This is a genomic window from Aeromonas sp. 2HA2 (assembly GCF_029237345.1).
Classification (GTDB): Bacteria; Pseudomonadota; Gammaproteobacteria; order Enterobacterales; family Aeromonadaceae; genus Aeromonas; species Aeromonas salmonicida.
On sequence record NZ_JAACGB010000005.1, the window covers coordinates 111,893 to 169,563 of the forward strand.

Annotated in this window: 49 protein-coding genes (2 of these 49 running past the window's edge); 19 read left to right on the forward strand and 30 right to left on the reverse strand. The window is 56.2% G+C overall.

The annotated features are described in order from the left end of the window. Positions 1-263, reverse strand: the 5' portion of a protein-coding gene (gene glpK, locus GWQ29_RS09200) for a glycerol kinase GlpK (RefSeq protein WP_005310059.1). It extends 1,240 nt beyond the left edge of the window; only the first 263 of its 1,503 coding nucleotides appear in the window; its start codon is at positions 261-263; its stop codon lies beyond the left edge, outside the window. A 54-nt stretch (positions 264-317) separates the two neighbouring features. Continuing rightward, positions 318-1,166 (reverse strand): MIP/aquaporin family protein, encoded by an 849-nt coding sequence (locus GWQ29_RS09205; RefSeq protein WP_021138521.1) that lies wholly within the window; start codon positions 1,164-1,166, stop codon positions 318-320. Positions 1,167-1,654: 488 nt separating this feature from the next. Between GWQ29_RS09205 and glpT the strand changes: the two genes are divergently transcribed. The 6 genes from glpT to tyrA all read left to right on the forward strand — a co-directional run bounded on the left by glpT (position 1,655) and on the right by tyrA (position 9,529). Beyond that, positions 1,655-3,013 (forward strand): glycerol-3-phosphate transporter, encoded by a 1,359-nt coding sequence (gene glpT / locus GWQ29_RS09210; protein ID WP_017411957.1) that lies wholly within the window; start codon positions 1,655-1,657, stop codon positions 3,011-3,013. 101 nt (positions 3,014-3,114) lie between these two features. Further along, positions 3,115-3,873 carry a DeoR/GlpR family transcriptional regulator gene (locus GWQ29_RS09215; protein WP_005310067.1) on the forward strand — a complete coding sequence of 253 codons (759 nt, stop codon included), beginning with the start codon at positions 3,115-3,117 and terminating at the stop codon, positions 3,871-3,873. A 312-nt stretch (positions 3,874-4,185) separates the two neighbouring features. Further along, positions 4,186-5,673, forward strand: a complete 1,488-nt coding sequence (gene glpD / locus GWQ29_RS09220; protein ID WP_275919274.1) for a glycerol-3-phosphate dehydrogenase — start codon at positions 4,186-4,188, stop codon at positions 5,671-5,673. Positions 5,674-5,775: 102 nt separating this feature from the next. Then, on the forward strand, positions 5,776-6,858 hold the full coding sequence (gene glpQ / locus GWQ29_RS09225; protein ID WP_275906727.1) for a glycerophosphodiester phosphodiesterase: 1,083 nt from the start codon (positions 5,776-5,778) through the stop codon (positions 6,856-6,858). Between the two features lie 351 nt (positions 6,859-7,209). Continuing rightward, on the forward strand, positions 7,210-8,283 hold the full coding sequence (locus tag GWQ29_RS09230) for a 3-deoxy-7-phosphoheptulonate synthase (protein WP_021138526.1): 1,074 nt from the start codon (positions 7,210-7,212) through the stop codon (positions 8,281-8,283). Between the two features lie 118 nt (positions 8,284-8,401). Beyond that, positions 8,402-9,529, forward strand: coding sequence for a bifunctional chorismate mutase/prephenate dehydrogenase (gene tyrA, locus GWQ29_RS09235; RefSeq protein ID WP_021138527.1), 1,128 nt, complete (start codon positions 8,402-8,404; stop codon positions 9,527-9,529). Between the two features lie 71 nt (positions 9,530-9,600). On the opposite strand, the gene hdfR is transcribed toward tyrA, so the two are convergent. The 10 genes from hdfR to GWQ29_RS09285 all read right to left on the reverse strand — a co-directional run bounded on the left by hdfR (position 9,601) and on the right by GWQ29_RS09285 (position 22,952). Next, positions 9,601-10,476: an HTH-type transcriptional regulator HdfR gene (hdfR, locus tag GWQ29_RS09240; RefSeq protein WP_017412115.1), complete on the reverse strand. Its 876-nt coding sequence runs from the start codon at positions 10,474-10,476 to the stop codon at positions 9,601-9,603. Then, on the reverse strand, positions 10,476-10,838 hold the full coding sequence (locus GWQ29_RS09245; RefSeq protein WP_005310084.1) for a DUF413 domain-containing protein: 363 nt from the start codon (positions 10,836-10,838) through the stop codon (positions 10,476-10,478). Before GWQ29_RS09245 ends, hdfR begins: the two co-directional genes overlap by 1 nt. A 302-nt stretch (positions 10,839-11,140) precedes the next feature. Continuing rightward, positions 11,141-11,623: a serine protease inhibitor ecotin gene (gene eco / locus GWQ29_RS09250; RefSeq protein WP_005310087.1), complete on the reverse strand. Its 483-nt coding sequence runs from the start codon at positions 11,621-11,623 to the stop codon at positions 11,141-11,143. Between the two features lie 221 nt (positions 11,624-11,844). After that, entirely contained in the window at positions 11,845-12,402 is a 558-nt protein-coding gene (locus tag GWQ29_RS09255; RefSeq protein WP_169046390.1) for a DUF1566 domain-containing protein, read from the reverse strand. Continuing rightward, positions 12,399-13,769, reverse strand: a complete 1,371-nt coding sequence (locus GWQ29_RS09260; RefSeq protein ID WP_275919275.1) for a DUF1566 domain-containing protein — start codon at positions 13,767-13,769, stop codon at positions 12,399-12,401. The genes GWQ29_RS09255 and GWQ29_RS09260 overlap by 4 nt, the downstream gene beginning before the upstream one ends. A 54-nt stretch (positions 13,770-13,823) precedes the next feature. After that, entirely contained in the window at positions 13,824-16,238 is a 2,415-nt protein-coding gene (locus GWQ29_RS09265; RefSeq protein ID WP_275919276.1) for a proprotein convertase P-domain-containing protein, read from the reverse strand. Between the two features lie 38 nt (positions 16,239-16,276). Then, positions 16,277-18,337, reverse strand: coding sequence for a prolyl oligopeptidase family serine peptidase (locus GWQ29_RS09270; protein ID WP_275919277.1), 2,061 nt, complete (start codon positions 18,335-18,337; stop codon positions 16,277-16,279). Beyond that, positions 18,337-20,502, reverse strand: a complete 2,166-nt coding sequence (locus GWQ29_RS09275; protein ID WP_275919278.1) for a TonB-dependent hemoglobin/transferrin/lactoferrin family receptor — start codon at positions 20,500-20,502, stop codon at positions 18,337-18,339. The genes GWQ29_RS09270 and GWQ29_RS09275 overlap by 1 nt, the downstream gene beginning before the upstream one ends. A gap of 328 nt (positions 20,503-20,830) precedes the next feature. Beyond that, positions 20,831-22,681: a DUF3413 domain-containing protein gene (locus tag GWQ29_RS09280; protein ID WP_096118462.1), complete on the reverse strand. Its 1,851-nt coding sequence runs from the start codon at positions 22,679-22,681 to the stop codon at positions 20,831-20,833. 43 nt (positions 22,682-22,724) lie between these two features. Further along, positions 22,725-22,952 carry a YejL family protein gene (locus tag GWQ29_RS09285; RefSeq protein WP_275909393.1) on the reverse strand — a complete coding sequence of 76 codons (228 nt, stop codon included), beginning with the start codon at positions 22,950-22,952 and terminating at the stop codon, positions 22,725-22,727. Between the two features lie 73 nt (positions 22,953-23,025). Here GWQ29_RS09285 and yejK point away from each other — a divergent pair, with 73 nt between their 5' ends. From yejK to ugpC, 5 genes are all read left to right on the forward strand, one after another. Further along, positions 23,026-24,087: a nucleoid-associated protein YejK gene (gene yejK, locus GWQ29_RS09290; protein WP_219598719.1), complete on the forward strand. Its 1,062-nt coding sequence runs from the start codon at positions 23,026-23,028 to the stop codon at positions 24,085-24,087. A gap of 395 nt (positions 24,088-24,482) precedes the next feature. Further along, positions 24,483-25,664, forward strand: coding sequence for a maltose/maltodextrin ABC transporter substrate-binding protein MalE (malE, locus tag GWQ29_RS09295; RefSeq protein ID WP_005310106.1), 1,182 nt, complete (start codon positions 24,483-24,485; stop codon positions 25,662-25,664). A gap of 75 nt (positions 25,665-25,739) precedes the next feature. Continuing rightward, a complete protein-coding gene (gene malF / locus GWQ29_RS09300; protein ID WP_059113440.1) occupies positions 25,740-27,392 on the forward strand; it encodes a maltose ABC transporter permease MalF in 1,653 nt (550 codons plus the stop codon). A 12-nt stretch (positions 27,393-27,404) separates the two neighbouring features. Continuing rightward, the gene (gene malG / locus GWQ29_RS09305) at positions 27,405-28,295 is read left to right on the forward strand and encodes a maltose ABC transporter permease MalG (protein WP_017412117.1); all 891 of its coding nucleotides are present in this window, start codon (positions 27,405-27,407) and stop codon (positions 28,293-28,295) included. A 189-nt stretch (positions 28,296-28,484) separates the two neighbouring features. Next, entirely contained in the window at positions 28,485-29,621 is a 1,137-nt protein-coding gene (ugpC, locus tag GWQ29_RS09310) for a sn-glycerol-3-phosphate ABC transporter ATP-binding protein UgpC (protein WP_275919279.1), read from the forward strand. Positions 29,622-29,725: 104 nt separating this feature from the next. Here the strand turns inward: ugpC and ppk2 are convergent, their stop codons facing one another. Next, complete coding sequence (gene ppk2 / locus GWQ29_RS09315) at positions 29,726-30,541, reverse strand: polyphosphate kinase 2 (protein ID WP_021138536.1); 816 nt, start codon at positions 30,539-30,541, stop codon at positions 29,726-29,728. 225 nt (positions 30,542-30,766) lie between these two features. On the opposite strand from ppk2, the gene GWQ29_RS09320 reads away from it, so the two are divergent. Next, the gene (locus GWQ29_RS09320) at positions 30,767-31,567 is read left to right on the forward strand and encodes an alpha/beta fold hydrolase (RefSeq protein ID WP_021138537.1); all 801 of its coding nucleotides are present in this window, start codon (positions 30,767-30,769) and stop codon (positions 31,565-31,567) included. A 105-nt stretch (positions 31,568-31,672) separates the two neighbouring features. Here GWQ29_RS09320 and GWQ29_RS09325 read toward each other — a convergent pair whose 3' ends face one another. Together GWQ29_RS09325 and GWQ29_RS09330 are read right to left on the reverse strand one after the other, a co-directional pair. Next, positions 31,673-32,743: an AI-2E family transporter gene (locus GWQ29_RS09325; protein ID WP_021138538.1), complete on the reverse strand. Its 1,071-nt coding sequence runs from the start codon at positions 32,741-32,743 to the stop codon at positions 31,673-31,675. A 25-nt stretch (positions 32,744-32,768) separates the two neighbouring features. Next, on the reverse strand, positions 32,769-33,002 hold the full coding sequence (locus GWQ29_RS09330) for a sulfurtransferase TusA family protein (protein WP_111588651.1): 234 nt from the start codon (positions 33,000-33,002) through the stop codon (positions 32,769-32,771). Between the two features lie 149 nt (positions 33,003-33,151). Between GWQ29_RS09330 and GWQ29_RS09335 the strand changes: the two genes are divergently transcribed. Beyond that, on the forward strand, positions 33,152-34,585 hold the full coding sequence (locus GWQ29_RS09335; RefSeq protein WP_021138540.1) for a M48 family metalloprotease: 1,434 nt from the start codon (positions 33,152-33,154) through the stop codon (positions 34,583-34,585). 195 nt (positions 34,586-34,780) lie between these two features. On the opposite strand, the gene GWQ29_RS09340 is transcribed toward GWQ29_RS09335, so the two are convergent. Beyond that, the gene (locus tag GWQ29_RS09340) at positions 34,781-35,260 is read right to left on the reverse strand and encodes a TlpA disulfide reductase family protein (protein ID WP_275919280.1); all 480 of its coding nucleotides are present in this window, start codon (positions 35,258-35,260) and stop codon (positions 34,781-34,783) included. A gap of 60 nt (positions 35,261-35,320) precedes the next feature. Between GWQ29_RS09340 and arsC the strand changes: the two genes are divergently transcribed. Together arsC and GWQ29_RS09350 are read left to right on the forward strand one after the other, a co-directional pair. Next, a complete protein-coding gene (gene arsC, locus GWQ29_RS09345) occupies positions 35,321-35,671 on the forward strand; it encodes an arsenate reductase (glutaredoxin) (protein ID WP_021138542.1) in 351 nt (116 codons plus the stop codon). After that, a complete protein-coding gene (locus tag GWQ29_RS09350) occupies positions 35,668-36,063 on the forward strand; it encodes a DUF2069 domain-containing protein (protein WP_111588653.1) in 396 nt (131 codons plus the stop codon). Before arsC ends, GWQ29_RS09350 begins: the two co-directional genes overlap by 4 nt. A 52-nt stretch (positions 36,064-36,115) precedes the next feature. Here the strand turns inward: GWQ29_RS09350 and GWQ29_RS09355 are convergent, their stop codons facing one another. Both GWQ29_RS09355 and GWQ29_RS09360 read right to left on the reverse strand, forming a co-directional pair. Continuing rightward, complete coding sequence (locus tag GWQ29_RS09355; RefSeq protein WP_275919281.1) at positions 36,116-36,736, reverse strand: ACP phosphodiesterase; 621 nt, start codon at positions 36,734-36,736, stop codon at positions 36,116-36,118. Positions 36,737-36,878: 142 nt separating this feature from the next. Continuing rightward, complete coding sequence (locus GWQ29_RS09360) at positions 36,879-37,781, reverse strand: lysine exporter LysO family protein (RefSeq protein ID WP_034523538.1); 903 nt, start codon at positions 37,779-37,781, stop codon at positions 36,879-36,881. Between the two features lie 531 nt (positions 37,782-38,312). Here GWQ29_RS09360 and GWQ29_RS09365 point away from each other — a divergent pair. The 4 genes from GWQ29_RS09365 (at position 38,313) to GWQ29_RS09380 (ending at position 41,697) form a co-directional block, all read left to right on the forward strand. Continuing rightward, positions 38,313-39,083, forward strand: coding sequence for an ABC transporter ATP-binding protein (locus GWQ29_RS09365; protein ID WP_005310133.1), 771 nt, complete (start codon positions 38,313-38,315; stop codon positions 39,081-39,083). Positions 39,084-39,132: 49 nt separating this feature from the next. Further along, positions 39,133-39,906, forward strand: a complete 774-nt coding sequence (locus tag GWQ29_RS09370) for an ABC transporter substrate-binding protein (protein ID WP_005310135.1) — start codon at positions 39,133-39,135, stop codon at positions 39,904-39,906. Between the two features lie 354 nt (positions 39,907-40,260). Then, a complete protein-coding gene (locus GWQ29_RS09375; protein ID WP_005310137.1) occupies positions 40,261-41,001 on the forward strand; it encodes an ABC transporter permease in 741 nt (246 codons plus the stop codon). Positions 41,002-41,004: 3 nt separating this feature from the next. Next, positions 41,005-41,697, forward strand: coding sequence for an ABC transporter permease (locus GWQ29_RS09380; RefSeq protein ID WP_005310139.1), 693 nt, complete (start codon positions 41,005-41,007; stop codon positions 41,695-41,697). 52 nt (positions 41,698-41,749) lie between these two features. On the opposite strand, the gene GWQ29_RS09385 is transcribed toward GWQ29_RS09380, so the two are convergent. From GWQ29_RS09385 to GWQ29_RS09440, 12 genes are all read right to left on the reverse strand, one after another. Beyond that, positions 41,750-43,063: a capsule biosynthesis protein gene (locus GWQ29_RS09385; protein ID WP_275919282.1), complete on the reverse strand. Its 1,314-nt coding sequence runs from the start codon at positions 43,061-43,063 to the stop codon at positions 41,750-41,752. 7 nt (positions 43,064-43,070) lie between these two features. Continuing rightward, entirely contained in the window at positions 43,071-45,158 is a 2,088-nt protein-coding gene (locus GWQ29_RS09390; RefSeq protein WP_275919283.1) for a capsular polysaccharide biosynthesis protein, read from the reverse strand. 27 nt (positions 45,159-45,185) lie between these two features. Further along, positions 45,186-46,256 carry a galactosyltransferase-related protein gene (locus GWQ29_RS09395; RefSeq protein WP_275919284.1) on the reverse strand — a complete coding sequence of 357 codons (1,071 nt, stop codon included), beginning with the start codon at positions 46,254-46,256 and terminating at the stop codon, positions 45,186-45,188. A 13-nt stretch (positions 46,257-46,269) separates the two neighbouring features. Next, entirely contained in the window at positions 46,270-47,139 is an 870-nt protein-coding gene (galU, locus tag GWQ29_RS09400; protein WP_271771107.1) for a UTP--glucose-1-phosphate uridylyltransferase GalU, read from the reverse strand. 12 nt (positions 47,140-47,151) lie between these two features. Beyond that, positions 47,152-48,102: a hypothetical protein gene (locus GWQ29_RS09405; RefSeq protein WP_275919285.1), complete on the reverse strand. Its 951-nt coding sequence runs from the start codon at positions 48,100-48,102 to the stop codon at positions 47,152-47,154. 9 nt (positions 48,103-48,111) lie between these two features. Further along, positions 48,112-49,284 (reverse strand): glycosyltransferase family 4 protein, encoded by a 1,173-nt coding sequence (locus GWQ29_RS09410; protein ID WP_271771105.1) that lies wholly within the window; start codon positions 49,282-49,284, stop codon positions 48,112-48,114. 2 nt (positions 49,285-49,286) lie between these two features. Further along, a complete protein-coding gene (locus tag GWQ29_RS09415; RefSeq protein WP_275919286.1) occupies positions 49,287-51,983 on the reverse strand; it encodes a CDP-glycerol glycerophosphotransferase family protein in 2,697 nt (898 codons plus the stop codon). A gap of 36 nt (positions 51,984-52,019) precedes the next feature. After that, on the reverse strand, positions 52,020-53,504 hold the full coding sequence (locus tag GWQ29_RS09420; RefSeq protein ID WP_275919287.1) for a stealth conserved region 3 domain-containing protein: 1,485 nt from the start codon (positions 53,502-53,504) through the stop codon (positions 52,020-52,022). A gap of 162 nt (positions 53,505-53,666) precedes the next feature. Continuing rightward, positions 53,667-55,325, reverse strand: coding sequence for a polysaccharide biosynthesis/export family protein (locus tag GWQ29_RS09425; protein WP_275919288.1), 1,659 nt, complete (start codon positions 55,323-55,325; stop codon positions 53,667-53,669). Between the two features lie 7 nt (positions 55,326-55,332). Next, positions 55,333-56,526 carry a sugar transporter gene (locus GWQ29_RS09430; RefSeq protein WP_275919289.1) on the reverse strand — a complete coding sequence of 398 codons (1,194 nt, stop codon included), beginning with the start codon at positions 56,524-56,526 and terminating at the stop codon, positions 55,333-55,335. 31 nt (positions 56,527-56,557) lie between these two features. Continuing rightward, positions 56,558-57,208, reverse strand: a complete 651-nt coding sequence (locus GWQ29_RS09435; RefSeq protein ID WP_265461308.1) for an ABC transporter ATP-binding protein — start codon at positions 57,206-57,208, stop codon at positions 56,558-56,560. Positions 57,209-57,212: 4 nt separating this feature from the next. Next, positions 57,213-57,671, reverse strand: the 3' portion of a protein-coding gene (locus GWQ29_RS09440) for an ABC transporter permease (RefSeq protein ID WP_271771096.1). Its footprint extends 342 nt past the window's final position; the window shows 459 of its 801 coding nt (coding positions 343-801); its start codon lies off the right edge, out of view; the stop codon is at positions 57,213-57,215.

Genomic DNA, 57,671 nt, shown 5'->3' on the forward strand with positions numbered 1-57,671 from the left:
GTGGTTTCACGCTGGTTGGTGATGCCGATGGCGGCAATCTCTTCGCTGCGCAGGCCAGTCTTGGCCAGTACTTCGGTGAAGACGGAGGACTGGGTCGCCCAGATCTCCATGGGGTCGTGCTCTACCCAGCCCGCTTTCGGGTAGTGCTGGGTGAATTCGCGCTGGGAGGTGCCGACGATATTGGCATCCTGGTCAAACACGATGGCGCGGGAGGAGGTAGTACCCTGGTCCAGAGCGACGACATATTTTTTTTCAGCAGACATGATGTTCTCCACGTTTTTATTTTCCACGTTGTTACACGTTGGGGAGGGCCGCTCTTATGCGGCGGCCTCTTCTTTGGCGGTTTGGGCAGCTTGCTCGGTGGCGGCAACACGGTTGCCAGGCACACAGGGAGCCAACACTTTCACATACAGGGCGGTACCAAGCTGGGCACCGACGATGGGGCCAAGGATGGGCACCCAGAAGTAGGGGTTGTCACGACCACCAGTCATGGCCACGTCACCCCAGCCTGCCAGGAAGGCAAACAGCTTGGGGCCGAAATCACGGGCAGGGTTCATGGCAAAGCCGGTTAAGGGGCCGAGGGAGGCACCAATCACGGCGATCAGGATACCGATCAGCAGGGCGGCGGCGAAGCCTTTGGGGGCGCCGTTGTTGTTGTCACCCAGCGCCATGATGCCCAGCATCAGGACGGCGGTGATCACCAGCTCGACAGCGAAGGCTTGCATGTTGGAGAGCAGGGCGTTCGGGTAGGTGGAGAAGATGCCGGCGGAGCCGAGGCTCTCGACGCTGCCGCGTACCACGTTGTGGGTCACTTCCCACTGGGTGAACAGGCCGCCGTAGAGGAAGTAGACAAGGGCGGCGAAGCTGAAGGCACCGGCGACCTGAGCGATGATGTAGGGCACCACTTTACGCTTGTCGAACCCGCAGAAGGTCATCAGCGCCAGGGTCACGGCCGGGTTCAGGTGGGCACCTGAAATACCGCCGGTCACATAGATGGCGATGGCGACACCCAGACCCCAGGTAATGGAGATTTCCCATTGTCCGAAGTTGGCACCGGCCAGCACCAGGGCGGCCACACAACCGACGCCGAAAAATATCAGCAGGCCGGTTCCGATAAACTCGGCGATGCACTCGCCAAGCAGGGTATTGGGTCTTTGTATGCTCATACTTTTATTCCTTATATCCACCCAGAGTAGGTTTGATGTTCCGTTTTGTTGTTTTTTCAGTCCCATTACTGCATCCGAAAACGTTTTTTCTTGTTTTTTGAGCTGACGCAAACGTTATGCTCGTTTGCGCTCGTTATCGGACGAGAGAGAAAATAAACCTAAATCGGACATTCACCACTCCCTCCCCGCAGGAACTGTGGACAAGATCCCATTCATTGCTAAAAAAATGTGACGGAAAGCAAGTTGCAATAAGGTCTATACCACTTAGTGGGTACCGCTATCCCTTGCCCTGCAAGGGATAGCCGCTGATGAGTGTTTACTCATTCGGCGCTTTATTTTGTAATAAAACTGCAATATTTGAGCCTCCATCACAGATTAAATGTTCACATGTGAGCACAATAGGCTCGCTTTCGAATCAGGACTCCTCTGGTTGGTCAGCATGGACAGGGCACCCTCAACCGCCCACAACAACAATAAGGAAGCAGAACATGCTTAGTCTCTTCAGGCCTGCACCACACATAGACAGGCTTCCGGCCGACAAGGTCGACCCCTTCTACAAACGCATGCGTTGGCAGGTGTTTTTCGGGATCTTCTTTGGTTATGCCGGTTACTACCTGGTACGGAAAAACTTCAGTCTGGCGATGCCTTACCTGATCGAACAGGGATTCTCCCGCGGTGATCTGGGCCTGGCCCTGTCCGGGGTTTCCATTGCCTATGGTCTGTCCAAGTTCCTGATGGGGAACGTGTCTGACCGATCCAACGCCCGCTACTTCCTCTCTGCCGGTCTGCTGTTGTCGGCCGGTATCATGTTCATGATGGGGACTGTGCACTGGGCTACTTCCAGCATCGCCATCATGTTCGTGCTCTTGTTCCTGAACGGTTGGGTACAAGGCATGGGCTGGCCACCCTGCGGTCGCACCATGGTGCACTGGTGGTCACAGAAAGAGCGTGGCGAAGTGGTCGCGGTCTGGAACGTGGCGCACAACGTCGGCGGCGGCATGATAGGTCCGCTGTTCATCCTGGGGATGGGCTGGTTCAATGACTGGCGCAGTGCCTTCTATGTACCGGCTGCTGCTGCCGCCGCCATTGCGGTGATCGCCTTCTTCGTGATGCGTGATACCCCGCAATCGGTCGGTCTGCCGCCCATCGAGGAGTACAAGGACGACTATCCGAAGGACTATGACGCCAGCCACGAGAAGGAGTTTTCCGCCAAGGAGATCTTCGTCAAGTACGTGCTGCACAACAAGCTGCTGTGGTACATCGCCATTGCCAACGCCTTCGTTTACCTCATTCGTTACGGTGTGCTGGACTGGGCTCCGACCTACCTGAAAGAGGCCAAGGATTTCACTGTCGACAACTCCTCCTGGGCCTATTTCCTGTACGAGTGGGCCGGTATTCCGGGCACCCTGCTGTGCGGCTGGATCTCTGACAAGATGTTCCAGGGCCGCCGCGCCCCGGCTGGCATCCTCTTCATGGTACTGGTGACAGTGGCTGTGCTGGTCTACTGGCTCAACCCGGCGGGCAACCCCACCGTCGACATGCTGGCTTTGGTCGCCATCGGCTTCCTGATCTATGGTCCCGTCATGCTGATCGGTCTGTATGCACTGGAGCTGGCACCCAAGAAGGCAGCCGGTACCGCGGCAGGCTTCACCGGGCTGTTCGGTTATCTGGGGGGTGCCGTGGCGGCCAACGCCATGCTGGGCTATACCGTTGACCACTTCGGCTGGGATGGCGGTTTCATGGTGCTGACCGCGTCTTGCGTGATCTCCATCATACTGCTGGCCATGACCCTCAAGCATGAGAACATCGCCGTCGCTGCCAAGAAGGCGGCTGCCGATAAGGCATAAAACGTGATCCTGCCCTTATCGATCCGAAAAGGGATCAGGTAAACTGCCAAAGGCCCCGCATCTGCCGGGGCCTTTTTTCGTCTCATCATCGGAGTTCAAGCGTGAAGCAAACCCAACGACATCTGGAGATACTGGACGTCCTGACGCGGCAGGGCTTTGTCTCGACGGAGGATCTGGTGACCCACTTTGACGTCAGCCCCCAGACCATTCGCCGTGATCTGAACGATCTCGCCGAACAGAACAAGATCCGGCGCCATCATGGCGGTGCCTCCCTGCATTCGAGTACCGTCAATACCGCCTACAGTGCCCGCAAAGTGATGCAGCTCAAGGAGAAAGAGCGTATCGCCCGCGAAGTGGCCGCCAATATTCCCGATGGCTCTTCCCTCTTCATCGACATAGGGACCACCACGGAGGCCATCGCCCGCGCCCTGCTCGATCACCGCGAGCTGCGCGTGGTGACCAACAACCTCAACGTCGCCAGCATTCTCACCGCCAAGGATGACTTCACCGTCATCATCGCCGGTGGCGAGATCCGCAACCGGGATGGCGGCATAGTGGGGGAGGCGACCCGCGATTTCATCGGTCAGTTCCGCATGGATTACGGTGTCATCGGTATCTCGGGCATCGACAATGACGGCTCTCTGCTCGATTTCGACTACCACGAGGTGAAGATTGCCCAAGCCATCATAGCCCACTCTCGCCAGGTGTTTCTGGCCGCCGACCACACCAAGTTCGGTCGCAACGCCATGGTCAATCTGGGCAATCTCAACCAGATCCACGCCCTGTTCACCGATCAGGAGCCACCGGAGAAGCTGATGCGGCTCATGTCCCAGCACCAGATCGAATGCCATATCTGCTGAGTCACCGTTAACCCCTCTCTGGCACCAGGCCGCCATGACGGCGGCCGCTTTTTCCCCTGTTTTCCTCTTCCTCCTGCTGTTTTCCGGCTTACTACCACCCTGGGTATGAGCGCGATCTCGCGCACGCTATTTTGCCAGCCAGCCCCTTGCTGACGTCCTGATCACCGACTGGCAGCATTTTTAGCATTGCCAAAACAATCGCGATCACATTTTCTCCATAAAATGTTCGTTTATCATTTTTTCATGCTCTAATATGAGCGAAATCAAACATTGCTGTCATGGCAAACCCAAAATAAGAAAGAGTAGGTGAACATGAGCGAACATTATGATCTGGTCGTCGTTGGCGGCGGCATCAATGGGGTGGGCATTGCGGCTGATGCAGCGGGTCGGGGTCTGAAGGTTGCCCTGTTCGAGGCACAGGATCTCGCCTCTGCCACCTCCTCCAACTCCAGCAAGCTGATCCACGGCGGCTTGCGTTACCTCGAACATTACGAATTCCGGCTGGTGAAAGAGGCCCTGGCTGAGCGGGAAGTGCTGCTTGGCATGGCGCCGCATATCGCCCGCCCCATGCGTTTTCGTCTGCCGCACCGCCCGCACCTGCGTCCGGCCTGGATGATCCGCGCCGGTCTCTTCCTGTATGACAATCTGGCCAAGCGCGACAAGCTCAAGGGCAGTTGCGGCGTGCGCTTCCTGCCCCAGGACGGCTTGACCGCCGGTATCAACAAAGGCTTCGAGTACTCGGATGCCTGGGTCGATGACGCCCGCCTGGTGGTACTCAACGCCATGATGGCGCGTGATAAAGGGGCCGAGGTACAGACCCGCACCCGCTGCATCAAGGCGGTGCGCGGCTCCAAGCACTGGACATTGACTCTGGAGCGGGAAGGGGGCGAGCAGTTCACCGTCACCTGCCGTGGTCTGGTCAATGCGGCCGGTCCCTGGGTCAAGACCTTCTATGACGAGAGTCTGCACGAGAAATCCCCGCGCGGCATTCGCCTAATCAAGGGCAGTCACATCATAGTGCCGCGTATCCATGAGCGCGAAGAGGCCTATATCCTGCAAAACGAAGACAACCGCATCGTCTTTGTCATCCCTTATCAGCAGGATTACTCCCTCATCGGCACCACGGACGTGGAGCACAAGGGCAGCCCGCGCGAAGCCAAGATCAGCGACGCCGAGATCAGCTACCTGTGCAAGGTGGTCAACGCTCACTTTACCCGCCAGATAGCGCCCAAAGATGTCATCTGGACCTATGCCGGGGTGCGACCGCTCTGCGATGACGAGTCCGACTCCCCCCAGGCCGTGACCCGTGACTATACCCTCGAGCTCTCCGGTGAATCCGACGGCGCGCCACTCTTGTCCGTGTTTGGCGGCAAGCTCACCACCTATCGTAAACTGGCCCAAGCCGCCTGCAACAAGCTCAAGCCCTGGTTCAGCCAGATGGGTGAGGATTGGACCGCCACCAGCCGTCTGCCCGGTGGCGAGTTTGATTGCTCCATCACCGAGTTGGCGCGTGCCTATATGCTCGAATTCGACTGGCTGGATGAGCGCAACGCCCGTCGCATCGCCGAGGCCTATGGCAGCCACGCCCGCCTCTGGTTGCACGAGGAGCGCGGCCAGCACTTTGGGGCCGGTCTGTACGAGTCGGAAGTGCGTTATCTGATGAGCCGCGAGTGGGCCCATTCGATGGAAGACATTCTGTGGCGCCGCAGCAAACTGGGGCTGCGCCTGTCTCAGCCTGAGCAGCAGCAACTGCACGCCTGGCTGGAACAACATCAGCACGCCTTGCCCAAGGCAAGCTGATGAAGAAGCGGGCGGCCCCTTGGCCGCCCGTCGTTAAAATGCAATAAACCTCTGCTATAACAAACACCTACACCCAATAAACAATAACAAAGAGCACCTCGCATGAAAAAAATCTCTCTCTCCCTGATTGCCCTTGGCCTGGGGGCCGCCCTTGCATTGCCCGCTCTTGCTGCCGACGAAGGCAAGATAGTGATCGCCCACCGTGGCGCCTCAGGCTATCTGCCCGAGCACACCCTGGCATCCAAGGCGCTGGCCTATGGCATGGGAGCCGATTATCTGGAGCAGGATCTGGTGATGACCAAGGATGACCAGCTGGTGGTGATGCACGATCACTTCCTCGATGGCATCACGGACGTGGCCGAGCGCTTCCCCGGTCGGGCCCGCCCGGACGGTCGTTACTATGTGGTGGACTTCACCCTGGCCGAGGTGCGCTCCCTGAGCATGACGGAGCCGTTCCAGCTGGTGGATGGCAAGCAGGTGCCCGTTTATCCGGCCCGCTTCCCGCTCTGGAAGTCCAGCTTCAAGATCCACACCTTCCAGGAAGAGATAGAGATGATCCAGGGGCTCAACAAGAGCACTGGCAAGAACATCGGCATCTACCCGGAGATCAAGGCCCCCTGGCTGTTCCGCCACGAAGGCAAGGACATCTCCAAGGCGGTGCTCACGGTACTCAAGGAGTACGGCTACACAGGGAAGGATGACAAGGTCTATCTGCAGTGCTTCGATGCCAATGAACTCAAGCGCATCAACAGCGAACTGATGCCCGCCTTAGGCATGGACTTGAAATTGGTGCAGCTAATGGCCGAGACCGACTGGAACGAGACCATGGTCTATGACGCCAAGGGCCAGGCAACCCCTTACGACTATGACTGGATGTTCAAGCCGGGGGCCATGAAGACCATCGCCGGCTACGCGGAAGGCATAGGCCCCTGGAAGCCGATGATAGTCACGGAGCCGGGCACCCCGGGCAAACCTGTGTTTACCGGCATGGTGAAAGAGGCCCACGCCGCTGGCCTTAAAGTACACCCTTATACCTTCCGTCAGGATGAGGGGCAGATCCCGGCCTACGCCAAGGATTTCAGCGATCTGCTCAACATCTTCCTCTATCAGGCCGATGTGGACGGGGTGTTCAGCGACTTCCCGGACAAGGCGGTCGACGCCATCAAGGCACACGGAAAATCATAAAAGAAGAGCAAGACGGGAACGCAAGCGGGGCCAGGTGCCCCGCTTTTTTTATAAAATGGTGGCAAGGGCAGGCATGGGATAGTGGTCGAGCAGCGCTGATGACAGTATTGGAGTGTAACTATATCTTTACGATTTTATCGAGTCAGTGGCTTTTTACTCGCTACTTTCTGGCTGTTTAGGTCGCCTGGCTGGTCGTTTATCCACCTGCTAGACAGTTAATCCGCTAGTTTCACTTGATTGTTTGTTTTTCCTTGGTAAGGTGAGGGCGGTTGCGTAACAAAGCACTGACTTGTGTAAATAAATGAATACACTCGGTGCAATTGGCTTAAATACTGTAGAGAGAATGAGATCATGCAAAGAGACCCCCTGAACAACATCCATATCCAGTCCGAACAAGTGATGATCACGCCTGCCCAGCTCAAGGAGAAGCTACCCATCTCCGACCAGGCGCTGGCTTTCGTGCAAGGGGCCCGCACTACCATCGCCGACATCATCCACCGTCGTGATCACCGCCTGCTGGTGATCTGTGGACCCTGTTCCATCCACGACATGGACGCCGCCAAAGAGTACGCAACCAGACTCAAAGCGCTGCATGATGCCTATCAGGATTCTCTCTACATTGTCATGCGGGTCTACTTTGAGAAGCCACGCACCACGGTCGGCTGGAAGGGCTTTATCAATGACCCGAACCTGGATGGCACCTTCGATGTAGAGCTGGGGCTGCACCGCGCCCGCGAGCTGCTCTGCTGGCTGGCGGAGCTGGAATTGCCGCTGGCGACCGAGGCGCTCGATCCCATCAGCCCGCAATACCTGGCCGAGCTCTTCTCCTGGTCGGCCATCGGCGCCCGTACCACAGAATCCCAGACCCACAGGGAGATGGCGTCCGGCCTCTCCATGCCGGTGGGCTTCAAGAACGGCACAGACGGCAACCTGGGTACTGCCATCAACGCGTTGCAGGCGGCCTCCAGCCCCCATGCTTTCATGGGGATCAACCAGCAGGGCCAGGTTGCCTTGCTGCAGACCCAGGGCAACCCGGATGGCCACGTCATCCTGCGCGGCGGCAAGCACCCGAACTACGATTCGGTCAATGTGTCGCTGGCGGAAGAGGCGCTGGAGAAAGCGGGCCTGCTGCCCGGCCTGGTGGTGGATTGCAGCCACGGCAACTCCAGCAAGGATCACCGCTTGCAGCCCAAGGTGGCCGACAACGTCATCCACCAGATCCAGGAGGGCAACCGCTCCATCATAGGGGTGATGCTCGAATCCAACCTGTTCGAAGGCAACCAGTCCAGCGAGCAGCCCAAGGAGCAGATGCGCTACGGCGTCTCCATCACAGATGCCTGCATCGACTGGGATAGCACAGCCGCTCTGCTGGAGCGATGCCATCGCGAGCTGGCGGCGCCGCTCAAGGGCAGAACTGCACGGTAAGCCGTGGTATCTTGTCGTAACTGATTGAACCATAGAGGTATCACTGCCCACGCAGTGATACCTTGTTGCCTCTTGAATCACAGGGCGCCGCCGCCAGCGGCGCCAGCAGGGACTGGATATGGCTGAAGAGTTGAATGCCCTCAGGGACAAGATTGATGCGGTGGACAGACAGCTGATCGATCTGCTGGCCGCACGACTGGCCCTGGTGGGGGAAGTGGGTGAGGTGAAGAGCCGCCACGGCCTGCCCATCTATGCACCGGACAGGGAGGCGAGCATGCTGGCCCGCCGTCGCACCGAGGCCGAACTGTTGGGGGTGCCGGGCGATCTCATCGAAGATGTGCTGCGCCGGGTCATGCGTGAATCTTATGCCAGCGAAAAAGACACCGGCTTCAAGTGCATGAAGCCGGATCTTGGCAAAGTAGTCATCATAGGGGGGCAGGGTCAACTTGGCCGCTTGTTCGGCCATATGTTCAGCCTATCCGGCTACCGGGTCGAGACCCTCGAACAAGCAGACTGGCCAAGGGCTGACGAGATCCTGGCCGACGCGGGTCTGGTCATGGTGGCCGTGCCCATCGACATCACCTGCCAGATCATCGACCGGCTCGGCAACTTGCCCGCCGATTGTCTGCTGGTGGATGTCACCAGCGTCAAGAGCGAGCCGCTTGCCCATATGTTGGCGGTGCACAAAGGTCCTGTTCTGGGGCTGCACCCCATGTTCGGACCCGATGTGGCGAGCCTCGCCAAGCAGGTGATCGTCTGCTGTCAGGGCCGTGATGCGGCCGCCAGTCAGTGGTTGCTGGATCAGATGACCATCTGGGGCGCGCGCTTGCAGCAGGTGGAAGCCAAAGCCCACGACGAGGCCATGACCCTCATTCAGGCGCTGCGCCACTTCGCCACTTTTGCCTATGGCTGGCACCTCTCCCGGGAGCAGGCCAACATCGACCGCCTGCTTAACTTAAGCTCCCCCATCTACCGGTTGGAGCTGGCCATGGTGGGACGGTTGTTTGCTCAGGACCCCGAGCTCTATGCCGACATCATATTGTCGTCACCGCAGAATCTGGCGATGATCCGCCGCTACTACCAGAACTTCGGCGAGGTGCTGGGGCTCTTGGAGCAGGGGGACAGAGCCGGCTTTATCGATGCCTTCTCGCAGGTATCCGGCTTTTTTGGCGAGCATGCCGACGAGTTTCTGCGCGAGAGCCGCATGTTGCTGGCCCAGGCCAACGATCGCCGCCAGCACGGCTGATGCGATTGCACACAAGCACCATAAAAAAGGGGCCTTTTCGGCCCCTTTTCTGTCTGTGCTATCGCCCGAAGTTATTCAGGCTGCGGCAGGCGCAGATCGGCGCCATCCCAGCCAAGGGGCAGGGTCAGCAGCCGATCGATCAGCTCCCGACGATCGGATTTCTCCAGATAGGCGAGGTAGAGCGGGCGGCTCAGTGGCTGGCCTCCCTCCACCAGATGCAGCTGCCCCTTTTCCAGGAAGGGACTCACCATCCGCCGTGGCAGGTAGGCGGCCCCCCCATTGGCCAGCACGAACTGCAGCGCCATGTTGGCGGAGCTCGAGTGCAGCACTGGGGTTTTTTGCAGGCTCTGCAAGCGACTGGGTTGCGGCTCCAGACTGGTGCCCCAGTCGAGGTGAATGTGGGGCATTTGCATCAGGCTGTCGGCGTTGGCTGTGCTATCCCGGCTCACCAGTTCAAACACCAGTTCGCCGATGGGATGCAGGGCAATCTCGTCGATCTTGGTTGGCTCGGAGAGCAGGGCCAAGTCGAGGGAGCGCTCCAGCAGCTGGCGGCACAGGTGCTCGCGGGATGCGGTTTCGAGCCGCACGGCGAGGCCGGGAGCCAGCGCATAGACATGATTGAGCCAGTCGTTGAAATCGAGCTCCCAGAACACGGCGGGCGCGCCTATGGCGAGCTGCTGGCTGAAACCGGGGGAGAGCGCAACGTCCTGCTTGGCCCGACCCAGGGTATGCAAGATGGCGTCTGCATAGGGCAGCAGACGCTCGCCGGACGCGGTCAGGCGGATGTTGTTGCGATGACGGGCAAACAGACTGACCCCGAGTTGCTGCTCGAGCTGGCGGATCCGAAAGCTCACCGCCGACTGGGTCAGGTAGAGATTCTCAGCAGCCCGGCCAAAGTGCCGGGTCTTGCTGACCTCGATAAAGGTCCGAAGCAGTTCGGTATCCATTAATCGATGGACTCGTCGCTACCGCCGCCGTTGCCGCCGTCAAAACCACCGCCGCCGGTTTCCTCGTTGGCGCCGCCTGCGACTGTGCACAGACGATGCACGCGCTTGGGACCTATCACCTTCAGATACTTGAACCACACCTTGGCGTGGGGATTGCTGCCGGCAGCGCCGGATTTGACCTGTTCGATAAAGGCGCTTTCTACGTCATCGCGCGGCGCCAGGTTGCCCTGATAGAGCGCCAGCATGGCGGTGCCGTATTTTTCCAGACTGTCCGCTTCGGCAACAGTGAATTCACCACTGCGACGCAGGCCACGGGGAAAATGTTTGAAGTCGTTGAAACGCTTGTCGGATTCGAAGCTCATAGTGCTCTTTTTCTGGTTAGTTTGACCTTTGCGGGCAAGTATCATCAGGCCGTCGCAGAGTGCAAAATCAATTTTTTCACTATATGGATAAATCATTTTCATCGAAAGTGATTTAGCCATGATCCAGTGGACATTCGGGGAGGGCAGGAGCAAAAAAGCGAGAAAAAAAGCGGAGTTATGTCAAGTTATGTCAAGGTTCGGCCGTCTGGGGCGCCGAAATTTGGTTAAAAATAAAGCGCCATTTGGCGCTCTATTTTGTGTCATTCATGAACCAAAGCGGGAGGTTTGGTCTCGATGGAGACTTACTCTATCATGGCTGGCTGGGCCAGGTTGTCCGCACGCCACAGACGGTAGCGCACTTCATACTCCTGCGGGACGTAGAGCACGAAAGGCAGCTTGGAGTTGTAGTTCACAAAGAAGCCCTGACCGTAGATCTGGACGAAGGTCTCTTTCTTCTGGACATCCGGGCAGGCCATCAGGGTGCTGATGGGGTCGGATACCTTGCCGAGCATCAGGTAGTTGTAGCCCCAGCCCTTGACGCTGTGCTGCTCAAGGTTGCCGGCGAAACGCGGCACATTGCAGTCGACCATCATTTTCTTGCCGACCTGCAGCTCGACCATCATGTCGGCTTCGTTCTCGACTTCCGGCAGGCGGATCACGACACGTTCCTGGTTTACTTCGGCGGCCGGAAACATGCTGATATCAAATTTTTTCGGTTCGGCGGCGAAGGCATGGCCGCCCAGCAACAAGGCGCCCAGCAGGCTAAAACGCAATACGGTTTTCATCTGTACCTCATGGGGATTGGTTCAACGCCGCTAGACTAACCGCTCTGCCCGTTTCATGCCAGCGATCCGGGGTGCAAATCCTGCCAGATCCGGCACAGGATGACGTCTTCTGGCTATTTTCTGACAAGGCGCACATTCGGTGTACAGCGCTTTTGCACAGCTCGGAGGTGGCCGGACAAGGATCCGCTTTTCAGCGGGATCCTGTGGCCACCCCCGCGCAATCAACGCACCAGAAGCAGCTGTTTGGCCCAGGCGCCGGGCGCCCGCATGCCAACGGCGCCACTGGTGATATCCAGATAGGCGACGCTCTTGCTGGCCGGCACCGGGGTTGAGGACCAGAGATAGACGTAACCGTCGTTCACCTCTTTTCCTTCACCGGCCATGGCGCGGGGGAAGATGGTTTCGTTGAGCGCCGGCTTGTAGCAGGCGGACTCCAGCACGCTGGTCAGCTCCTTGATGGTGGGCAGGCGCCAATCCCGGTAGCCGCCAAAGCCGTACAGGGCATGGCTCGGTTCGGTGCGGATCCGCTCTGCCGTCAGCAGGGCCTGCTGCCAGTAAAGCCGGGTCGGTTCGCCGCTGCAGCTCTGGTTGCGCCAGGTCTGGCCAAGCTGGCAGCGCATCCAGGTCAGGCCCGTGCTTCTGTCCGTGACTGTGCCGTTGCTGCGATCGATGAAGCGGGCGGTGGGGCTGGTTCTGGGCATGGTGTCGTCGCAGATGGCGGTGGCCAGGGCGAGGGGGCTGCCAAGGGTCAGCAGCAGGGTCAACATCAAGCGGTTCATCGGGTTACCTCCGCCATCAGTCGCAGTTGCAGACCGTTGGCATCATCGCTGTTTTGAACTGTGGTGGCGTAGTCGGTGCCGGCGTCATCGCCGAGGAAAATATGGGCGATGGCGCTCAGGGGGGCGCTCTCCAGCCGACGGGACGGGGTCAGGGTCTGGCTCCAGTAGTAGCCGCTGAAATCCTTGGTGGTGGTGCCGACATCGGGGAAGTAGCGCACATCCATGGTGACCAGCTGGCCATATTGGCGGGCGAGTGAGCCGTAGTGTTGCAGGCTCATCAGCTCGCGGGAGTGGGGCATGCGCCAGCTGGTGATGCCGCACAGCTGCTGGGCGTTGAGCCACTGGCGATATTGCTCTGTAGTGCAGATGGCCTCGCCTTGCGGGCAGGCGTAGTCAAGCTCCTGCTGGGTGGGGTGATAGTCGCCAAGTTCCCAGGCGAAGGTGCGATGCAGATCGCGTGGGCTCTTTGCATCATTCAGCTTCCTCTCCCAGACGAGGCCAGTGTTGAGGTCTTCCACACATTCCCACTGAGGGGCGTCATCCGGCAGGGGCTGGCCCTTGCCATCCAGCTTGCGATAGCGCAAGGGGGCCTTGTTCAGGCTGGCTTCCTGGCCCGGGTGGTCGGCGGGCTCTTCGGTGAGCAGGTAGTCGACACCATCCGTGTAGGTGGTGACGCCGCTGCCGGTGACCAGGGGATGGGAGTATTGCTGTTGCAGCAGGCGGGTGACGCTCTCTTGCAGGCTGGTCAGCTCGCCGTGCTGGGCAAAGTGGCTGGCCAGCTCGGGCAGCAGGCTGCCGAGGGCCGGCCATACCACGGCTTGCAGGAGGACGGGCGAAAGGTCCGATATCTCCGGCTCTGCATCGATCACCGCCAGCAGCAGTTGCCCCAGCGCCAGGTTGAAGTCGGCCAGTTGCGACAGGGCGGCCAGCCCTTGACCTGGTTGCAGCGGCGCCAGCGCGGCCAACATCTCGTCGAGTGCCTGTTTGGGCGGATGTCCCTCGGCGATGCTGCTTTGCAGCAGGGTGCTGAGCAGGCTGGGGGTCAGGGTCTGGCCATCCAGTCGGGCGGCCGGGTGCAGCAGCGCCGGCGCTGCCGGGTTGGTTGGCAGGAACAGCAGCGGACTGGTCAGCAGGGCGGGGGAGGTGCCGCTCAGCTGACGGGCACCGGCTACGCCGCTGACGCTGGGCTCCCCCTCGTCACAGCGGGTGTTCTGGTTGAGATTGACGCACAGGGTGCCACTCTCGGGCAGATTGACGTTCAGGGTATAGGCAGGTGCCGCCAGCGGCGCCTCATCCGAGCCGCCGCCACCGCAGGCGGTGAGCAGGGGGGCCAGCAGGCAGGCCAGGCGGGAATAGGTTGGATTCATCTCTTGTCCTTGGGAAGGGGCCAGGGCCCCTTCTTCTTATATATGGGTGGGTTACTAGCCGCGCTGGCGAAGGCGCCGCCAGATCGCCAGCGGCAGCAGCCAGAGCAGGTTGGCCGCACCGCCGCCACTGCTGTCGTCCACCGGGAAGTGGATGATGCCGTCATCCGGCGGAGCTATGGGTTCACCACACTGGGCGCCGGTGCGCTGGCTGATGCTCCAGCCATTGATGCGGCCCTGATGTCCGGGTTTGCTGTCCACCACTTCCAGCGTCCATCTGCCGGCCAACGGCTCTCCCAGCAAGGGGGTGAAGGCTTGCAGGGGCAGCAGCTCGGTAGGGAAGACGCCTTTCAGCCGTGGCAGTGGGCTGTAGCCCTTGTCCCAGATCTGGATGCGGGTGCCGGAGGGGGAGTTGAGCCAAATTTCCAGCTCATCCAGAGCGTCGTGTTGCAGATCCAGGGTCAGTTGCAACTGCTCGCTCACTTTGGCGTTGGTCTTCTCCAGCTGCAGGCTGGCTTGGCTCAAGCCGCGTACTTCCTCGCTCTGGGCATCGCTGAGGAGCAGCGGCTGGCCAGTGGCGCGGCTGATGATGGGCGTGCCTATGGGCAGGCTCAGTGGCTGCTGCCACTGGCGCTCGGTCGGACTGGTCCCCGTCATGACGAGGCTTACCGGCAGGCTCACCTCATCGCCGCAGGCCAGCGGGCTCTGGGCCAGCAGTCGCAGCGTGGTGGTGGTACTGGCACCTGCCGCCAGTGTGGTGGCTTGCCATTGGTAGGGATCGGCCTGCAGCCCGGCGGGCAGGGTCAGGGTCAGCTCATTGAGGGTCACCGGCGCCGAACCCTGATTGGTGAGTGTCACCTGTACGGATTGACGCTGTCCCAGCTCGATGGCGCTGCCCTCGGCCAGCGCGATATTGACCGGCGCCAGCAAGAGGCCGTGCTGACGGAAGGCGTGCTCCAGATGGCTGGCGTAGTGACGGGCCGGGTAGAGCCGCGCCGCCGTGTCCACAGTGATGCGGGCCAGCTGTGGCATGCGAATGGCCGGGCCCAGCCCGAAGTGGGATTCGATGATGACGCGGTCAAACTCGTCCCGGGCCCCTTCGCCATGCTCGGTCACCGACGCCAGCAGGGCCTGGAACAGCGGTGTGCCCCACAGCTGATCGCCGTTGCTGCCGTTGATGGTGCGGTGGGCCGGGTAGCTATAGTCCGGGTGGTAGCGGGCACGCAGATCATCCAGCTGGCGTGGGGTGCGGTCGGTAAAACGGGCATCCCAGTTGAACACCATGGCCGGTTCGAACTGGCGACCCGCCTCGCTGCGCTGGCGGTGGCTGGCGGCCAGGTAGTCGCTGAAGCCCTCGCCGATGGCGCCCCAGTCTGCCTCCTCCCCGAGATCCGGCACTATGTGGTGCTGCACCGCGTGGCCGAACTCGTGCCAGATCACCATGGGATCTTCGGCATCGGGCACGCCGCTGCGGCCCAGCTCCAACCTGCGCTCGAACGGATCATAGAGGGAGTTGTCCTGATAGCCGGCCTCTGTGTCTATGTCGAGGGCCCCCGGGATGAGCCCGGTAAAGCCCAGCTTCTTGATGTGGCGCTGGGCCAAGTCAAGGTGGTAATAGGCGTTGATGTCGGCAAAGCCCCGATCGTCCCGGGTCAACCGGAATGCCTGCGGGTCATCACTGCTGAAAGGCGCGGTCTCGGGTTCCATGGCATCCACCACCCGGGCGTGAGGGCCGCTCAGCAGATAGCGTCCCCCCGCCAGTGTGACCGGCAGGGGAACTCTGTCCTGATAGGCGGCGTCCGCCAGCACCAGTTCGTCGTGCCAGACCAGGCTGGCGTCTTGCAGCTGGGTGCGGGGATCCGGGTCGAATACTCGTGCTTCCACTTGGGTGTCGCCGACGTCGGCTGTGCGGCTGGCCCGGGTGCTGGCCGCATCCATCCAGCGGCCCAGCTCCCGGCTGCCGTCGCAACTGGCGAACAGCTGTACATAGGTAGCCTTGGCGTTGCCTGCCTGGTGCTCGCGCACCCGCTGGCGCAGGGCGGGCACCAGGGTGTCGCCGTCGCGCCAGTACCAGGCTTCGACCGCGCCCAGCGTGTCGATCTCGCTGCCCGCTGCCCGCAACTCTTCGATCAGAGGATCCAGGTTGCCGCTGGCATCACAGCCTGGCTCGCTGCTCTGCAGCGGCCGACTGTTGTGATAGAGGCGCCAGGGCTTGCCGGCCTTGTCGACACTGACGGCCGCCTGGATGGTGGCCACCGGCAAGTCGTTGACCAGTTGGCGGAAGCTGTAGTGGTGGCCGAGCAGGCTGGCCCTGTCGTAGTCGGGGGCGAGCGTGACGCCAAGGCGCTGCTCGAGCCACTGCTGCGGCGTGGTGGTAATGGTTTTTTCATCGACGAACTGCAACTCGGCCGCCAGCAGAGGCTGTGAGAGCAAGGTTGCCGCCAGCCAGAGGGCCAGGGAAGAGGGTTTCATGGTTTACTCCAACACAAAAATGAGAAAAGGATGCGCCATCAGCGGGTAACGCCAGCCAGGGTGAGCAGGAAGGCATACTCGCGCGCTGCCTGCTGGTGGGCCTTGCCGGTACTGGCCTGGTGGCCGCTGTCGAGAGCCGTACTCAGCAGATAGGGGCCCGTGCCCGTGCTGTGCTCCCGCAGCCGGGCGACCCATTTGAGCGGCTCCCAGTAGGGCACCTGGCTGTCGTGCAGTCCGGCGGTCACATAAACCGGGGGATAGGGCTGTCGTTGCAGGTTGTCATAGGGGCTCAGGCGACGCATGGCCGCATAGTCGGCGGGAATGGCCGGATTGCCCCATTCGGCGTACTCCTGGCGGGTGAGCGGCAGTTCGGGATCGCTCATGGTGCCGAGCAGATCGACGAAAGGCACCTGCAACACGGCGCCGGCAAAGCGGGTTGGCGCCTGATTGAGCGCCGCCGCCACCAGCAGACCGCCGGCACTGCCGCCCATGGCGAACAGCCGGGCGGGATCGATGGCCGGATCCCGGGCCAGCGCCTCGGCCACGGTCAGGAAGTCGTCCACGCTGTGCTGTTTTTGCTGGCCACGTCCCGCCAGATACCAGTCGTCTCCCAGCATGCCGCCGCCGCGCACGTGAGCGATGGCGTAGACAAAACCGCGATCCAGCAGACTCAGCACCTGGGGCTGATAGTAAGGGCGCATGGGGGTGCCATAGGCGCCGTAGCCGTAGAGCAGCAGCGCCTTGGGCTTGATGATGTCGGTGCGCCACACCAGAGAAACGGGCACCTTGACGCCGTCCTTGCCCACCACCCAGCGTCGCTCGCTGCGGTAGGGGGAGGGTGCCTGCGCCTGGGCGCCAGCTTGCCACTGACCGCTGGCCAGATTGAGCCAGCGCTGGTGGGGCGGCTCGGCCATCCCTTGCCTGCGGATCAGGATCTGCTGGCTGGCCGGGTCATGAGCGCCCTGGATCCAGGCCGTGCCAGCTCCCTCGGTGAGATGCACGCGCTGGCTGAGCTGGCCGCTTGAATCCAGCACATCGAGCCAGTCGTCCCCTGCCTTGCGGTATTGCAGGACCGTATGGTCGGCAAACAGGCGCCACTTCTCCAGGCTCTTGTTTTCGCCGGACCAGAGGGGTTGCCAGTGCCCCTCGGCCACCTGTGCCAGACCGGTCACCTGATAAAGGCCGAGGGCACCATCTTTGTTGCTCTTGATGAGCACTCGCTCCCCTTGGGTATCCAGGTAGTACTCGACACCGGCCTGACGGGCCTTGAGCAGAGAGGGGGTCCCCTCGTCCAGCAAGTACTGCTCCGAGCTGTCGTGGTTGTTGCTCTGCAGCAGCAGGTGGCGCTTGTCCGTGGTGCCATAGAGGCTGAGCAGCCAGGCGGGATCGGCCTCCTGGTGTACTAGCCGCTCCTTGCCATCCTGCCAGGCCCACAGCTGCCAGGGGCGCAGGGTGCGGCGCTCGTTGGCAAGGGTGTAGAGGGTCTTGCCGTCCAGGCTCCAGAGCAGATCGGCGGCCCTGTGCGCCAGAGTGGTTTGTGTCTTGCCGCTATCCAGATCCAGCAGGGTGATGCGGTAGTCCAGATCGCCACGCAGATCTTCGGCCAGGGCCAGCCAGCGTCCGTTCGGGTGCAGTGCCCAGCCAGCGAGCTCGTAATAGCCGCTCGCCGGTTGACGCGGCGCCAGTCGCTGACGGGGCTGCGCCTTGTCATCAGCCCGTTGCCACAGGCTGCCGTCGGCCTCCATCCGCCACTGGCTGCCCGCTTCAGTGTGCCACTCGGCGGGCATGGGCTCGCCGCGCGATTGCGCCTGCCACTCGGCTTGCAGCGCCTGCTCCAGCGGCCGCTGGCTGGCGAGCTGCTGCTCGGTCCAGCGGTTCTGCTCGGCCAGCATGGCCAGCAGGGCGGGATCCTGGCGGCTGTCGTCGCGCCAGCCGCCATAGGGATCCCACCGCGCTACCTTGCCCTTCATCAGCAGGGGACGCTTGGCAATGGCTGGCGCGCTCTGTGGCGCCGTGGTGGTTGCCGTCATGCCCGCGGCCTCGGTGGGTGAGGCCACCGGATTGGCCAGCAGAGCCGTCATTATCAATAGCGCGTGCATCAGATCCCCACGAAGGTGTAGCGCAGGCTGGCGCTCAGGTAGCGGCCCGTCTGGGTGTAGAGTCCCGCATCGCTGCCCGCTTCCTGCCCGGCTACATCCTGATAGCGGGTGTAACGGGTATCGAGCAGGTTATCGAGCTTGAGGTTGGCCTTGAGGGCGTCTGTGATCTGCCAGTCGGCGGTCAGGGCGAAGCTGAGCCAGCCTGCACTCTTCATGCACTCGCTCTGCTGCTGGGTCAGGCTGTTGCCGCAAGTGGGTACCCGGCTCATGGCGGCGGCATAATCGGCTTGCAGCCCCAGGCTCCAGTCGTTGGCCTGATAGCTGAGGCGGGTATTGCCCTCCAGCGGGGTCAGGTTGCGCGGTGACTCGCCCTGGCTGTCCTTGCCATCCACCCAGCCGAACTTGGTGGCCACTTCCCACTGCTGGGTCAGCCAGTAGCTGGCGGCGATCTCGGCGCCCCAGGTCTCGGACTTGGCCACGTTGCGGTATTGGCGCAGCATGACGCCGTCACTCAGACGGAAGCCCACCTGGCGCCAGTCGACGAAGTTGTAGTAGCGGTTGTAGAAGAGGGCCGGCTTGATGCTCCACTCATCCCCTTCACCGCTCACACCCCACTCGAAGCTGTGGCTGGTCTCCTCCTTGAGGTCCGGGTTGGCGATGATCTCGAACGGTGGCAGGGCAAAGTAGTGGGGAATATTGCCGTACACCTTGTCGTAGGAGGGGGCACTAAAACCGTTGGCATAGCTGAGCCAGCTGCGCCACTGATCGTTGAAGCGGTAGCTGGTGGCCAGACTGGGGGAGAGGTGCCAGCTGTGGTTGCTGGCACCCTTGCCATCTTGCGGGCTCAGCCACTGGTGATCCATGCGCAGTGTGGGGGTGAATTGCCACTGGCCAAGGCTCGCCACATCCCCCAGCCAGATACCGGCGCGGTCCGTGCGGGCACTGCTGAAGGGGGCGGATTGGCCGGGCTGGGGAATGCCCGCCTCCAGCGTCAGCTTGTCGACTGGTCGCTCGTGGCTTGCGCGCTCCAGTTCTACACCATAGCTCAGCTTGTGTTCGATGGCGCCGGTCGTCAGATCGCGGCGAATGTCCAGCTCGCTGCCGATCAGATCCTCGGTGAAGGTGGCCAGCTCCCGTTCGCTGCGATAGCGGGGATAGCCGCTCAGCAGGTCATTTTGCAGCAGGCTGCGTTTGTTGGCGCTGTTCTTGGCATGATTGCCGTGCAGGCTCAAGGTGAACTGATCCGCCAGCAGATGGTCGAGGCTGCGCGCCTCCCAGCTCAGCTTGGCGCCCTGGGAGCGCTGGGTACTGTCCTCGCGATACTGGCGGACCTGCCATTTGCCATCGGGCTGGGGGACTTCGCGCGGCCCCTGATCCCGCTTGGCGTTGTCCTCGAAGTAGTCGAGTTCGAGGCGCAGCAGGTGGTGCTCGCTCAGGGTGAAACGAGAGCTGGTGGAGGCACTCAGGCCATCCAGATCCGCCGGGATGCGGCTCTCGTCATAGTTGGCTGTCTCGTGCCCCTGCCAGCCGGAGAGGCGCAGCAGGTGTTCTGTTTCAGCCCAGCGGGCGGCACCGGTGGCGCTCAACTTCTGCTTGTCGCTGCTGCCATCATGCAGGACTTTGCTGCTGAGGTAGGCATCCTGCCCCTGCAGATAATCCTCCGGCTGCTTGGTGGAGATGACGATGGTGCCGCCGATGGCGTCTGATCCGTGCAGGGCGGAGCCTGCCCCCTTGGCCACCTCAATCTGCTTGACGTCATCCAGGTCGAAGCTGAAACGGCCCACCTTGTCGTTGAGATCGTCGGCGCCGAAGCCGTCGCTGACCCTGACCCCGTCCTTGATGATCAGCACCCGGTTGCCACCAATGCCGCGGATGCTGATGTTTTGCGGACGCCCTGCCGAGCCGGTCACAGATACGCCGGGTTCGTTCTTGAACACGTCTGTGAGTTCGGTGGCGACCTGGCGATCCAGGTCCTCTTCGGTGATGACTGTGATGGCGCCCGAGATATCGGACAGCTTCTGTTCGACCCGCTGGCCCTTGACCACTATGGTCTCGCGCGCCTTGAGGTGAGCAGGGGTACCAGTCCCATCGAGTTGGGTCTGATCGCTGGCGGCCAGCGCTGTGCCGGACAGCAGCATGGGCCAGTAGTGCAGCAGTATTTTCATTTTGAGAATGATTGTTATTTGAGCCTGAAGGGCGCGGATTATTACAGAGTGGTCCATCCAGATCAATGATTGATAATCATTATCATTTTGTTTTTATGATCTTGATCAGATTGATATTTTTGATGGAAGAGTCAGTAGTGAAAAGAAGAACGTTTGCGCCGGCAAGTGAGAACATGAAGGGGAGAAGAGGGCTATCTGTCTGGGCAGTAAACCCGTCCCCTATGGGTTCCCTTGGGCATAGATGCCAGGTGTTGTTTTCCGGCCCGTGCTGCACGCAATAAAAAGCCCGCTACGGGAGCGGGCTTGGTGAGTTGTGGTTTTCTGGCCGTCAGGGGGCGCGATAGAAGCGGTTGAGCTCGTTCATCACCTGGATCATGACACCCATGTCGGGGGTGCCGTGCTTGATGGGACGGTAGCTGTTGCGCTCCAGCAGTTCAAAGTCACCCTGCTTGTTGAAGTGGGTGATGGTGTTGCCCTGATAGATGGCAAAATCACGCTGATCCCCGGCCAGCAGCCAGTTGCGCGGGCTGTTGTCGAACAGACTGCGGCCTGTGCTGTAGTCCCGCGCCGGGTTACGCACCCCCAGCATGCCCTGCATCAGGGTGGGCACCAGATCCAGATGGCTGCTCAACTGGCTCTGTGCCAGGGTGTCGTTGCCCGGCCAGGCCAGCACGAAAGGCACCTGCACCTGATAGGGCGAGTAGTTGGTGCCATAACCCCAGCTGTTGCTGCGAGTATCGTTGAACTCCTGACCGTGGTTGGAGGTCACCACGACTATGGTCTGCTCGTTCAGGCCCTGCTGTTGCAGCTGGCTCAGCATCTGTTCCAGCAACTGATCGGTGTAGAAGACGGTGTTCTTGTAACGGTTCTCCAGCTTCTGCAGGTTTTTGGCCTGATAAGCGGTGGCCGGATTGAACTTGGTCAGCTCGGGCTGGAAGGGGCCCTTCATGTCGGCCGGCAGCTGGTAATCACCGGGGCTCGACAGATAGACCAGCGAGAACCAGGGTCTGTCCGGCGAGCGCTTGGCGAGCCACTGCTGCCAGTCACCGATCAGCAGCTGATCATTGGTCTGCTCGGAGACAAACACCTGCTTGCGCAGACCGGAGAGGATGCTCTGGCGATACTGCTGCGCATCTTCCAGTGCGCCAAACAGGCCGAACTGGTAATCCTGGCGCAGCATCTCGTCGAACAGTACCGGCGGTGTCTTGTCGTTGCGGATGTCGTCGTAATAGTGGCCGGGCAGGCCATAGAAGAGGCTGAACATTCCCATCACATCGTCATTGCCGCCACTCATGTGGTTGCGGAAATTGAGATGGCTGTCTGCATAACGCTGCAGATTGGGCATGTTGATGCTGTTGAGCATGTCGGCTCGCAACGAATCCACCACCACCACCAGCAGGTTCTTGTGGGTAATGGGGGCGTTGACGCTGAGCGGGCGCAGGGGATAGCGCAAGCGGCTCTCGCTTTCGCCATCCTGGGATTCTGCCTTCTTCTCGTACTGATCCAGGTCCAGCCAGCCGTGCTTGGCCAGGAAGCTCTTGGCGGTCATGGGGTAGGAGAGCGGGAAGTTGGCGCGCTGCATGGTAATGGGCTGATACAGGGTGGCATCGGCCCAGCTGTTGACCACGTGGGTCAGAATGAAGCAGACCAGCAGGGCCAGCCCCACCTGATTGCCATACTGACGGCGCTTGCGCTTGTTGATCTTGCGCCACACATAGGCTGACAGCAGCAGTTGCAGCAGGAAGATGGTTGGCACCGCCACGAAGATGATGCTCCAGATCGAGCCTTCCTCGGTCTGGGCCTGATCCAGCAGCAACTGCCACACCTGAGCGTTCAAGTGGAACTTGAACAGCTGGAACACCTGGGTGTCGATGAGCAGGAGCACCAGCGCCAGGGTGGCGATGATGGCCGAAATGAAGCGCAGCAGCTTCTCTTTGGGCAGCACGAAACTCAGCGGGAATATGGTCAACAGGTAGGTGACAAAGCTCAGAAACGAGAAGTGACCTATCCAGCTGATGATGAGATAGGTCACGCCGAGCGTGGTCGATGGCCAGCTGATGGCACCCAGATAGCGGGTGGCAATCAGCATGGCCAGAATGATGTTGAAGAAGGAGAACCAATGCCCCCAGGTGATCAGGCGAGAGACATTATCACGATAGGGGTTGCCGGTTTCGACCATAGTGATCCATCTGCTTTGAGAAACGTCAAAAAAAGGCGGCGACTCAGTGAGTGTCGTGGCGAGTGTTGACCGAGGAAGTCAGTGCCTGGACATATTTTTCAGTGATCGCCTGGCGTTGTGCCGGGGCCATGCCGTTGATGATATTGGTCGTCACGTTACCCAGCACCATGAGGCTGAGGTCGACTGGCGCCTTGTGCTTTTCCAGTACAGTGATCAGGTCATTCATCAGGTCATCAAACTGCTGGTTTGTGTACTTTGATACGATGGGCATAATCTTCAGTTCATCTCGGTTCAAAGCGCCTTATAATACTTCACCCTTTCGGCTAACACTATGGCTTTGTGACATGAGTCTCGATATCGACAAGATCATTCTTCACTCCCTGCGCCAGGGCGGCGATGGTCAACCTCACGCCGACACCCGCAGCCAGACCCTGCCTGCTGATGAGGCGGTTCAGGGGCTGATGGCGGAGCTGCATCGCATTTACAACGGCAAGGGTGGCAAGGGCTTTGGCTTTTTCGCTGACCCCGAAGCCGCCGTCGCCGAGCTGGCCGACGGTGAGGAAGCCCCCAAGCAGCCTTCTCCCGCCTTTCGCATTGCCCTTGAGCAGCTGCTCGGCGATCAGCTCGAATTCGTCCCCTTCTCGGTCAATATGACCCAGCTGCTGGTCAAGAACCTGGTGGATCACGCCCTCGACGAGCAGGGTGTATTGCTGTTTGCCAAATACAACTATGTGGGGGTCGATTACCTGATGGTCGCCCTGCTGGAAGGCAAGGAGAGCGTCACCGTCAGCGAGGCGCTGGACTTGCGCCATATCCATTATCTGGATATCGGCAAGCTCAATCTGGTGGCACGCATCGATTTGACTGAATGGAAAACCCAGCCAGACTCTCGCCGCTATATCACCTTCAGCAAGGGGCGGGTCGGTCGCAAACTGGGGGACTTTTTCATGGACTTGCTGGGTGCCCGCGAGGGCATGGATGCCAAGATCCAAAATAAAGGGCTGCTGCAGGCGGTGGATGATTATTGCGACAGTCGTCAGCTCGAAGCGGCCGATCGCAACGACTACAAGAAGCAGGTCTTCAAATATTGCACCGAGCAGGCCAGCGCCGGTGAAGAGATCGAAATCAAGGAGCTTTCCGCCGAACTCTCTGCAAGAGAAGCGGGCGACGGCGATCTCGATTTTTACAGCTTCATCGGTCAGGAGTATGAGCTGGAAGAGCGCTTCCCCGCCGATCGCTCCACCCTGCGCGGCCTGACCAAGTTCGTCGGCTCCGGTGGCGGTCTGACCCTGAGTTTCGAGCAGAAATTGCTGAACAGCCGGGTGTTTTACGATCCCCAGACCGATACCCTGACCATTCGCGGCGTGCCACCCAATCTCAAGGATCAACTGCTGCGCCAGTCGTAATGTGATCTGCTTTCCATTTTTGGCAAAAAGACACCGCACTTCGCTGCGGTGTCTTTTTATTTAAGGGGGTAAGTCGCCTCGAAACCAACTCGGTGCTTTGTTAACAATTTAAACAGAATAACCACCGTGAAAGGGTTTTCAATGCAGTGAAAACCCTTTCATTTGTGTTTTTTTATTTCCATTTGGTAATTTAATTTCTGTTTTTGGCGAGAAATATGCCAATAAATGGCGATAACTCCCTGAAATAAGAAAATGTTTTCATAACTTTCTGGAAGAAAATACGTAATTGCATTTCAAAAATGCGAGTTGCGTCATGTGAGGCAGTAGCGGCTTGGGATAATATTCATCTCGCACACAATGCTCTTACAGCGCGGAACTAATACAAGGAAAGGCTCATGAAAAAGAAATTGCTGTCATCCCTGATCGGTCTGGCTACTCTGGGCGTGGCTTGCTCTGCCACTGCCGCCATTGACGAAGGTCAACTGACCATCTGGATTAACGGTGACAAGGGATACAATGGTCTGGCTGAAGTAGGTAAGAAGTTTGAAGCCGAAACCGGCATCAAGGTGACGGTTGCTCACCCTGATCAGGTGGAAGTGAAATTCCAGCAAGCCGCTGCCACCGGCAACGGTCCGGACATCTTCTTCTGGGCTCACGACCGTTACGGTGAGTGGGTCAAGGCCGGTCTGCTGGTCCCTGTTACCCCGAACGCAGCCACCAAAGCCAAGTTTGAACAGTTCGCCTGGGATGCCATGGCAGTGGATGGCAAGACCTACGGTTATCCGGTTGCAGTAGAAGCCGTGAGCCTTATCTATAACAAGGATCTGCTGCCCGAGCCGCCGAAAACCTTCGAAGAGATCGCCAAGATCGACGAAGCGCTGAAGAAAAATGGCAAGCGCGCCATCATGTGGGCCTATGACACCCCCTATTTCAGCTACCCGCTGGTGGCTGCCAACGGTGGCTATGCCTTCAAGAAAACCGCTACCGGTTATGACGTGAAAGATACCGGCGTGAACAACGCAGGTGCCAAGGCCGGTGTTGGCTATATCTCCGAGATGATCAAATCCGGTCACCTGGAAAAAGGCATCGACTACGGTGTGATGGACGCCAAGTTCAACAAGGGCGAAGTGGCCATGATGATCAACGGTCCCTGGGCCTGGAGCAACCTGGACAAGAGCGGCATCAAGTACGGTGTAGCGTCCCTGCCGACCCTGAAGGGCAACCCGGCCAAAGCCTTCGTTGGCGTACTGGGTGCGACCATCAACGCCGCCAGCCCGAACAAGGATCTGGCTATCGAGTTCCTGGAAAACTACCTGCTGACCGATGCCGGTCTGGCGCCGGTCAACGCCGACAAGCCGTTGGGTGCCGTAGCACTGAAGTCCTTCCAGAAGACCCTGGAATCCGATCCGCACATCAAGGCAACCATGGTGAACGCCCAGAATGGCGAGCCGATGCCGTCCGTGCCCGAGATGAGCCGTTTCTGGTCTTCCTTCGAAACTGCCCTCAAGAACGTGACCTCCGGCCGTCAGAGCGTTGACGAAGCCCTGGATACCGCTGCCAAGCGTATCGTTCAGTAAGCATGCACTACCCGGGAGGCCGCAACGGCCTCCCACTCTCTCAAATCTCTCTTGGCGTTATAAAGGTTAATTGGCATGGAAGTAGTACCTTCTATTGAATCCTATGCCGGTCCGAAGGATAAGCACACCTGGCTTAAGTGGACCATCGCTGCTCTGGTAGCCATCCTCAACGGTTATGCGGCCGTGATGATGTACGCCAGCGGTGAGTGGGTATTCGCTCTGCTCGATCTGGTGGTGGTGTCCGTCGGTCTGTATGTCTTCATGAACAAGAAGACTTATGCCCACCGCTATATCTTCCCCGGTGTGGCTGGCATGGTTGTGTTTATCATCTTCCCTCTTGCCTACACGATCGGCATCGCCTTCACCAACTACTCGGGAGCCAACTTGCTCTCCCTTGAGCAGGCACGGGATTACCATCTGAAAAAAAGCTACAAGGTGGCTGGCGGTGAATTCGATTTCACCCTGCTGGGTGGTGAGAACAATCAGTTTCAGCTGTTGCTGAAACAGGACGACCAAGCCTTTATCAGTCAACCCCTTACTCTGATGAACAACAAGGCCCGTGAACTGGCTGTCCGCGAGGGCAGAGTCCATGACGCAGTCCAGGTTGTTCAGTTGCAGCCTCTGGCAGAAGAGGCCGTGGACAAGGTGGCCCCCATTCGTGCCATCGTCGATCATCGCACTCACCTGAGCGCGCTGGATCTGGTGTTGCCGGAAGGTGGCATTCACCTGACCCTGAGCAGCCTGCGCAAGTTTGCCGCTCAGAAGCAGCAGTACACCCGGCTGATGGATGGCGCCGTGCTCAAATCCGGCGTGGTGATCAAGGACAGCAACCTGCTGCGTGACACCCAGACCGGCGAGCTGATGCTGCCCAACGGTGACACCGGCTTCTATCAATACATCGACGAGCAGGGACAGTTTGTCGGCAAGGGCATGGCCCCCGGTTTCGTGGTGAGCGTGGGTTGGAAAAACTTCGTGCGCATCATGACAGACCCGGGTATCCAGGGTCCCTTCATGCAGATCTTCGTCTGGACCGTGATCTTCTCCGCCGGCTCAGTGGGCTTCACCCTGGCCATCGGCATGGTGATGGCATGTCTGGTGCAGTGGGAACAGCTCAGAGGTCGCGGCTTCTATCGGGTCATGCTGATCCTGCCCTATGCGATACCGGCGTTTATCTCCATCCTGGTGTTCAAGGGCTTGTTCAACCAGAACTTCGGCGAGATCAACCTGTTCCTGGAAGCGGCGTTCGGCATCAAGCCGGACTGGTACACCACCCCCTTCCTGGCCAAGGTGATGATCCTCATCGTCAATACCTGGCTTGGCTACCCCTACATGATGATCCTCTGCATGGGCTTGCTCAAAGCCATTCCGGATGATCTCTACGAGGCGTCCGCCATGGACGGTGCCGGCCCTGTGCAGAACTTCTTCAAGATCACGGTTCCGCTCTTGATGAAGCCGCTCACTCCGCTGCTGATTGCATCCTTTGCTTTCAACTTCAACAACTTCGTACTCATACAGTTGTTGACGAACGGGGCGCCGGACATCATAGGCGCCAGTACCCCGGCCGGTACCACGGATCTGTTGGTGAACTACACCTACCGGATTGCGTTCCAGGGCTCGGGTGGTCAGGACTACGGTCTGGCCAGTGCCATCGCTACCGCCATCTTCCTGATCGTCGGCGCGCTTGCACTGCTCAACCTGAAATTGTCCAAAGCCGACAAGCAACAGTAAGGAGGCTTCTCAATGGCTATCGTACAACCCAAATCAGTCAAATACCGGGTGTGGGCAACCCACCTGGTCATGTGGGCCTTCCTGGCGCTGATCATCTTCCCGGTGATCATGGTCATCGCCATCTCGTTTCGTAACGGCAACTTCTCGGTGGGGGAAATCATCCCCTCCGATCCGACCCTGGATCACTGGAAGCTGGCGCTGGGCATGTCCATCACCAACGCCGATGGCAGCATAACGCCGCCGCCGTTCCCCGTGCTGACCTGGCTGTGGAACTCCATCAAGATCGCCGGCATCACGGCCCTGATGATAGTGACGCTGTCGACCACCTGTGCCTATGCGTTTGCCCGCCTGCGTTTTCGCGGCAAGCAGACCATATTGCAAGGGATGCTGATCTTCCAGATGTTCCCGGCCGTGCTGGCACTGGTGGCCATCTATGCGCTGTTCAACAAGATAGGTGACTATGTGCCCTGGCTGGGTCTCAACACCCACGGTGGCCTTATCCTGGCTTACATGGGTGGCATAGCGCTGCACGTCTGGACCATCAAGGGCTACTTCGAGACCATAGACTCCTCTCTGGAAGAGGCGGCAGCCATCGATGGCGCGACCCCGTGGCAGGCGTTCCGCCTGATCCTGTTGCCCCTGTCGGTGCCCATTCTGGCGGTGGTGTTCATTCTGGCCTTCATCGGTACCATCACTGAGGTGCCCGTTGCTTCCATTCTGCTGCAGGATGTGAACAACCTGACCTTGGCGGTCGGTGCCCAGCAATACCTCTATCCGCAGAACTATCTGTGGGGTGACTTTGCGGCTGCAGCTGTCCTGTCGGGTCTGCCTATTACTGTGGTCTTCCTGATGGCGCAGCGCTGGCTGGTCGGTGGCCTCACTGCCGGTGGCGTGAAAGGTTAAGTGTGTTGCCGCATGCGCCACACAGCCAGCACCAAGGTGTTCCTGCTGGTCTGTCACAGGGCTGGCTGGTCGGTGGCCTCACTGCGGCAGTGTGAAAGGCTAACGTTTAACGGCTAACGGTTTTAATGGCCGGGGGAGCTGACTCCCCCCGCCGTCACGATTTGCAAAGATTCAAGAGCGGAGCTCGTCATGGCTGAAGTAGTACTCAACAACGTTCGCAAGAACTACGATCCGGCGGTCCACAAGGACACGCTGCGCAACATCAACCTGGCCATCAAGGAAGGGGAGTTCATCGTCTTCGTCGGCCCGTCCGGTTGCGGCAAGTCCACCCTGCTGCGGATGATCGCGGGTCTGGAAGACATCACCAGCGGTGAGCTGACTATCGGCGGTCGTTACATGAACGACGTGCCGCCGGTGGAGCGCAACGTCGGCATGGTGTTCCAGTCCTACGCTCTCTATCCGCACATGAACATCTACGAGAACATGGCCTTTGGCCTCAAGCTCAAGAAGATGGACAAGGAGAACATCCACAAGCGGGTGATGCGCGCCGCCGAAATCCTGGGGCTTGAGCCATTGCTGGACAGAAAGCCCAAGGCGCTCTCCGGCGGTCAGCGCCAGCGGGTGGCCATAGGTCGCTCCATAGTGCAGCAGCCGCAGGTGTTCCTGTTTGACGAACCCTTGTCCAACCTGGATGCCGCCCTGCGGGTCAAGATGCGCATCGAGATCGCCAAACTGCACAAGGAGCTCAACTCCACCATCATCTACGTGACCCACGATCAGGTGGAAGCCATGACACTGGCCAACCGCATCGTGGTGCTGAGCCCGCTCAAGGGCGAGGCCCAAACCAACCTGGAGCAGTTCGGTACCCCGCTCGATCTCTACCACAACCCGGACAACAAGTTCGTGGCGGGCTTTATCGGCTCACCCAAGATGAACTTCCTGTCGGGCGAATTGCTGGAGATTGGCGAGCAGGAGTGTGTGGTCAAACTCACCTCCGGCGATACGGTGCGGGCGCGGGTCGATGCCCGTCGTGGCTCGGTCGGTGACAAGGTAGAGCTGGGTATTCGTCCCGAGCATCTGTTCCCGCTCGATCACCCCCATGCTCATAGCAAGGTGGGCGGGATAGTGCAGGTGGCTGAACACCTGGGCGCGGAATCCTTCGTTTATATGGATGTGGATGGTCACGACTTTACCGTCAAGGCCACCTCGGACGTGGATGTGGCAACCGGTCAGACCTACAGCGTGGGTATCCCGGCTGAAGCCTGTTATCTGTTTGACGCCAAAGAGCAGGCGTTCCCTCGTACCGCCAAGTACATTCGTACCTGATTTTTTGCGCTGGTTTTCCTTAGTATTCAATGCCTTTTTGCCGGTCGTCAGACCGGCTTTTTATTGCCTGCCGTTCGGGAACATGGCAGGCAGGGTGATGGTGATCAGGCCTCCAGCTCGGCGGTAATGTCGGGTACAAAGGTCTGGCTGGCCAGCGGCGGGCGCTCGTACCCCTCGGTCGTGATGGGGGGCAGCTTGATGGGTTCGTAGTGGATCGCCTCGTAGGGCACCTTGCCGAGCAGGTGGGCGATGCAGTTGAGGCGTGCCCGGCGCTTGTCGTCGGCATCGACCACGAACCAGGGACAGTCTTCCGTGTCCGTGTAGGTGAACATGTCATCCTTGGCGCGGGAGTACTCCACCCAGCGCGAGCGGGATTGCAAGTCCATGGGGCTGAACTTCCAGCGCTTGATGGGGGTGTTGATCCGCTCCTTGAAACGCTTCTCCTGCTCTTCGTCCGAGACCGAGAACCAGTATTTGATCAGGGTGATTCCTGAGCGGATCAGCATGCGTTCAAACTCGGGACAGGCCCGTAAAAACTCGCGATACTCCGCATCGCTGCAAAACCCCATCACCCGCTCGACTCCGGCCCGGTTGTACCAGGAACGGTCAAACAGCACCATTTCACCGGCGGCGGGCAGGTGGGCGGCATAGCGTTGAAAATACCACTGGGATCGCTCTCTATCGGAGGGAGCGGGCAAGGCGGTGACCCGGCAGACCCGTGGGTTGAGTGGTTCTGTGATGGCCTTGATGACGCCGCCCTTGCCGGCGGCATCGCGCCCCTCGAATAGCACCACCACCTTCAGCCCCTCCTGCTTGACCCACTCCTGCAGCTTGACCAGCTCCTCCTGCAGATGGGTGAGGTGATGCTCATAGCACTTCTTGTCCAGACGCGGGCGCTTCTTGCTCTTTTCCTTCGGCATGGCTTTCTCCTTTTTGAGTCCTTTCCTTGAGTCATCTTCAGCTTGCACCAGGGAGGCGCCACTGCCAAGGACTGCGTGTTACACTGCCGCCCCGTCGCTGGCAGCAAAACAGCATGGCGATTTACACTGCCGCCTCATCAGCCGCTGGCAATAGAAAAAACATGAAGCCATTTATGGCGATTTGTATTGCCGTCTCATCATCAGCAGCAGGCAACAGGAGAAAACATGAAGCAATTTATGGAGATAGCGGGCCGCCAAATGGCCTATCTGGACGAGGGGCAGGGCCCGGTTCTGTTGTTTGGCCACAGCTACCTGTGGGACAGCGCCATGTGGGCGCCGCAGATTGCCGCGCTCAAGGGCCAGTACCGCTGTATCGTGCCCGAGCTGTGGGGCCATGGCGATTCCGACCGGTTGCCGGAGGGTCCCTGCACCCTGGCGACCCTGGCCCGGGATCATCTGGCGCTGCTCGATGCCCTCGGGGTCGAAGAGTGTGTGCTGGTGGGTCTCTCCATCGGTGGCATGTGGGGTGTCGAGCTGGCCAGGATGGCACCGACCCGTCTCAAGGGAGTGGTGCTGATGGACAGCTTCGTCGGTCTCGAGCCCCAGATCACCTGCGAGCGTTACCTCGGCATGCTGGGCATGATTGGGCAGCTCGGCGCAATACCGGCACCCATAGTGGAGCAGGTGGCGCCGCTGTTTTTTGCCAATCAGCCGAATGCGGCCTTGATTGACGGATTCAAGGAACGCCTTGCCTCCTGGCCGGGGGAGAAGATAGCCGCCATGGTGGCGGTGGGCCGCAGCTTTGTGACCCGGGAAGACCGTATCGACTGGCTGGAAGAGATCAGGGTGCCGGCGCTGGTCATGACCGGCTGCGAAGACAAGGCACGCCCCGTGCTGGAGGGTTATCTGATGGCCGAAGTGCTGGGTTGCCCCTTCAAGGAGATCCCGGCCGCAGGCCATATCTCCACGCTGGAAAATCCCGCCTTCGTCAACCAGGCACTGACGGCATTTCTGGCCGGGCTCTGATATCGACAACCACAATTGCATGACAAAGAAGGGAGCCGTGGGCTCCCTTCTTTGTTTCATGATTGTTGGTTGTCACCCTCTGTCACCTGAGAGGTGCATGCGCCCTCAGACGCCGGGCAGGGCAGGATCATCCCGCTTGGGCCAGGCATTGATCACCGCCTTGACCAGGGTGGCGAGGGGAATGGCGAAAAAGACGCCCCAGAACCCCCACAGGCCGCCAAACACCAGCACGGCTATGATGATGGCCACCGGATGCAGGTTGACCGCCTCGGAGAAAAGCAGAGGCACCAGCAGGTTGCCATCGAGGGCCTGGATCACCAGATAGGCCACCATCAGCCAGACGAAATCAGAAGAGAATCCCCACTGGAACAGGGCCACCATGGCCACAGGTACAGTGACCGCTGCCGCGCCTATGTAAGGAATGAGCACGGAGAAGCCGACCGCCACCGCCAGCAGGGCGGAGTAGCGCAGTCCCATCAGGGCAAAGGGGATATAGGTAGCCACCCCGACGATAAGGATCTCGATCACCTTGCCCCGAACATAGTTGATGATCTGGCCGTTCATCTCGGTCCAGACTCGCTTGACCAGAGCCCGGTTGCGCGGCATGAAGCGGGTGAGCCCGCTGAGCAATGGCTGCTTGTCCTTGAGCATGAAGAACACCATCAGCGGCACCAGAATGAGGTAAATAAGAAGAGCGACCACGTTCACCAGCGAGCTGAGGGAGGCGCTCACCAGATGCTCGCCGCCACTCAGGATGCGTTGGCGAATGTTGTCTATCACAGTCTCGACCAGGGTGACGTCGATGATCTCGGGATAGAGGTCTGGCAGGGTGCGCACATAGTCCTGGGCATGGGCCAGCATGGAGGGAGACTCCTTGGCCAGATTGATGCCCTGACTCACCAGGGTCGGGATCAGTCCCAGCAAGGCCATCACTGTCAGTGCGATGAACAGCAGCAGCACCAGCGTGGTGGCAAGAGCCCGGGAGAGGCCGGTCCGTTGCAGCCGGTTGACTGGCCACTCCAGCAGATAAGCCATGACGATGGCCACCAGTATGGGGGCCAGCAGGTTGCCAAACAGCCAGAGCACGGCAAAGCCGAACACCAGCAACAGGAAGAGGGTGACCGCATCGGGGTCGGAGAAACGGGTCTGATACCAGCGCTTGAGTACTTCTAACATGACAGCATCCTTTCGTGACTGGGGCTCATGATGGCTGTTTGGCCCCGACAACCAACTGCAAAAAGATCGTATTGTCCGGCTCCTGTCGCAACCAGAAGCTGTGCCCCTGGCGTTGCAAGTAGGCTGGAATATCCTGCCGGGAGCCCGGGTCTGCCAGCTGAATGGACAAGGATTGACCGGGCGTCGCCTGACGCAACCAGAGCTTGAGCCGGATCAGTGGCTCCGGGCAGCGCCAGGGGGTCAGATCGAGGTGTTCCATAGGGGCTCCATCGGGCATGAAGCGGTTATTATGGCCGTGATAAGAGCATGAAACAACGCTTGTAGCCCTTGAGGGGCAAGGGTATTCTGCCGGTGTCCCGGTAGGGTCTGATTGGAGATAGAGATAACGTGGCACGCTTTTCCCCTTTGATGGCATCGCTTCCCCTGCTGGCTTCCCTGATGGGGGCCACTTTCCATGCCCAGGCGAGCAATCAGCTTCCCGACATAGGCACCGCCGGGGTGGCCGCCCTGCCCATCGAGCAGGAGGTGCGCTATGGCAATGCCTTCATGCGTTTCGCCCGGGCCGGCTTGCCGATCATAGATGATCCCGTGCTGAGTCAGTACATAGACGATCTGGGGCAGCGCTTGCTGACCAACGCCGACGGGGTGCGTTTTCCCTTTACCTTCTTCCTTATCAATGATCCCAGCATCAACGCGGCCGCCTTCCTCGGTGGTCGGGTCAAGGTGCACACCGGCCTTTTCCTCTATGCCGACAGCGAGAGCGAGCTGGCCTCGGTACTGGCGCACGAAATCACTCACGTGACCCAGCGTCACATCGCCCGCTACATGGAGGCGCAGGCGAGCAGCTCCGCCATGACCCTGGCCGGGCTGGTGGGCTCCATTGCGCTGGCGGTGATCAACCCCACCGCCGGTATCGCCGCCTTGCAGACCACCCTCGGATTGTCGATGCAATCGGCCATCAACTACACCCGCGACAACGAATATGAAGCGGACCGGATCGGCATGAAGACCCTGTATGACGCAGGGTTTGACCCCATGGGCATGGCCAACTTCTTCCAGAAACTGGCGGCCGAGTATCGCTACGCCAGCAAGCCGCCCCAGATGCTGCTCACTCACCCCCTGCCCGAGACCCGGATCTCCGAGGCCCGCGGCCGCGCCAACAGCTATGGGCGCCGCAACTTGCCCCCCAGCCTCGACTTCTGGCTGGCCAAGGTGCGCATTCAGGTGCGCTATGGCACCGAGACCCCACAGGCGCTGCTCAGCTATTTCGACAGTCGTCTGCAAAAAGGGGATTACCCCCTCAAGGATGCGGCCACCTATGGCAAGGCGCTGGCCTTGTTGCAACTCAAGCGCACCGATGAGGCTGACACCCTGATGCAGGAGCTGGCAACCCGTCATCCGGAAGACTTGTTCGTGGTCGATGCCCTGACCGATATCGATCTCGCCAAGGGGCGCAGCGCCCAGGCCATTGCACGGCTGGAGAAGTTCCGCGCCCGCATGCCGGATAACGAAGTGGTGGTGGTCAACCTGGGTAACGCCTATCTGGAAGGGGGCGATTACAAGAAATCCATCGCCATACTGGACCCCTATGCCCGGGATCACGAAGAGAACAGCCTGGCCTGGAACCTGCTCTCCGATGCCTATCGCAAGGCGGGCCGAATGACAGAGTTGCACATGGCACGCGCCGAGATGCTCTCCCTGCGGGGGGATTATCAAGCCGCCATCGACGAGCTGATCGTGGCCCGTGGCACCACCAGCGACAAGCTGACCCTGGCCAGACTGGAGGCGCGCATCACAGAGCTGGAGCGCGCGAAAAAGGATCTCGACAGCCTGAAAGGGTGATGACTCAGACAAGCGGTGAAACGGGGTGCTCCAGCAATGGCGCGCCCCGTTTTCTTCCCGGATGGAAGACTCTTCCCGGCTACCCCTTCACAAGGGGGCGGGGCGGCAGACTCGTGATGAAAGAGAAGCGTCGCAGACGCTCAAATGTCAGGAAGGCGCATCGGTGCTTCCCCTGGCAAGGGGAGGGGAGTTTATCTAACGAAATTGCGCAGCCCGCAGCTTGAGGGCGGCAATCCTCTGCCCGTCGAGCTCTCCCACCAGCGTCGCTTGCAATCGGCCATCGCCATCGAGCAGATAGCTGGTGGGCAGCCCGGTTGGGAGAGAGATGGGGAGGTGCGCCTCTTTATCGGCGATCAGCAGCGGGACTCTGATGTGATGGCGACTGGCCAGTGCCCCCAGCTCGGCCGGGGTGGCGGGATCGTAACTGATGATCACCACGGCTATCTTGCCCTCCTGCGCCAGTGTTTCCAGTAGCGGCAATTCCCGCAGGCAGGGGGCGCACCAGGGCGCGAAGTAGTTGACCAGGAGCGGCTTGCCGGCAAACTGCGCCAGCGTCACCGGCTGACCCTGGCTGTTGCTGAACTCGGGGGCTGGGGAGCAGGCCGTCAGCAGAGCCGCCACAATCAGCCAACAAATTCGTTTCATTTCCTGTGCCCTGCCGCTTACCCTGACCATCCGTTTCCCCTACAATAGCGCCGTTTCTTGTCCCATCTTGCGAACAATCAGGGAGTTACCATGAGCGAGACCCAAATCTACCACAATCCGCGCTGTTCAAAGAGCCGTGAAACCCTGGCCCTGCTGGAACAGCACGGGATCGCCCCGGATGTGGTGCTCTATCTGGAGCAGGCGCCGAGTGAAGATGTCATTCGCACCCTGCTGACCCAACTGGGCTTTGCCGATCCGCGCCAGCTGATGCGCACCAAGGAAGATCTCTACAAAGAGCTGGGGCTGGCGGATCAGAGCGGCGATGCCCTCATTCGCGCCATGCACCAGCATCCCAAGCTCATCGAGCGCCCCATCGTCATCAAAGATGGCAAGGCCCGCATCGGCCGCCCCCCCGAGCAGGTGCTGGAGATCCTCAAGTGACCACTCGCTTCGCCCGTTTGCTGACCCTGGTCGGCTTCTTTGGTCTGCTGGGTTGGGTCATCCTCTGGCACCTGTTTCTCTCTCCCCACCCTGACCTCAATCCCTGGTTGCTGCCGGTGATCTGGACTGTACCGCTCCTGTTCCCGCTCAAGGGCATAGCACAGGGCAACCCTTACACCCACGCCTGGGGCAACTTCGTGCTGATGCCATATTTCCTGCACGCCCTGACGCTGATCACCACAGATGAAGGGGAGCGTTGGCTGGCTGTGGTTGAACTGGTGTTCACCACACTGGCGTTTGTCGGCACCATCTATTACGCCCGCCTGCGTGGCCGGGAGCTGGGCCTCAGCATTCGCAAGAAGAAGGGTGAGCTTTCACAAGAAGAGAAATAAGGCACTGGTTCAGTGCGCCTTTATCTGCAAACCGGACCCCGGGTCCGGTTTTTTATGGCCGCAAGCCGGCGTGGCCGCCTGTCTCGCGATAGTGGGCGAGCTGCTGCTTGCTAAATGCCATCAGTTGGGGATAAAAGCGCAGAAAGCCCAGCTCGCAGGTATGCCAATCCATCTCATCCAGGGTGGTGAGGGCATCGCCGAGCAACACAGGGCGGCGCAGACGATGGCCTATGCCGTTGAGGGCCCGGCCCAGCCCCTCTTTGTGACGATAGGAGGCAATCCAGTTCTGCTCCGCCATCCGTTTCAGCGCCGCTGGCAAGCCGTCTGCCAGCAGCAGGTGATCTGCCAATAGCTGCTCATAGCTGTGCTGCAAAAAGCGGGGCAGAGGCTCTGCGCAAAATTGTGGCCAGTGCACACTGAGCCAGTGGTCGTAGAGCATGTCCACCAGTATGCCGCCAAAGCGGCGCCAGGGCGCCTCAAAGCAGGCCACCGCCGCCCTGTGCTCCGGGTGTGCATCGGTGAAGGCATCAATCTTGCGATGCAACCAGATCCCCTCGTCGAACTCGGGGGCGAGGGCGCTTGGCAGTGGTCCCTTGATAAAATCCCCCAGCAGATTGCCGGTGAGGGAGCTTCGGGTATGGGCAGCCAGATGCAGATGAGCCAGATAATTCATGGGGCTAGGGTTGACCAGCAAATGAAAACTGAGGGTGAGCCTAGCGGATCCGGCTCTGCTTGCCTATGGCTGGTGAACCGGCGGCAAGGGGTTGGCACAAAAAAGCCCGACACTCGGGTCGGGCGTGATGGGGTCGGCTGGTTTAAATGGCCAGGAAGCCCAGGATCAGGATGGGGCCGAGCAGGCTCAGGATAAAGCCGGAGACAATCGCCACAGGTACTACCTGGATGCCACCGGATTTCTGAATGACCGGCAGGGTGAAGTCCAGCGCAGTGGCGCCACCGTACCCGATGGCGGCAGAGGGGTGGCGGCGCATCAACATGGGGATGATGAGAATAGCGATAAGCTCGCGACCCAGATCGTTGATAAAGGCGGCGGAGCCGAGCACAGGCCCCAGCTTGTCGGCCACCAGAATGCCCGACAGCGAATACCAGCCGAAGCTGGAGCTGATCGCCAAGCCATGGCTGAATGGCATGCCGAGCAACTGGGCTGCCAGCAGACTGCCCAGCCAGCTGCTGACGATGACGGTAAAGGCGATTTTCATGCCCCAGGGATTGAGCAGGATCTGGCGCAGTCGCATGCCGGAGTTGCGCATCTGCACCCCGATCAGCAGCAGCAACAACATCAGGGCCCACTCACTCAACTTGTCGATGGGCAAGATCCGCAGATCCACCAGCAGCCCCAGCAGCACGCCCCCCAGCACCACGAAGCAGAGCTGGAGTGATTCCCACAGCAGGTGCAGCTTGCTCGGCATCTTGGCGTCACTCGCCTCATGGGTCGGCGGGCTGCGTTTGTCGAGCCACCAGAGCGCCAGCAGGTTGCAGAAGGTAATTGCGGCCAGCATGACACCGGCCACCTTGAAGATCACCGCAAGGTTGCTGCCCAGGTTCTCCACATAGGCGAGCCCCAGCCCCATCAGAAACAGGATGAGATAGACCATCTTGCCCAGCGACTGATTGACCAGCTTGATGAGCCGGGCGGAAGAGAGGGGGATCAGATAGCCGATTGCCAGCGGCAGCAGGATCAGCAATACATTGAGCAACATCGGGGCCTCGATCACAAAACTGATAAAAATGACACCTTATCACTACTTATTGGCTCTGTGTCACATATCTGTGAGTTTGGATGTTTCATCCGGGGCTTTTTTATCAAGTTGTTATGCTTTTGGTGCAAATCCATGCACTGATGTGGCGCAGTGGCTCGCCTTGGTGCAGCAGGAGAATCGACGAGTCAGCCCACTTTTCAACAAGATGCAAACATCCGCAGGGTGAATAAAGCTGCTTGGGTACGGTTATGACCATGATGCAGGAATTTTCTTGCCACCCTTGCGATGTGGGTATAAAAAGGCGGTGTTGCCGTACTGGTCTGGATAGGGTTTTATGCAGACAAAGTGCTGAAAAATACCGATTAGACCAATAAAAATACAGACAAAACACCAAAGACCGCCGTTCTGTATTGTTTTTTGACTAGTCGAGTGATATTTTCGCTGAAGGTTGCCATCGGTTAACTTTTTGTTAAATGGACGATGGCTGAGTCACGCCGTAGCGGCGTCTAGGGACAGACAAGGTTGTAATGGATGAGCGACGTTGCCGCACTGGAAGTTCGTGAACTGCACAAGTATTTCGGCACCCACGAAGTGCTCAAGGGCATCGACATGACCGCCCACAAGGGGGACGTGATCTCCCTGATCGGCTCCTCCGGCTCGGGGAAGTCGACCTTTCTTCGTTGTATCAATTTGCTGGAAACACCCTCTTCCGGCACGGTTTCGCTTCATGGCGAGCTTATCCGGATGAAAACCAACCGGGCTGGCGAGCGGCTGGCGGAGGATGTGCGTCAGGTGGAGCGTATCCGCAGCCGTCTGGCCATGGTGTTTCAAAGTTTCAACCTCTGGTCGCACATGACCATCATGCAGAACATCATCGAAGTACCTATCCAGGTGCTGAAGATCCCCCGCGCCGAAGCCATCGCCAAGGCGGAGCATCTGCTCAATCGGGTGGGCCTGTGGGAGCGCCGGGATTACTACCCTGGCCACCTCTCCGGTGGTCAGCAGCAGCGTGCGGCCATTGCCCGGGCGCTGGCAGTGGATCCCGAAGTGATGCTGTTTGACGAACCCACTTCGGCGCTCGATCCCGAGCTGGTGGGTGAGGTGCTCGGCCTGATGCGTGAGCTGGCCGAAGAGGGGCGCACCATGCTGGTGGTGACCCACGAGATGTCGTTTGCCCGTGATGTGTCGAACAAGGTAATGTTTTTGCATCAGGGGCGCGTGGAAGAGGAGGGCAACCCCAAGGAGATTTTCGCCCATCCCAAATCGGAACGGTTCAAGCAATTTATCTCTTCCATCTATTGATGGGCGGGATCCAACGTTAACAGTCGACGATTTTATCAAGGAGAGATACATGAACAAGCTGATGCTGGCGACTGCCATAGTGACTGCCCTGTCTTCCGGTAGCCTGATGGCCAAGGAGTGGAAAGAAGTGCGGATCGGGGTGGAAGGTGCTTATCCTCCCTTCTCCTGGACCGAGCCCAGTGGCGAAGTGAAAGGCTTTGACATCGATATCGCCAACGCCCTGTGCGCAGAGATGAAGGTGAAGTGCACCCTGGTCAAACAGGATTGGGACGGCATCATACCGGCGCTGCTGTCGCGCAAATATGACGCCATCATCGCCACCATGGACATCACGGAAGAGCGCAAGAAGAAGGTGGACTTCACCCAGAAGTACCAGCACATTCCGGCTCGCTTCGCCGCCAAGAAAGGCACTGACGTTCAACTCGACAAGGCATTCATGGATGGCAAGGCCGTGGCGGTGCAACGCGCTACCTCCATGGATACCTACATCACCGACAACTTCCCCAACGCCACCATCAAGCGTTACGGCACCGCCGATGAAGCTTACCTCGATCTGAAATCCGGTCGTGTCGACTATGTGCTGGCCGACTCCGCTGCCATCACCGATGGTCTGCTGAAAAAAGAGGGCGGTGACGGCTTTGAGTTCGTCGGCCCGAAACTGACCGATCCCAAGTGGTTTGGTGAGGGTGCCGGCATCGCCGTTCGCAAGGCTGACAAGGATCTGAAAGAGAAATTCAACACGGCGATCCTGGCCCTGCGCGCCAACGGCAAGTACAAGGAAATCAACGACAAGTACTTCGAGTTCGACGTTTACGGCGAATAAGCAGAGGGTCGTTTACGGCGAGTAAGAAAGCGACGTCTACGGCGAATAACAACCGAATGTCGTCTACGGCGGATCATCAAAACCCCCTCCTGGCCTCCCCTTCACAAAGGGGAGGTGTTGCAAACTTCCTCCCTTGTATGAAAGAGCCAGGAGGAGGCTTGGGGTCCTTGCGGTGCCGACGGCGAACCAGGAACGACAGGCTGACTCCCGTCAGTCGTCATATCGGGCCCGTTATCTCCCGCAAGGAGTGATGGGCCTGCTTGATTGCAATGGAGCTGCATATGTGTGGTTTTAAAGAATATGGAGCCTCTGCTTGGGAGGGGCGAGCCCACTCAATGTGCAATGGAGCTGCATATGTTTGATTTGAAAGGATACGAAGCCTCCCTGCTGGAGGGCGCCTGGGTCACTCTGGAAGTGGCGCTGGCCTCGCTGCTGCTGGCGCTGCTGCTGGGGATGCTGGGAGCGCTCGCCAAACTGTCGCCCTACAAGTGGGCCAGGGGCATTGCGACCACTTACACCACCGTCATTCGCGGCATTCCCGACCTGGTGCTGATGATGCTGCTGTTCTTCGGCGGTCAGGTGCTGATCAACAGCGTCTGTACCTGGGTCAACGAGACCTACAACAACTTCTTGCTTGAGAGCAATCCCAATCAGGAGTGGGTCTCCCTGCTGCCTGATTACATCGATATCAGCCCGTTTGCGGCCGGGGTGGCCACCATAGGTTTCATCTTCGGTGCCTACATGACGGAGACATTCCGCGGCGCCATCCTGGCGGTGGACAAGGGGGAGCTGGAAGCCGCTCGCGCCTTTGGCATGCGGGCAACCCAGGTCTTTGTGCGGATCCTGTTTCCCCAGATGATGCGCCATGCCCTGCCGGGGTTTGGCAACAACTGGCTGGTACTGCTCAAGACCACGGCGCTGGTCTCCATCATCGGCCTCGATGACATGGTGCGCAAAGCGTCCCTGGCGGCAGGCTCGACCCAGTTGCCCTTCACCTTTTACATGGCGGTGGCCCTGATCTTCCTGATCTTCACTGCGGTTTCCACCTCGGCACTGAAGTGGGCCGAGCGTCACTACGCGATAAAGACGAGGTAAGCCATGGATTTCTCAATCATTCTCAAAGAGTGGCCTACCTACTGGCAGGGGCTTTACACCACAGTGCTGCTGGTGGCGGCATCCCTCATACTCGGTCTGGCGCTGGCGGTACCCATGGGGATACTGCGCAACAGTCGCAACTGGCTGATCAAGGGGCCGATTTGGGCCTATATCTACTTCTTTCGTGGCACCCCCTTGCTGGTACAGCTCTTTATCATCTACTACGGCGCTGCCCAGTGGGAGTGGCTGAAAAACAGCGCAGCCTGGACCCTGTTTGCCGAAGCCTGGTTCTGCGCTTTGCTGGCGTTCACCCTCAATACCGGCGCCTACACCGCAGAGATAGTGCGCGGCGCCGTGCTCAACATGCCCAAGGGGCAGATTGAAGCGGCCAACGCTTTTGGCATGAGCCGCTGGCAAACCCTCACTCGCATCATTTTGCCCAACTCGTTTCGCCGTGCGCTGCCCGCCTACAGCAACGAGGTGATCTTCATGCTGCAGGGCTCGGCGGTGGCTGGCATCATCACCATCGTCGACCTGACCGGCGCCGCGCGGATCATCAACTCCCGCTACTACAGCCCGTTCGAGGCCTTCCTGACCGCAGGCCTGCTCTACATGCTGCTTACTTTTGTCATCGTCTGGCTGTTCAAGAAGTGGGAAGCACGCTGGCATGCCCACCTGCGCCCCCGCAGCCTGTAACGACCATAAAAAAAGCCCGCAAGTGCGGGCTTTTTTGTGGGTGAGTGGAGGTCTAGAGCAGCGCCATCGGTGTCAGCATCTCCTCTGACAGCAAGCCAAAGGTACCCAGTGCACCTATGGCCCCGATGAGACAGGAAGATAGCCGGGAAGCGACCCCCTGTTTGGTGGGCGCCACCTGTTCACTGTGTCGATGGATCTTCTGCATCACTGCCATGGCGCTGAGTTCAAGATGGCGATAGAAGCTGGCATTGAGCTGGGTCAGATGCAGCAGGGATTGTCGCATCCGCTCGAAGGTGTCGTTGCACACCGGGCTCTGCTTGTGCCAGAACTTCTCAAGGGTGCCACGGGTGGTGAGACCCGGCAGATCGTACAGGGCACGTCCCATGCAGAAGGTCGGCACATCGTGCAGCAGGGCCGAGAGACCGACAGTACTGTTGATGGTGATGACCCCCTTGAGCAGGGGATAGAGGGTCGGCAGCGGCAAGTCATAACCGTAGAACACCCGCCCTTCCAGCCCGAGCAGCGTCACCAGGCGGTTGATCTGGGACTGGTAGCTGACGTAACCCCTGTCCATGGGATGATGTTTGAACAGCAAGACATCCTCACTGCGAGCATGTCGGGCAAAGGAGTTCATCACCTGGGCGACCATCTCTTCCACTCCGCTCAGGTCAGAGTGCTCCCTTATCTGAAAATCTTCGGTGACCTGCAGGGGCACGAAGAAGATATGGCCCTTGTGTTGGGGCAAGGCCCTGAGCAGGCGACGATCCGCCCCTCTGTACCACCACTTGACCAGACCGCCCGCCACCCAGCCTTTGGCCTCCTGATAGAGGCTCCAGGGTCTGTGGTTGACAAAATGGGGGTAGCGCCAGTGAAACAGATTCTTGCTGATGTGATAGCGGCTGGCATACCAGGCGCGGCGACCAAAGGTCTTGCCCACCTGCAATGGCGCATCATAAGGGGCGGGCCACTGCATCTCGGCCAGCTGGTCACGTTTGGCATAAAGCGGGCTGAAGGCATTCACCCCCCCTTGCTCCAGCGTCACGTAGTCCGGGCGCAGATAACCCTCTTCCATGGCCCAGACGGCGATCTTCTTCAGCTTGCAGATGCGAATGGCCTGCAGATGGTAATAGCGGCAATCTCCATAGCAGATCAGGCTGTCGATACGATGGCGCTTGATGAAGCGGCGAAAGAAGGTATTCCAGGTGTCCGGCTTGCCGGTGAAACGCTCGTTGTGACCGACGCAAGGCCAGCACTCATCCCCGCCATTGAAATGGATCTTGTAAACCTCATGGCCCGCTTCGCTCAGGGTCTGGCTGAGGGTCTGAAAGAAGGGGCCAAGCGGTCCTTGCAACAACAAAATCTTCATGTACGGCTTATCTCATGAGCTGGGGGAGGGAGGGACGTTGCAGCAGCGTCTGTGTTAGATAACTCAGTTTGATCTGCCAGCGCTGCCAGAGGCTCGACTTGCGGGTCGATGACTGCCCCTGCTCTGCCAGCTGGCGGATCAGCTGCTCCGGGCTTATCCAGAGCCCGGTCTGCCAATCGATATAGAGCGGATAGGCGACCAGCGTCAGGTAGACCAGCGCCGCTAATGGCAGGCTGCGCTGGCGCCTGGCAGGGGGATGGGCATCTGTCGTCAGCCCCCAGCCACTGTAGAAAGGCTGGCCCCAGGTCGTGACCTTGACACCCTGTACCAGTGCCTCGAACCCGCTGAGCGAGGTCATGGTATGCAGCTCATCCACGTGGGGATAGAGACTGGTCAGCCCTATGTCCAACACCTGGCTGTCCACACACTCCGCCAGACAGGCAGCCGAGATGGCGCCCGCCCTGTTGCCTGCCACCACATCCGGGTGCGGCTTGAACAGAATGTGCGCCTCCGGTTTGGCCGCACGTACGGCCCACAGCAGTTGTTCATTGCTGCGAATGGTCGGGCTGCCGGTCAGGATGGAGGCATCCCCATCCACCTGGCCGACTACCAGCACCAAAATGCGACCATCCGCAGGGGGGGTATAGTGCTGTGGCGCGCTTACGTTGTATTTGCTGACCCTGTGCTGGCGCAGCAGATCGATCAGTGCGCTGCCCCGATTGACGTCGGCCTCGGTCAGCTGCTGGTAGTTGAGCAACTGCTCGAGCCCGCTTGGCATGCGGCTGTCGAAATAGATACCGACCGGATCGATGGACAAGGAGGAGGGGCGACAGAGGTTGGAGCCGAGCCCTCTTGATCGGATAAAGCCATCTTCCACCCGGATGGCCGAGGTGAGATCCGGGTGGCGGCTGCCCCATACCAGCACTTGCTCATCACCGGTCAGCCGCTTGGGCGGCGTGCGCACAAAGCGCAGCTCATCGGCCAGATGGTGACAAAAAGCCTGCATAAAGGCGCGCTTCCACAAGGAGAAACCAACCAGATAGAGCCTGCGCCAGCGCGGTGCTGCCTTCTGCTGACGGGCCACTATGGTCAATACCTCTTCCACCTCACAGCGCTGGCCCAGCACGGGATCCAGATAGCGCGGATAGAGGATAAGGGCGGCCGCCGCCAGCTGGGGCAGTGATACCTGAACCTTGCGCCGCTCACACTGTTTGCTGTCAAAGGTCAGCCCCCAACCGGCGTAAAACGGCATGCCGAAGCAATACACCGGCTTGCCGAGCAGCAGGGCCTCAAATCCGAGCTGGGAAGAGACGGTGTAGACAGCCTCCACCCGGTTGAGCAGGGCATGGGGATGGCAGTGATCGGCAACGATTTCCACATCGTCCAGTTGCAGTTGAGCCAGCACGCCGCTCTTCTTGCCAAAGCGGGTGTCCGGGTGAGTGCGCAGCAAGAGGCGGGCATCGGGGTGATTGCGGCGTGCCGCTTCCACCATTGCCACAAAATCTGCTTCACTGGCCAGCGCCCCTGGAATGGAGAGATCGCCCGCCACCTGATCCACCAGCAGCACTCTGGGTCTGGCGTCTTGCAACAGACGCTGTGCCAGCGCCGCTGGCAAACCGCCATGCTCACCTCGCGCAGAAAGACCGGCAGAGGCATCGCCCGCCGGGTGAGCCGGGCGTGAGGCGTAGCAGTTGTACTTGGTGACGCCGAGGCGCACCAGCTCACCCATCAGCCGCTGCGCCCGCTCAAGCATGGCGGCGTCACAGGGCGTTGCGATAAGCTGTTCAAGCTGGCTGGGTTGGCGTGCATCGTAATAGATGCCGACGGGGTCGGCGATAAGCGACACCGCCTTGCCACCGCGGGCAGGGTGGCCGATATAACCGATAAAGCCATCTTCCAGCTGCCAATAGGGCAGACCCAGGGCCTGGGCTGTTTGTTTAATCTGACGGGTATTGGCCTTCTGGCCCCAGCCCACCAGGGCATCACCGGGCTGGGGAGTGGCATCAGGGGTGAGACGCGCCAATGGCTGGCCCAGGCAGGCGCTGATCTGCGCGTCGCGGGCCAGTATGCCGCCAGATTGTGTCCATAGAGTCATGCAAGTTGCTCAGATTAAAAAGGAAGCTTAGAGAGATGCGGGTTTGAACATGTCTCTGAAAAAAGCACGTGGATTGAGGTAAAGCTTGCGCAGTTTTCGCCACAGGGGGCGTTTGAGCCGAATGCCATCCTGCCAGCGCAACAGTCCCGGATAGTCACGGACGGGATAACCCGCCTCTTCCTGCAAACGGATCATCCACTCCCGGAAGTCCGGCAGCTCTCCATTGAGGTCATTGCAGGGCACAATTGGCCCTTTCAAGGGGCCTCGCTCTGACTCTGAGCGTGACAGCATCTGTTCCAGCAACTGATCGTTGCCCGCCCTGCGCTTGTGATAGGGGTGAGTCAGAGGGCGCGGGTGCCACTGATGCACCAGAAACCGGCCGGCAAACAGATGGGGAAGGGCATAGTAACTGAAATAACGGCGAAACCCCTGATAATCCCCCGGGTGCTGTGCCTTGATATTCAAGCCATAATCATCGGGCCTTGGCCCTATGGGATAATGGCGAGTCAGCCGGTCAATCAGTTCCAGATCCTCGCCACCGTGGCCGACAAACTGTTCGTCAAAGCCCCCCAGTTGCAAAAACCACTCGCGATTGAGCAGCAAGCAACTGCTGGCCAGGGCAATCCCTTCTACCCTGTGATTCTCACCGCGCAGAAAGGATTCCAGACAGCCTTGAAAATCCCCGTCAAACCGCTCTGTCTCTTCCTTGGTCAGATAGAGGCAGGGGTACATTTCAAAAGCAGTTAAGCCGTATTGACTGCATGTCTGGCTACGTTCGGATAATTGCTCAACCAGCTCGGGAGGACAGAGCAGATCTGCATCCATAAGGAAGAGTGCCTTTGTCGTGCTGCACTTGATTGCGTGGTCACGGGCAATTCCAGGTGAGTAGACTGGAAATGGTTGTACATCTTCTATCAAATGAGCATTCACTCTGTCTGACAGAAATTGTTTCCGGTTTGTGGGGATCTGAATGTCCAGCTCTGGTTTGATAGAAAGAGACTGGAGGCACGCCTCCAGTCTCTTTCTCGCTGCGTCCAGACTTCCCCGACCGCTTTGTTGAAAGTGAAACGGGGTGATAACACTGAGATCGCGCGACATATTTTCCCTAAATTTAGCCAATCAGCTCTTCAAGGTAAGTACGCAGCGTTGATGAAAGCTCAGGATGGCGCAGGCCATACTCGATATTTGCCTTCATATGACCCAGCTTGCTACCGCAGTCGTAACGAATACCATCAAATTGATAGGCCAGTACGTCCTGTTCCTTGAGCAGATCGGCGATCGCATCAGTCAGCTGGATCTCGCCACCTGCGCCACGCTGAGTGCTTTCAAGCAGTTCGAAAATCCGAGGTTGCAGTACATAACGACCGACGATCGACAGGTTGGATGGGGCTTCTTCCCGAGGAGGTTTTTCGACTACACCATTCAGTTTGTAGAGACGCTCACTCAAGGTTATGGGATCAATCACACCATATTGGCTGACGTTCTCCATTGGTACTGCTTCTACGGCAACCACTGAACTTTTGTTCTCACTTGAAAGCGCGATCATGGTGTCCAGACAGGGGGTCTGTTCACAATAGATCATGTCATCGGCCAGCAATACCGCAAACGGTTCATTACCTACAATCTGCTTGGCACACAGGACGGCATGACCCAAACCCAGGGCTTCGGTCTGGCGAACATAGAAGCAGTTCACGCCCGCGGGAATGATATTTTTGACTGCATCCAGCAAAGCGTTTTTACCGGCTTGCTCGAGCTTGTACTCCAGCTCGAAATTGCTGTCGAAATGATCTTCGATAGCCCGTTTGGTCCAAGAGGTCACAAAAATAAGATCCGTGATACCGGCAGCAATGGCCTCTTCAACTGCATATTGGATCAACGGCTTGTCTACAACCGGCAACATTTCCTTTGGACATGCCTTGGTGGCAGGCAGAAATCGTGTTCCCATACCGGCAACGGGAAATATGGCTTTGTTTACTTTCATAAATTCCTCTAATTATGCAATGAGACTTTCTGAAGAAAGGTATTCATTAATAAAGCGTTTTGTTATTTGAGCGTGCATTAAATCGTTGTCGATAGTACTCACACATTTAGAGACAAGACCTAAATCGATACCTGGGTCTTTTAGTGATGTATAGACCACAGCATTTTCATTAAAGTCTGGTTTGAAAAACTTATAACCATTGTTAACTAGCTCTCTAGATATAAATCGCATTACTGGAGAGTTTTCATTGAATCTCTCAACATTTGTAATTGGAGCAAAGAACGCAAAATTATATTTTCTTTGCTTCATGATTTCATAGCCAGCAAAGCATCCCTTTGATGCAGTTATAATATGGCAGTCAGATGCAGATAGATTGTTTTCTTCTAAAATTCCATCAATTAAATTTATAATGTTGTCAATGTTTGGTTTTTTTTCTTCATCAAAAATTAGGCAAGACCCATTTGCCCAAAAGAGATCTATCAAATGCACTCTATAAATATCCGGTCTGAATGGGAAAGATTTCATTGTCATTACAGAGTACTGTGAGTCGGAATCTATATTATTCCCCATCCCCGGTAAGGTGATAACGAGCTTTTTGGGCTGAACTTTGCTCGGGTAATGGAAGAAGTATTGTCCATTGTAGTATTCTAGTTGTTCTTGAATTAGTTTTTTTTCAAACTCAGTTTGTAGCCTAGATTCATCTATAAGAGCAGCAGTAATATGGAATTCACCGACTGGTGTCAACTTTAATGATGTGGTTCCTTTAGGAATAGGGATGTTTCTTATTATGACTGCATCAGAGACCTTCAATCCATTGACATAATATGCGTTAGTAGTATTTTTTTGGCCATGAGTGAAATGAAGGCATACTCTATCCCAGTTATTCACTGTTGAGGTATTTAATCTTTCCACTCTAATATTAATATATTTTTTGTTGTGAGGGATGTTATCTATATCTATCATCACAAGTCACTATTGCTCATTGTTGTTTTTAAGGCTTAGAAGAATAGACTCCCAGCGTTTCCCTATCGAATTTAAACTATATTCTTTAGCACTTTCAAAAGCATTTTTACCTAGTTTCTTTCGCTCTTCTTTATTTTCTATCAAACGGGAGAGACTTTCGCTAAAAGCATCAATGTCGCCACATGGAATCAAAAGACCATCATGCTCATGCTTGATAATCTTGCGAGGCCCATCACATGCAAATGCAACACATGGCACACCTTCTGCCATTGCCTCAATCACAACCATCCCAAATGACTCACTATTTGAAGAGAGTGCATAAATAGAAGATCTTCTCAGCTCTTGAGATACATTCTTAGTTGATGGATAGATGAAAATGTTGTTGAAGAGGCCTTTCTGATGAATCAAGTCTCTTATACTATGTTTAAGCTCACCATCACCAAATATTTTCAGTTTCCACTCAGGGTGTTTATGTACAATTTTTTCAAAAGCTAACACTAAGTTATCAAGTCCTTTATCCTCAACAAAACGCCCAATGGCAATAATTTGTTTTGCATCGAGTGGTGCAGGGCTGGAACCTAGTTTTGTAGCATTAGGAACATTAATAACTCTAGTCGACTTGCCTTTAAAAAGCTCAGAATAGTAGTTTGTTGCATTATCGGTGAGGCATGTTAATGCATCAAGTTTTGCATATGTTTTCTTTATTTTCGACTGTAACTTGACAGAGTGAACATGATATTCTTTGTGCTCTTGCCCGACTTTAATTATGTTTGATGGGAGTAGTTTGGCAGAGATAACATTAAATGAAGGGATTGTCGTTATGAGCGCACCATCATTTATTTTTTTCAATCTCTTTATTAGCCTGTAATCAGTGTAAAGAGAGAAGTTTTTGTACAGATCTTCATCTTTATGAATGATCATGCTTGGTATTTTTGATAAACCCTTCTTTAATAGAGTACTAAAAGTGCCAAGACCATGATATCTATATTTTGCCCGAGAATCTGAGATTGTACGAACCTTGATCCTCTTATCTATAGGAAAGCTGGGTATATCACTTGTTCTCTTTATGCTTATAATTTCTACCTTAAATCCGTTATCAGCAAGATGATTGGCGGTATTGACAATTGTCTTCACTGTGCCGCCGATGCCAAAAATATTATATGCTAAAATTGAGATGTTCATTTTTATTTCCTTTCAGCGGGCACAGTTATTTCACGATACACTCGGTGACAGTTACTGTCATCGATATTATTTATGAATAATTTCAATTTAGACAAATGCCGATTTTCAAACCTGCAGTCTTTCTCTACCATATCCTTCAATTTAGTAGTGAAGTCATCATATGAGTAGCTAATAGGGCCTGGCAATTGGCTTTGAAAACTTACGTACGCCCCTCGTTTGGTTAAATACTCGCTGACATCAAATTGGAAAAACAGTGTAGGTTTGCGCATGAAAAGAAAATCCCATGCAACGCTAGAATAATCTGTCACCATGCCAGCACTTTCTTTTATTAGCTTTTGTACTGTATCTTCTGCGAGATCAGCAATCAGTATGTTCTCACAAGTTGAATTGAATAATGTTATATATTTTTTATAAATCTCAGTGTGAGGGAGTATTTTTATTATGTAGTTGTTTTTAATGAGGAACGAATTAAGGTCTTTGTCGGAAAGAAGTCGTTTGTAATTTTTGTAAAAGTCAGACTCAATAAAGCTTTGCTCTGAGTCTACGAGCCAATCACGCCAAGTAGGCATGATAAAAATCTGCCGTTTTGGCTTAGTTTCATACTTATATAAGTCATCGAATCTAGGTAGGCCTGAAACTATTACTTGATCTGATCTGAATTTTGACTCGCGCATCATAATTCTTTTTTCATTCTCTGACGAGACCACAAATTTAGTTATTTTATTGTTATATGAACTACCACTCATACCAATTCGCTTCATGGCTAATATACCATGCTGAAGATAAACTATGTCCTTATCATTTCTATATATGACTGGATGTTTTATCGATGGTAAGACATCGCGAATTCCATGAGCAACGATTAGTTTATTTGCAAGGTGATAGAGGACTTTATGTTTAAATGAGTCATATATGATGGTATTTCTTTTAAATGGCGTTAGTTTGTCATAGTGAATGCTGTTTTTTCTTATTACATAGTAGGCATGCTCATTTTTTAATTCAAGAGCATGCTTAAAAAACGCAAAGCCATTATCTTGGGCAACATCACCAAGGTTTTCACCAACAAGCCAAACATCTTTTTTGAATGCTTTTTTTATGGCTGTTGCTGTAATTTTTGCCATGAAAAGGGAAAGTTTACTTGTATTCTTCTCATGTTCTCTTAATGGTCGTACTTCAATGCTAGTCAAATTTTTCTTACATACGACGCAGGAGACATAAACACCATCACCTAAGGAGACTTTATTCTTTTTGAATGTTTTGAAATTAGCCCTCAAGCGCGGGGATGTATCATTTATAAGATGGCTTTCATTATTTTTAACATAATGAATGAAGTATGCATTTTCATTCTTTGAAATCTGACTTACATCAATGATACTAATGAATTTATTTTGTTTTTTCTCAAAAGAAATTGTACTTCCATCTTTTCCAGAAACGGCAACTATATTGATGTCATCGTCAACAGATGGGCTGTCAATGTGTACCTCAATCTTCCTGCCGATCGTAATCTTGTTGATTTTGCATTCACACTCTCGTTCAACTGAAAACAGGAGTTTATGTGCAGTATTAAAAAATGGTTTTATCTGGATTGATATATCTTGATTATCAAAGTTGGCGGGTGGATATATTAATACGTCACTGCTTTTAACATGCTCTTCATCCAGCATATGGCTGATTGGTAAATTATGGATGTCACCATTCTTTAGCGTTACCTCCCAGTAGAGTTCAGCTATTTTTTTTGAACTGTTTATTAAGTCCTGAAACCACTCAAAGGGTAATGAAAACTCTAGCCCACCATTTTTTACAGATTTAACTGATGCCATTTTGAAATTATTATCATCTATGACAAGCTTGGCTTTTAAATGTTTGTATAAACCGAGATAAATTTCATTGACTTTGCAGTTAATTAAGAATTCTTTATTCTTATACAGAATTGACTCTTGTTTTGAAAATGTAGTTGTTAAATCTCTAACGTTGAGACTTACTTGACCGTCTTGGGTTATATAAGGTTGAAATTTAAATAACTTATCTTCGTGAAAACTATTTATTTTTTGCAGCGACAACACTTCACTTTTTGCGTTTAATCGAACGAAACTATCTACCCCATTAGATTCAACTTTTACATAGAAGTCCCATATTCCTGACTTATCAAAAGTCTTACTCTTGGGGAAGGTAGCCAAGTAAGTGTCTTGGTCATCATGCTGTATTGCCAGGCTGTCCGCCTCAATATTATTAACTCTATGCCTGGCGGTTAAACATTTTATACTATAGACGCTGGGTAACTTATTGCTAAATTTAAGATATAAATTTTTTTCATCATCATCAATGCTTAAAACTAAAATTCTGGATGTCAATAAACTAATCGGAGTTACCTCAATAGAGGACTGCTCTTTGTTTATTTTTATTAAATTAGTAGATCCATGCAGTACAGAAAAGTCTCCTGTCTGCAAGAATGAAACATCGATAATATTTCCAGTAGAGGTTATTGCATCTATCTTATATGAGCCTTTCTCTAGTAGATCAATATTATTGAGGTTACACTTTGCTTTGTTTTTCTTAAAAAATAGCTTTCCAATCTCTTGCTTTTTGTTGTTCTGTGTTGCGATAAGCTTTATGCTTTTATTTTGTGTACCATCATTTAATCTTGCTGAAACCAAGAAGTAATTAGCAGAGCCTTTCTCTATTTTATTTATGGAAAGCATGAATAATCCCGTTATTAATATCTAAGTTATTTTTAATCAACGCTCAAAGTTTGATTTGCTATTAAATAGTCTATCTAAATATGAAATGATACTTACATTCCATTTGTCATCATTACAACTAGTCCCCCCATCATTAATACAGAAGGTTTTAGTATCTTCAGGAATCATTTTCCAGAAATTCACTCTTTTACTATATCCAATATAACGACAGTTAAGACTTCCCAAACTTGACTGTTTCTTTATGAATGAATAATGGTGGTATAAGAATGATGGTATGGATATATCAGTTCTACTTCTAAAACGGTTATGTGTAGTTTGTAAAACCTCAGCATGGTACTGTTTACAGATCTCTTTCAGAACATCTTTACGCAATGCATAGGGCGAGTGTTGATGTAACTGAGTAGGAGTTACATTATGAGTTTCTGCGAGTAAGCGTTGCCCATTTAAGGCTGCATTAATATAGTCAGGATTGTTTTTTGATACAATGCCATTCACAACCCCATACGGTTCTAGGTTTGATATAGACACACCATTCGATAAGAAGAAGTCTTCTTTTTTTACATCGCTGGAAAAGAAAAAATCATCATTTAGATATAAGAAGTAATTTGAAAGGCCTTCTATTTTATGAATGTTTGCTTCGATGGCATGAGAGTTAAAAGTCGGCAGACTCGTTTCTGGCATGATCTCATTATGATTAATAATCTTAATTTTTGGATTATCTACATCTAACCATTTTGGTGGTGTGCAATTCGTCACTATGTAAACTTTATTTATCCAAGGAGCATGTCGCTCTAGCGATCTTAGTGAAAATTTAAGTTCATCTCTATTAAAAAAGCGACCTAAACCAACAGCATCACCCGCTATATTTCCCCGCTCTTTTTTGTAATTTAAATAGCTCTCTTGCCATTTTATATCTGTATGATCAACCCAAGTATAAACAGCATCTATTTTGAAATTATGATTTGATGATGGGTTGGATTGAAACATGTTCCTAACGTAGAAAATATTGCCTTTTTTAAAGGGAGCTATGTCATAAAATGCAGATTTATATATTCTTTTTGCTATTACATGGTCATTGATTGATTCGTAGCAGTCACTTTTCTCAATCCAATAGCTGATGTTTAATCGGATTGTTCCAATCTTGCAGGTTATTTCTCCGTGAATATTTAACTCTTTAATGAATCTATAGACACCAAAAGTTCCAAACTTGAATTTCGTTTTTTTTGTGTAAAACGAGACATTAATACTTTTATCTTTATATAGACAGTAAAGGAATTTATAAACAGTGTAAGCAGATCCTTTTAATATTCCTATGTGCAATGATTTAGCAAGAAAATTTTCTTTTGTAATAACAATGTCAGTTATTGAGGATAGATCGTTTTTTAATGACTCTATACTGATGTTCTTCTGAAAGTTATGCAGTTTTTTAACAGAGGATAAAGAAAGCTTAATTGTTTGGTAAGCAGGGGAGTCATTAAGGAAGTTATGTGGGTTTCTTAAAAGCTTACTAAATTTTGACATGGCATAGTTACACTCTTTAATATCATTAAAAGGCCCCCATTATTAATGAGGATTTTAAAAAGAGACTATTTTAGTGTCATGATATTAATTAATATATGCATGATATGCGGAAATGATTTTTTTGGGAAAATATGTTAGGGGCAAATTATTGCCCCTTATTTATTAGAGCAGTACCAAGGCCCTTGCCGAAATGGCGATTTGATAGAGCACCTCGGTAATATCCTTGGTGATCTGCAGTGACTTGGTATCGACCTGAGGCAGGACGAAAATTTCGTCACCCGGTTTTATGGCTATCTCTTTATTTTCCAGATCTCCCTTCTCAATCTGGCTGAAGGTGCCGTCACGATGCAGCAGCAGAATACGAGAGTTGCTGGCTTTCTGGGTAAAGCCGCCGGCCAGATCGATGTAGTCGGCCACAGTGCGCTTGCTGTCCATCAGGATGGCGTTCGGGAACATGACATCCCCATGCACCATGATGAGGTTGGTCTGGCGCGGAATGCGGATGATATCGCCCGGTTCGAGCCTCACATCTTCCATGTTGGTGCCATTGGCGAGCACCACCTGACCATTGGGTTGAATATCCTTGGCGCGCTCGACCCATTGCATCAGCAACTGTGCTTCGCTGTTGCGCAGTTTGGCTTCCCCCTCGGAAGAGGAACGGGCAGTCAGGATACTGGCTTCCAGCGCCTTGAGGGAGGAGTTCAGCATCTCCTTCTGACGCACCTTGACGGAGTCACGATAGAGCTGGATGGCGCTCAAGTCCGCATCCTGGGTCAGTTTCAGGCCATTGAGGATATCGCCGAGGCGGGCGCCGTACTTGAGCACATACTCCTGGGCACTGTCGTGTTCCCCTTCAACCCGCACCGCTATGGAGGCATAGCGCTTGTCGGCGATCACTTCCACAGTGTCGCCCGAGCTGATCATGTTTTTGGCCAGTTGGGCGTCATTGATGGGGTAGTAATCCATGTGGATATCTTCCCCCTGATTGCGGCTCACCCGAATATGGGTCGCATCGGGATCGGGCCTGGCCATCTGCATCAGCTCGGCCAAGGTGACATGGGGTTTGCTCAGTTCGAACTTGTTGGCGTTGGCAACTTTGCCCCTGACCGTGGTCTGATAGCGCAGCGGTGCTACCACTATGATATCGCCATCGCGCAGCTGGGTGGGCAGCAGGGTACCATTGACCAGAAACTGGTAGAGATTGTAGTGGCGCAGTGTCTTGCCATTGCGCTTGAGGGCGACGTCAAGATAACTGCCGCGCTCTGCGGCAATACCGCCCGCCTTGTCCAGAAAATAGAGGATGGAATCCCCTGACTGGCCGGCAAACAGGCCCGGTTGCTTGACAAAGCCGGTCACGAAGATCTTGACCGGCTGGCTCACGTCCAGGGTGGCATAGACGCTGACATTCTTCTGATAGACGGTGGTGACGGCGCCGAGCAGGGTGTCATTCAGTTGTTCGTTGCGTACCCCGGCGACCTTGATGGGGCCAACTTTGGGCAGGAAGATATTGCCCTGGTGATCGACCGTCAGGGGTTGATCAAATTCGACCCCCCCCCAAAGCTGCACCTGCAACCGATCGCCGATGGCGATGCGGTAATCCGGGTTGAAGCCATTGAAGGATTCCCGGGCAAACTCGCCGCGAAACAGCCAGTTGCCAAACACAGGATCCCGGGTCTGGGTATCCGTGATGACCTTGCGCACCGGGGCTCCTTCCTGGGAGATTTCCAGGGCATAAGCGGGTTGCAGCAAGAGGCCCAGACTCAGGGCCAGCAGACTCGGCTTGATATTGAGTGATCTAGTAAAGAAGTTATTCAACGACATACTCCTGTCAGTCCTGATGTTCGCGCAGGGTGGCAAGACCCATCACGATCAGACCGTAGAAAAGGCAAAGCAGAACACCGATGGTGGCCAGGTTGTAGAGACGGCGGGGATATTCGGCCTCTTCGGCCTGACTGGGCTGGCTCACCACCAGCAGGTGTTTCAATTTGCGGTACGCTTCGACGCGTGCCTGCTCCATGCTCACCAGCCCTGTCTTGTAGACGTCGGCGGCCAGCTGGGCTTGAACTTGTACTGCCTGATAGTCGGCATTGACCTCGTTGAGTGACTGCTTCTCGCTGCCGGTCAGGCGATTTTTCTCTTGCGCCAGCTGACGGGTGAGGGCATCGACCCTGTCTCTCACCGCCACCACGTCTGGGGCATTGGCATTCATATAGATTTGCAGCCGTTTAAGCTCGGCATCTTGGCGTACCAGCTCGGCTTCCAGTTCAGACACCACACCCATCATGGCGGTACTGGTGGCCTCGGGGCTCATCAGCTGGTGCTGGTTCTGGAAGGCCAGCATCTTGGCCTGTTCACCAAGCAGCCGCTCGTGGGAGCGGGCGACTTCGGTCTCCACAAACTTGAGCTGCTCCATCGCCACCTGACGGCTCAAGCGGTTGATAAAACCCTCGCTCTCTTTGAGCATCAGACTGACAACCTGCTTGGCATAGTCAGGGTCGAAGGCTTGCAGGCTGACGGTCAGCACGCCCGAGAGCTCATCCAGACTGACAGTGAGGTGCTCCCGATAAAACGCCAGAAACTCTTCGCGGGTGGCATCTTCAGGCAGGCGGGAGAACACGTCGGCGTTGTCGCTCTGATAGTGTTTTTTCAGTTGCAGCGCCTTATCCAGGGTGTTGAGCATATCCCAGGACTTGAGATAGTCCTGGATCACCAGCACATCCTGATGATTGCTGCCCCCGAGCCCCAGCATGGAGAGCGCATCTGGCAGCATCTTGAGCTGGTCGGCCTGCTTGACAATGAGACTCGCCTGACTGACATAACGATCGCTTGCCACAAAACTGTAATAGAAGGTTGCTAGCATGAAGCAACCTAGAATCCACAGAAAGCTGCCGAGCTTGATGGCCTTTTTCCAGGATTGGTGGGCGACTTGGTAGCCCTTTGAATCGATAAGAAACAGCTTGGGGTCACGCTTAAATTTACGCAGTTTGCGTTCAAGCAGGGCGGTCAAATTGGCTTTGGTCATAAAGGTCCGTGGAAATACTTTAAATGGATGTTCAGAGCTTTTGGTAGATGGCGATGGCGTCTTCGATGTCGTCGTGCAGGGTCAGTTGCCCGTTTTGCAGCACTATGCCCATGTCACACTGCTGGCGCAGTGTCTTCATATCGTGGGAGACCATGATCAGGCTGGCGGTTTCCCGCTTCTGGGTGAAGACATCGATGCACTTTTGTCTGAATCTAGCATCCCCCACCGAGGTGATCTCGTCGGTCAGATAGATATCAAAATCAAAGGCCATGCTGACGGCGAAGGAGAACTTGGATTTCATCCCGCTCGAGTAACCCTTGATGGGCAGCTCATAGTGCTTGCCAATCTCCGAGAACTCCTTCACCCACTCCTCGACCATCTCTGTGTCGTGTACCCCATGGATACGGCAGACGAAACGGGTATTTTCACGCCCCGTCATGCTGCCCTGAAAGCCGCCGCTCAGGGCCAGGGGCCAGGAGACCCGACTGTGGCGGAGCACCTTGCCTTTATTGGGCATGTCCATGCCGCCGAGCAGGCGCAGCAGGGTGGATTTTCCGGCCCCGTTTGCCCCCAGAATGCCGATGTTGCGATCCCCGGGCAGGATAAAGCTGACATCCTTCAGCACGTAATGGCGGCCAAATTTGGTGGGGTAGTATTTTGAGACGTTATCCAGAGTGATCATCTTGTTAGCTTGCGATTAGTCGTCGATGGCTGAGGCGATAGGCACTCATGGCGAAAGTGAGCAATATCAATGTAACGCTCACCAGATAAGACCAACTACCGCCCTGAGTCTGAAAACCGGCAATCCAGCCAGAGCGGATAAGCTCCAGGGCGTGCACGACAGGATTCCACAACAATAGGTGCTGATAGCTCTGGGGCACGGCTGCCAGTGGAAAGAATACCGCAGAGATCCACATCATGGGGCGCATCAGAATGGGGATCAGCTTTCTCGCCTCTTCAGAGAGGGATGTGGCGATACAGAACAAGGTTCCCAGCGCAAAGGAGAAGACCATCAGTATCCCGTACCCTGTCAGCACGGCCAAAGGGTCTGCGGGCATGGCATCAAAGCCAAACCACATCAGCCCCAGGATCAGTACAAAGGCCACCAGCACGCCGATCAAGGTTTCCAGCAAGAAGCGGGAGAA

Bases quoted from the DNA above. Each gene is read 5' to 3' on its own strand.
- glpQ (WP_275906727.1), top strand. From the start codon at position 5,776: ATGAAAAAAATCTCTCTCTCCCTGATTGCCCTTGGCCTGGGGGCCGCC.
- GWQ29_RS09425 (WP_275919288.1), bottom strand. From the start codon at position 55,325: ATGTCGTTGAATAACTTCTTTACTAGATCACTCAATATCAAGCCGAGT.
- GWQ29_RS09365 (WP_005310133.1), top strand. From the start codon at position 38,313: ATGAGCGACGTTGCCGCACTGGAAGTTCGTGAACTGCACAAGTATTTC.
- GWQ29_RS09385 (WP_275919282.1), bottom strand. From the start codon at position 43,063: ATGAAGATTTTGTTGTTGCAAGGACCGCTTGGCCCCTTCTTTCAGACC.
- GWQ29_RS09245 (WP_005310084.1), bottom strand. From the start codon at position 10,838: ATGAGCTTCGAATCCGACAAGCGTTTCAACGACTTCAAACATTTTCCC.
- eco (WP_005310087.1), bottom strand. From the start codon at position 11,623: ATGAAAACCGTATTGCGTTTTAGCCTGCTGGGCGCCTTGTTGCTGGGC.
- GWQ29_RS09330 (WP_111588651.1), bottom strand. From the start codon at position 33,002: ATGGAACACCTCGATCTGACCCCCTGGCGCTGCCCGGAGCCACTGATC.
- GWQ29_RS09420 (WP_275919287.1), bottom strand. From the start codon at position 53,504: ATGTCAAAATTTAGTAAGCTTTTAAGAAACCCACATAACTTCCTTAAT.
- GWQ29_RS09390 (WP_275919283.1), bottom strand. From the start codon at position 45,158: ATGACTCTATGGACACAATCTGGCGGCATACTGGCCCGCGACGCGCAG.
- GWQ29_RS09325 (WP_021138538.1), bottom strand. From the start codon at position 32,743: ATGTTAGAAGTACTCAAGCGCTGGTATCAGACCCGTTTCTCCGACCCC.
- GWQ29_RS09205 (WP_021138521.1), bottom strand. From the start codon at position 1,166: ATGAGCATACAAAGACCCAATACCCTGCTTGGCGAGTGCATCGCCGAG.
- GWQ29_RS09395 (WP_275919284.1), bottom strand. From the start codon at position 46,256: ATGTCGCGCGATCTCAGTGTTATCACCCCGTTTCACTTTCAACAAAGC.
- glpT (WP_017411957.1), top strand. From the start codon at position 1,655: ATGCTTAGTCTCTTCAGGCCTGCACCACACATAGACAGGCTTCCGGCC.
- yejK (WP_219598719.1), top strand. From the start codon at position 23,026: ATGAGTCTCGATATCGACAAGATCATTCTTCACTCCCTGCGCCAGGGC.
- ugpC (WP_275919279.1), top strand. From the start codon at position 28,485: ATGGCTGAAGTAGTACTCAACAACGTTCGCAAGAACTACGATCCGGCG.
- arsC (WP_021138542.1), top strand. From the start codon at position 35,321: ATGAGCGAGACCCAAATCTACCACAATCCGCGCTGTTCAAAGAGCCGT.
- GWQ29_RS09260 (WP_275919275.1), bottom strand. From the start codon at position 13,769: ATGAATCCAACCTATTCCCGCCTGGCCTGCCTGCTGGCCCCCCTGCTC.
- GWQ29_RS09375 (WP_005310137.1), top strand. From the start codon at position 40,261: ATGTTTGATTTGAAAGGATACGAAGCCTCCCTGCTGGAGGGCGCCTGG.
- GWQ29_RS09320 (WP_021138537.1), top strand. From the start codon at position 30,767: ATGAAGCAATTTATGGAGATAGCGGGCCGCCAAATGGCCTATCTGGAC.
- hdfR (WP_017412115.1), bottom strand. From the start codon at position 10,476: ATGGATACCGAACTGCTTCGGACCTTTATCGAGGTCAGCAAGACCCGG.
- malG (WP_017412117.1), top strand. From the start codon at position 27,405: ATGGCTATCGTACAACCCAAATCAGTCAAATACCGGGTGTGGGCAACC.
- GWQ29_RS09360 (WP_034523538.1), bottom strand. From the start codon at position 37,781: ATGTTGCTCAATGTATTGCTGATCCTGCTGCCGCTGGCAATCGGCTAT.
- GWQ29_RS09405 (WP_275919285.1), bottom strand. From the start codon at position 48,102: ATGATAGATATAGATAACATCCCTCACAACAAAAAATATATTAATATT.
- ppk2 (WP_021138536.1), bottom strand. From the start codon at position 30,541: ATGCCGAAGGAAAAGAGCAAGAAGCGCCCGCGTCTGGACAAGAAGTGC.
- malE (WP_005310106.1), top strand. From the start codon at position 24,483: ATGAAAAAGAAATTGCTGTCATCCCTGATCGGTCTGGCTACTCTGGGC.
- GWQ29_RS09410 (WP_271771105.1), bottom strand. From the start codon at position 49,284: ATGAACATCTCAATTTTAGCATATAATATTTTTGGCATCGGCGGCACA.
- GWQ29_RS09415 (WP_275919286.1), bottom strand. From the start codon at position 51,983: ATGCTTTCCATAAATAAAATAGAGAAAGGCTCTGCTAATTACTTCTTG.
- GWQ29_RS09430 (WP_275919289.1), bottom strand. From the start codon at position 56,526: ATGACCAAAGCCAATTTGACCGCCCTGCTTGAACGCAAACTGCGTAAA.
- malF (WP_059113440.1), top strand. From the start codon at position 25,740: ATGGAAGTAGTACCTTCTATTGAATCCTATGCCGGTCCGAAGGATAAG.
- GWQ29_RS09275 (WP_275919278.1), bottom strand. From the start codon at position 20,502: ATGAAAATACTGCTGCACTACTGGCCCATGCTGCTGTCCGGCACAGCG.
- GWQ29_RS09265 (WP_275919276.1), bottom strand. From the start codon at position 16,238: ATGAAACCCTCTTCCCTGGCCCTCTGGCTGGCGGCAACCTTGCTCTCA.
- GWQ29_RS09355 (WP_275919281.1), bottom strand. From the start codon at position 36,736: ATGAATTATCTGGCTCATCTGCATCTGGCTGCCCATACCCGAAGCTCC.
- GWQ29_RS09270 (WP_275919277.1), bottom strand. From the start codon at position 18,337: ATGCACGCGCTATTGATAATGACGGCTCTGCTGGCCAATCCGGTGGCC.
- GWQ29_RS09370 (WP_005310135.1), top strand. From the start codon at position 39,133: ATGAACAAGCTGATGCTGGCGACTGCCATAGTGACTGCCCTGTCTTCC.
- GWQ29_RS09340 (WP_275919280.1), bottom strand. From the start codon at position 35,260: ATGGTCAGGGTAAGCGGCAGGGCACAGGAAATGAAACGAATTTGTTGG.
- GWQ29_RS09285 (WP_275909393.1), bottom strand. From the start codon at position 22,952: ATGCCCATCGTATCAAAGTACACAAACCAGCAGTTTGATGACCTGATG.
- GWQ29_RS09230 (WP_021138526.1), top strand. From the start codon at position 7,210: ATGCAAAGAGACCCCCTGAACAACATCCATATCCAGTCCGAACAAGTG.
- GWQ29_RS09335 (WP_021138540.1), top strand. From the start codon at position 33,152: ATGGCATCGCTTCCCCTGCTGGCTTCCCTGATGGGGGCCACTTTCCAT.
- GWQ29_RS09280 (WP_096118462.1), bottom strand. From the start codon at position 22,681: ATGGTCGAAACCGGCAACCCCTATCGTGATAATGTCTCTCGCCTGATC.
- galU (WP_271771107.1), bottom strand. From the start codon at position 47,139: ATGAAAGTAAACAAAGCCATATTTCCCGTTGCCGGTATGGGAACACGA.
- tyrA (WP_021138527.1), top strand. From the start codon at position 8,402: ATGGCTGAAGAGTTGAATGCCCTCAGGGACAAGATTGATGCGGTGGAC.
- GWQ29_RS09255 (WP_169046390.1), bottom strand. From the start codon at position 12,402: ATGAACCGCTTGATGTTGACCCTGCTGCTGACCCTTGGCAGCCCCCTC.
- GWQ29_RS09380 (WP_005310139.1), top strand. From the start codon at position 41,005: ATGGATTTCTCAATCATTCTCAAAGAGTGGCCTACCTACTGGCAGGGG.
- GWQ29_RS09435 (WP_265461308.1), bottom strand. From the start codon at position 57,208: ATGATCACTCTGGATAACGTCTCAAAATACTACCCCACCAAATTTGGC.
- glpD (WP_275919274.1), top strand. From the start codon at position 4,186: ATGAGCGAACATTATGATCTGGTCGTCGTTGGCGGCGGCATCAATGGG.